46 protein-coding genes are annotated in these 56,513 nt (G+C 72.0%); 21 read left to right on the top strand and 25 right to left on the bottom strand.

The features are described from left to right. The 3 genes from IIE03_RS13325 to IIE03_RS13315 all read right to left on the bottom strand — a co-directional run. Positions 1 to 185, bottom strand: a 185-nt coding sequence (locus IIE03_RS13325; RefSeq protein ID WP_225997711.1) for a hypothetical protein, incomplete at its 3' end; no start/stop codon positions are given. A 2-nt stretch (positions 186 to 187) separates the two neighbouring features. Next, a complete protein-coding gene (gene cpaB / locus IIE03_RS13320) occupies positions 188 to 871 on the bottom strand; it encodes a Flp pilus assembly protein CpaB (protein WP_192863247.1) in 684 nt (227 codons plus the stop codon). A gap of 20 nt (positions 872 to 891) precedes the next feature. Continuing rightward, positions 892 to 1,182 (bottom strand): hypothetical protein, encoded by a 291-nt coding sequence (locus IIE03_RS13315; RefSeq protein WP_192863246.1) that lies wholly within the window; start codon positions 1,180 to 1,182, stop codon positions 892 to 894. A gap of 17 nt (positions 1,183 to 1,199) precedes the next feature. On the opposite strand from IIE03_RS13315, the gene IIE03_RS13310 reads away from it, so the two are divergent. From IIE03_RS13310 to IIE03_RS13290, 5 genes are all read left to right on the top strand, one after another. Beyond that, the gene (locus IIE03_RS13310) at positions 1,200 to 1,481 is read left to right on the top strand and encodes a hypothetical protein (protein ID WP_192863245.1); all 282 of its coding nucleotides are present in this window, start codon (positions 1,200 to 1,202) and stop codon (positions 1,479 to 1,481) included. Between the two features lie 207 nt (positions 1,482 to 1,688). Then, positions 1,689 to 2,231 (top strand): hypothetical protein, encoded by a 543-nt coding sequence (locus IIE03_RS13305; protein ID WP_192863244.1) that lies wholly within the window; start codon positions 1,689 to 1,691, stop codon positions 2,229 to 2,231. Between the two features lie 4 nt (positions 2,232 to 2,235). Further along, positions 2,236 to 3,342 (top strand): amidoligase family protein, encoded by a 1,107-nt coding sequence (locus tag IIE03_RS13300; protein WP_192863243.1) that lies wholly within the window; start codon positions 2,236 to 2,238, stop codon positions 3,340 to 3,342. Further along, positions 3,339 to 3,932, top strand: a complete 594-nt coding sequence (locus tag IIE03_RS13295; protein ID WP_192863242.1) for an RNA polymerase sigma factor — start codon at positions 3,339 to 3,341, stop codon at positions 3,930 to 3,932. The genes IIE03_RS13300 and IIE03_RS13295 overlap by 4 nt, the downstream gene beginning before the upstream one ends. Continuing rightward, positions 3,929 to 4,612: a hypothetical protein gene (locus IIE03_RS13290; protein WP_192863241.1), complete on the top strand. Its 684-nt coding sequence runs from the start codon at positions 3,929 to 3,931 to the stop codon at positions 4,610 to 4,612. The genes IIE03_RS13295 and IIE03_RS13290 overlap by 4 nt, the downstream gene beginning before the upstream one ends. 18 nt (positions 4,613 to 4,630) lie before the next feature. On the opposite strand, the gene IIE03_RS13285 is transcribed toward IIE03_RS13290, so the two are convergent. Then, complete coding sequence (locus IIE03_RS13285; protein WP_192863240.1) at positions 4,631 to 5,572, bottom strand: LysR family transcriptional regulator; 942 nt, start codon at positions 5,570 to 5,572, stop codon at positions 4,631 to 4,633. Positions 5,573 to 5,694: 122 nt separating this feature from the next. Between IIE03_RS13285 and IIE03_RS13280 the strand changes: the two genes are divergently transcribed. The 5 genes from IIE03_RS13280 (at position 5,695) to IIE03_RS13260 (ending at position 10,593) form a co-directional block, all read left to right on the top strand. Next, complete coding sequence (locus IIE03_RS13280; RefSeq protein WP_192863239.1) at positions 5,695 to 6,543, top strand: SDR family NAD(P)-dependent oxidoreductase; 849 nt, start codon at positions 5,695 to 5,697, stop codon at positions 6,541 to 6,543. A gap of 85 nt (positions 6,544 to 6,628) precedes the next feature. Further along, on the top strand, positions 6,629 to 7,882 hold the full coding sequence (locus IIE03_RS13275; protein WP_192863238.1) for a phosphotransferase: 1,254 nt from the start codon (positions 6,629 to 6,631) through the stop codon (positions 7,880 to 7,882). Continuing rightward, positions 7,879 to 9,348 (top strand): sensor histidine kinase, encoded by a 1,470-nt coding sequence (locus IIE03_RS26750; protein WP_192863237.1) that lies wholly within the window; start codon positions 7,879 to 7,881, stop codon positions 9,346 to 9,348. Before IIE03_RS13275 ends, IIE03_RS26750 begins: the two co-directional genes overlap by 4 nt. Then, on the top strand, positions 9,345 to 10,010 hold the full coding sequence (locus tag IIE03_RS13265) for a response regulator transcription factor (RefSeq protein ID WP_192863236.1): 666 nt from the start codon (positions 9,345 to 9,347) through the stop codon (positions 10,008 to 10,010). The genes IIE03_RS26750 and IIE03_RS13265 overlap by 4 nt, the downstream gene beginning before the upstream one ends. A gap of 133 nt (positions 10,011 to 10,143) precedes the next feature. Beyond that, a complete protein-coding gene (locus IIE03_RS13260; protein ID WP_192863235.1) occupies positions 10,144 to 10,593 on the top strand; it encodes a hypothetical protein in 450 nt (149 codons plus the stop codon). A gap of 85 nt (positions 10,594 to 10,678) precedes the next feature. Here the strand turns inward: IIE03_RS13260 and ggt are convergent, their stop codons facing one another. Then, entirely contained in the window at positions 10,679 to 12,496 is a 1,818-nt protein-coding gene (gene ggt, locus IIE03_RS13255) for a gamma-glutamyltransferase (protein ID WP_192863234.1), read from the bottom strand. Between the two features lie 223 nt (positions 12,497 to 12,719). On the opposite strand from ggt, the gene IIE03_RS13250 reads away from it, so the two are divergent. Continuing rightward, complete coding sequence (locus tag IIE03_RS13250; protein WP_192863233.1) at positions 12,720 to 13,712, top strand: helix-turn-helix transcriptional regulator; 993 nt, start codon at positions 12,720 to 12,722, stop codon at positions 13,710 to 13,712. On the opposite strand, the gene IIE03_RS13245 is transcribed toward IIE03_RS13250, so the two are convergent. From IIE03_RS13245 to IIE03_RS13225, 5 genes are all read right to left on the bottom strand, one after another. Beyond that, on the bottom strand, positions 13,705 to 13,992 hold the full coding sequence (locus IIE03_RS13245) for a hypothetical protein (RefSeq protein WP_192863232.1): 288 nt from the start codon (positions 13,990 to 13,992) through the stop codon (positions 13,705 to 13,707). The genes IIE03_RS13250 and IIE03_RS13245 overlap by 8 nt on opposite strands. 6 nt (positions 13,993 to 13,998) lie before the next feature. Continuing rightward, on the bottom strand, positions 13,999 to 14,163 hold the full coding sequence (locus IIE03_RS13240; protein WP_192863231.1) for a hypothetical protein: 165 nt from the start codon (positions 14,161 to 14,163) through the stop codon (positions 13,999 to 14,001). A gap of 212 nt (positions 14,164 to 14,375) precedes the next feature. After that, positions 14,376 to 15,986 carry a peptidase inhibitor family I36 protein gene (locus IIE03_RS13235; protein WP_192863230.1) on the bottom strand — a complete coding sequence of 537 codons (1,611 nt, stop codon included), beginning with the start codon at positions 15,984 to 15,986 and terminating at the stop codon, positions 14,376 to 14,378. A gap of 266 nt (positions 15,987 to 16,252) precedes the next feature. Beyond that, entirely contained in the window at positions 16,253 to 22,456 is a 6,204-nt protein-coding gene (locus tag IIE03_RS13230) for a S8 family serine peptidase (protein WP_192863229.1), read from the bottom strand. 72 nt (positions 22,457 to 22,528) lie between these two features. After that, a complete protein-coding gene (locus tag IIE03_RS13225; protein ID WP_192863228.1) occupies positions 22,529 to 25,489 on the bottom strand; it encodes an ATP-binding protein in 2,961 nt (986 codons plus the stop codon). Between the two features lie 151 nt (positions 25,490 to 25,640). Between IIE03_RS13225 and IIE03_RS13220 the strand changes: the two genes are divergently transcribed. Beyond that, the gene (locus tag IIE03_RS13220; protein ID WP_192863227.1) at positions 25,641 to 26,609 is read left to right on the top strand and encodes an MsnO8 family LLM class oxidoreductase; all 969 of its coding nucleotides are present in this window, start codon (positions 25,641 to 25,643) and stop codon (positions 26,607 to 26,609) included. 33 nt (positions 26,610 to 26,642) lie between these two features. Here the strand turns inward: IIE03_RS13220 and IIE03_RS13215 are convergent, their stop codons facing one another. Both IIE03_RS13215 and IIE03_RS25875 read right to left on the bottom strand, forming a co-directional pair. Then, positions 26,643 to 27,050: a DUF7144 family membrane protein gene (locus IIE03_RS13215; RefSeq protein WP_225997710.1), complete on the bottom strand. Its 408-nt coding sequence runs from the start codon at positions 27,048 to 27,050 to the stop codon at positions 26,643 to 26,645. A 116-nt stretch (positions 27,051 to 27,166) separates the two neighbouring features. Then, positions 27,167 to 29,023: a glycosyltransferase family 2 protein gene (locus tag IIE03_RS25875; protein WP_225997709.1), complete on the bottom strand. Its 1,857-nt coding sequence runs from the start codon at positions 29,021 to 29,023 to the stop codon at positions 27,167 to 27,169. A gap of 294 nt (positions 29,024 to 29,317) precedes the next feature. On the opposite strand from IIE03_RS25875, the gene IIE03_RS13200 reads away from it, so the two are divergent. Beyond that, positions 29,318 to 30,199: a manganese catalase gene (locus IIE03_RS13200; protein ID WP_192863226.1), complete on the top strand. Its 882-nt coding sequence runs from the start codon at positions 29,318 to 29,320 to the stop codon at positions 30,197 to 30,199. A gap of 176 nt (positions 30,200 to 30,375) precedes the next feature. Here the strand turns inward: IIE03_RS13200 and IIE03_RS13195 are convergent, their stop codons facing one another. The 3 genes from IIE03_RS13195 to IIE03_RS13185 all read right to left on the bottom strand — a co-directional run bounded on the left by IIE03_RS13195 (position 30,376) and on the right by IIE03_RS13185 (position 32,506). Further along, a complete protein-coding gene (locus tag IIE03_RS13195; RefSeq protein ID WP_192863225.1) occupies positions 30,376 to 30,825 on the bottom strand; it encodes a DUF421 domain-containing protein in 450 nt (149 codons plus the stop codon). 11 nt (positions 30,826 to 30,836) lie between these two features. Further along, positions 30,837 to 31,322 (bottom strand): hypothetical protein, encoded by a 486-nt coding sequence (locus tag IIE03_RS13190; RefSeq protein ID WP_192863224.1) that lies wholly within the window; start codon positions 31,320 to 31,322, stop codon positions 30,837 to 30,839. Between the two features lie 86 nt (positions 31,323 to 31,408). Next, positions 31,409 to 32,506, bottom strand: a complete 1,098-nt coding sequence (locus IIE03_RS13185; protein WP_192863223.1) for a DUF418 domain-containing protein — start codon at positions 32,504 to 32,506, stop codon at positions 31,409 to 31,411. A 272-nt stretch (positions 32,507 to 32,778) separates the two neighbouring features. Here IIE03_RS13185 and IIE03_RS13180 point away from each other — a divergent pair, with 272 nt between their 5' ends. Both IIE03_RS13180 and IIE03_RS13175 read left to right on the top strand, forming a co-directional pair. Continuing rightward, on the top strand, positions 32,779 to 38,376 hold the full coding sequence (locus IIE03_RS13180; protein ID WP_192863222.1) for a Spy0128 family protein: 5,598 nt from the start codon (positions 32,779 to 32,781) through the stop codon (positions 38,374 to 38,376). Positions 38,377 to 38,459: 83 nt separating this feature from the next. Then, positions 38,460 to 39,836, top strand: coding sequence for an MFS transporter (locus tag IIE03_RS13175; RefSeq protein WP_318842966.1), 1,377 nt, complete (start codon positions 38,460 to 38,462; stop codon positions 39,834 to 39,836). A 245-nt stretch (positions 39,837 to 40,081) separates the two neighbouring features. On the opposite strand, the gene IIE03_RS13170 is transcribed toward IIE03_RS13175, so the two are convergent. The 3 genes from IIE03_RS13170 to IIE03_RS13160 all read right to left on the bottom strand — a co-directional run bounded on the left by IIE03_RS13170 (position 40,082) and on the right by IIE03_RS13160 (position 42,385). Beyond that, positions 40,082 to 40,729, bottom strand: a complete 648-nt coding sequence (locus IIE03_RS13170) for a response regulator (protein WP_192863221.1) — start codon at positions 40,727 to 40,729, stop codon at positions 40,082 to 40,084. Further along, a complete protein-coding gene (locus IIE03_RS13165; protein ID WP_225997708.1) occupies positions 40,726 to 41,709 on the bottom strand; it encodes a HAMP domain-containing sensor histidine kinase in 984 nt (327 codons plus the stop codon). Before IIE03_RS13165 ends, IIE03_RS13170 begins: the two co-directional genes overlap by 4 nt. 226 nt (positions 41,710 to 41,935) lie before the next feature. Next, positions 41,936 to 42,385 carry a MarR family winged helix-turn-helix transcriptional regulator gene (locus tag IIE03_RS13160; protein ID WP_192863220.1) on the bottom strand — a complete coding sequence of 150 codons (450 nt, stop codon included), beginning with the start codon at positions 42,383 to 42,385 and terminating at the stop codon, positions 41,936 to 41,938. A 108-nt stretch (positions 42,386 to 42,493) separates the two neighbouring features. Here IIE03_RS13160 and IIE03_RS13155 point away from each other — a divergent pair, with 108 nt between their 5' ends. Continuing rightward, a complete protein-coding gene (locus IIE03_RS13155; RefSeq protein ID WP_192863219.1) occupies positions 42,494 to 43,981 on the top strand; it encodes an MFS transporter in 1,488 nt (495 codons plus the stop codon). A gap of 181 nt (positions 43,982 to 44,162) precedes the next feature. Here the strand turns inward: IIE03_RS13155 and IIE03_RS13150 are convergent, their stop codons facing one another. The 7 genes from IIE03_RS13150 to IIE03_RS13120 all read right to left on the bottom strand — a co-directional run bounded on the left by IIE03_RS13150 (position 44,163) and on the right by IIE03_RS13120 (position 50,872). Beyond that, positions 44,163 to 44,795 carry an HAD family hydrolase gene (locus tag IIE03_RS13150; protein ID WP_192863218.1) on the bottom strand — a complete coding sequence of 211 codons (633 nt, stop codon included), beginning with the start codon at positions 44,793 to 44,795 and terminating at the stop codon, positions 44,163 to 44,165. Positions 44,796 to 44,839: 44 nt separating this feature from the next. Continuing rightward, positions 44,840 to 45,916 (bottom strand): ABC transporter ATP-binding protein, encoded by a 1,077-nt coding sequence (locus IIE03_RS13145; RefSeq protein WP_192863217.1) that lies wholly within the window; start codon positions 45,914 to 45,916, stop codon positions 44,840 to 44,842. Next, a complete protein-coding gene (locus IIE03_RS13140; protein WP_192863216.1) occupies positions 45,913 to 46,767 on the bottom strand; it encodes a carbohydrate ABC transporter permease in 855 nt (284 codons plus the stop codon). Before IIE03_RS13140 ends, IIE03_RS13145 begins: the two co-directional genes overlap by 4 nt. Beyond that, on the bottom strand, positions 46,760 to 47,707 hold the full coding sequence (locus IIE03_RS13135) for a carbohydrate ABC transporter permease (protein ID WP_225997707.1): 948 nt from the start codon (positions 47,705 to 47,707) through the stop codon (positions 46,760 to 46,762). The genes IIE03_RS13140 and IIE03_RS13135 overlap by 8 nt, the downstream gene beginning before the upstream one ends. Further along, entirely contained in the window at positions 47,704 to 49,011 is a 1,308-nt protein-coding gene (locus IIE03_RS13130; RefSeq protein WP_192863215.1) for an ABC transporter substrate-binding protein, read from the bottom strand. The genes IIE03_RS13135 and IIE03_RS13130 overlap by 4 nt, the downstream gene beginning before the upstream one ends. Continuing rightward, positions 49,008 to 49,841, bottom strand: a complete 834-nt coding sequence (locus tag IIE03_RS13125; RefSeq protein WP_192863214.1) for an MBL fold metallo-hydrolase — start codon at positions 49,839 to 49,841, stop codon at positions 49,008 to 49,010. Before IIE03_RS13125 ends, IIE03_RS13130 begins: the two co-directional genes overlap by 4 nt. Before the next feature lie 128 nt (positions 49,842 to 49,969). Then, on the bottom strand, positions 49,970 to 50,872 hold the full coding sequence (locus IIE03_RS13120; protein WP_192863213.1) for a LysR family transcriptional regulator: 903 nt from the start codon (positions 50,870 to 50,872) through the stop codon (positions 49,970 to 49,972). Between the two features lie 175 nt (positions 50,873 to 51,047). Here IIE03_RS13120 and IIE03_RS13115 point away from each other — a divergent pair, with 175 nt between their 5' ends. From IIE03_RS13115 to IIE03_RS13095, 5 genes are all read left to right on the top strand, one after another. Next, positions 51,048 to 51,251 (top strand): hypothetical protein, encoded by a 204-nt coding sequence (locus tag IIE03_RS13115; protein ID WP_192863212.1) that lies wholly within the window; start codon positions 51,048 to 51,050, stop codon positions 51,249 to 51,251. Positions 51,252 to 51,298: 47 nt separating this feature from the next. Beyond that, the gene (locus IIE03_RS13110; protein WP_192863211.1) at positions 51,299 to 52,360 is read left to right on the top strand and encodes a LacI family DNA-binding transcriptional regulator; all 1,062 of its coding nucleotides are present in this window, start codon (positions 51,299 to 51,301) and stop codon (positions 52,358 to 52,360) included. A gap of 886 nt (positions 52,361 to 53,246) precedes the next feature. Then, the gene (locus IIE03_RS13105; protein ID WP_192863210.1) at positions 53,247 to 53,804 is read left to right on the top strand and encodes a hypothetical protein; all 558 of its coding nucleotides are present in this window, start codon (positions 53,247 to 53,249) and stop codon (positions 53,802 to 53,804) included. 231 nt (positions 53,805 to 54,035) lie between these two features. Further along, positions 54,036 to 55,067 (top strand): LacI family DNA-binding transcriptional regulator, encoded by a 1,032-nt coding sequence (locus IIE03_RS13100; RefSeq protein ID WP_192863209.1) that lies wholly within the window; start codon positions 54,036 to 54,038, stop codon positions 55,065 to 55,067. 225 nt (positions 55,068 to 55,292) lie between these two features. Then, a complete protein-coding gene (locus tag IIE03_RS13095; protein WP_318842965.1) occupies positions 55,293 to 56,492 on the top strand; it encodes an ABC transporter substrate-binding protein in 1,200 nt (399 codons plus the stop codon). Positions 56,493 to 56,513 lie beyond the last annotated feature (21 nt).

The raw sequence follows: 56,513 nt of genomic DNA, 5'->3' as shown, positions 1-56,513 counted from the left end.
CCGTCGTCGGCGGCCTCGTCGACGACGATGAGACCGACATCGGGGTGGCGGTCCAGCGCCGTCATGACACCGGGGGTGTCAGGCACCGCCGCGGCCAGCTCGAAGCCGTCCGACTCGGACAGCACGTGTCCCAGGTGATCCCAGACCTCGTGCGACGCCGTCACGAGCAGGACCTTGGTGACCACGGTCAGCCCACCTTGCCGGGCTGTGCCGGGGTCCCGTCGTAGATCTGCGGACCCTTGGGAGTCTGCTTGTCGCCCACACCGCGCAAGGCGAGACGCATCTTCTCGGAGAACGACTCGACATATGCGAGGGCGAGTGCGTCCTCGGTGCTCAGCGCGAACGTCACCGGGAGGCCCCGGCTGGGGGCGATGTCGTCCGGATCGGCGACCTGCTGCGGTATACCTACCTCGACGACGAGCACGTTCGACACCCACACCCGTGAGTGGTTCCGCGCGCCGTCACCGCCCCTCATCGTCGCGATGACGTCCACCCGGTTACCGGGACGGAGCTTTCCGGCTACTCCGGCCTCGGCGTCGACGACGACAGCAACTTCCCGGAACCCGGGCCGCACGATCGGGCGCTCGACCAGCATGCCTGCCTGGACCACGGAGCCCTTCGCGTAGGCGGCGGCCGCGACCAGCCCTTCCGCGTCCTCCGGGCTCTGCAGAGCCGACGCCGGCGCCCACCGTTCGGGAACCCGGACCTCCTCGAGCATCTCTGGCTCGACCGGTTCCTGGGCATCGACGGCGTGGCTGAGCTGCAGGACCGTGGTCATCGGGCCGACCTGCGAGCCGACCGAACGCACGTAGTACAGGACCACGGCGAAGACAGCAACGGCGAGGACACCGGTCATGGCGACGAGAAACATGCCTCGTCGCTGGCGGGGGTTCAACGGATCATCTCCTGTGGATCATGGGCGGGCACGGTGGAGAGGGTGGGGTCCGCACGGTGCACGAAAGGGAGTGCGCTCTCGGGCAGCCTGATGGCGACGATGTGCAAGATCACTCCCTCCGGTGACTGATGCTGATACCCGGCCGCCATTCCGGCATTCGCTTCAGCGGGTGCCACATCCGTGACGGCCGGACGCACGCCGAGCAGCGGCCCGATCCACGAGAACAGGACGGTCTCGTCGGGCCCGCATCCGAAGGCCGTCAGGCCCATGGCGCGCGCGGCAGTCACTGCCGCACTCTCGCGCCATGCCGACGACGATGCCGTGCACGACGTCGGGCAACCAGGCCCACCGCATCCCACGGACGTTCTGTCCCGGGATGATCTATCCAGGGAGAACGAGTCCCGGTCTCGCGTCACGCGGGGTCGTCGGGCGGCGCGGGCTGCCCCGCAAGGCCGGTGGCGGTCCGCCGCAGGGCCGCCGTGACGGCGCTCGTGCCCGGGCCGGGTCCGGGCCGTGTGGCGGCGACGGCGGCCCGGACCTGCCGGGCGGGATCGGTGACGCGGACCGCGGCGACATCCGGGGGTAGCGAGCCTGCAGGACCTCATCGACGCCCTCTACGCCTGGACCACCGCGACGCTGCCCGCGATCGACCGCGCCCGCGCGCTTCGACGCCGACGCGTCGCCCGAGGGGTCACGCCTACCGCTCCGGACAATGTGACCGCCGTCACTCCACATCCGGCACCCGAGCCGCGTCCTCCAAGTGCAAGCACCTTCCGTCCACCTGGAGGCACTCATGAGCAGAACCCGCCGTTCCCAGCCCATCCGTCTACTCACGATCGGCGCGGCCGCCACCGGCGTCTGCATCGCCAGCGCCGGCCTCGCCTTCGCCGCCCCCGGCTCCGCCTTCGGCCAGGCGGTCGGCGGCGCGATCCACGCCGCCGGCGTCGACTGGTCCCTCATGCCCGAGGGCTACACCGAGGCGCAGTACGAGGCGTACTGGAACTCCGGCTACAGTGCCGAGGACCTGCTCGAACTGCAGGCGATCTGGTCGCTGGACGAGACGGAGGCGAAGTCCCGCGCCGGTCAGATGATCCTCGACGGCGAGCAGCTCCCGTTCGAGCCCGGCGCCCACACCTCGCCGGGGATGTCGCCGGCCGAGCAGGCCGCGATCGACGAGTTCTGGGCGGCCGGCTACACCGTCGAGGACGTCGAGGCCCTGAACGACCTCTGGGACACGGAGCACGTGGAGACCAAGGCACGCGCCGGCCAGATGCTGATCGACGGGGAGACCCTGCCCGTGGAGCCGAGCGGGTCCCGGGCCGCGACGGCCGACTGATCCGATGCGCCCGGCACCGCTGACCGCTCGCCAGGAGGCGACCATCGACACCCTCACGCTACGCACCGGCTTCGAGATCGAACTGCTGGCGCCCGTCGGCTCCGACCGGCAGGAGCTCGCGGACGCCCTTGCAGCCCGCCGCGCGGGGCGGGTGCGCCGGTCGTTCCACACCGACAGCGAGCCGTCCGCGGTGCCGGGCGTCGGGGTGTTCCGGCATCTGTCCCCCGCGTTCGACGTCGTCGACGACGCCGGTTCACCGGTCGCGCGGCTCGTGGACGACATCACGCTCACGTCCGACCTGAACGGCGTCTCGGGCCCGCCGGGCCACCGCGGGTGGTACCGGGTGCTGTGCGACGAGGCGCGCCTGCTGCGCCTGATCGAGAGGCATGCCGACCCCGACGCCCCGCTGCCCGACGTCCTGGGTCCCGTCGCCGAGCTCTTCGGCACCCGGGTCGAGCTCGTGCGCGGCGCGGCGCGGGTGAACGACACCACCGGCGCCACCGTCGCCGTCGCGATGCCGCTGCCCGGGGGCCGCGAACGACCCTGCGAGCTGATCACCCCGCCGATCTCCCGGGATCACGGCCGGGTCCTCGAGGAGTTGCTCGCCCCCGCCCGGGCCCTCGGGTTCACCGTGCCCGTCGAGGCCGCGGTCCATCTGCACCTCGACGGCGCGCCCTTCCGCCGGCCGGCGGCCTTCGCCAACCTGGTCCGGCTCTTCGGGCACTGGCGCGAACCGCTGTGGGAGGCGCTGGGCACGAACGCCGCGTGCCGCCGCCTGGGGGCCCTGCCCGACGAGCTGTGCCGGCTCGTGGAGCGGGAGTACCGGTCGTGGACGGCGCTGAGGGACGCCGCGCGCGGCTTCGGCCTGACGAAGTACGCCGACGTGAACCTCACCCAGCTCGTCTCCGAGCGACCGGCCCGGGACACGGTCGAGGTGCGGATCCTGCCCGGCGCGCTCGACGGCGCGAGCATCGTCCGGCGTGCCGCGCTCGTCGAGCGCCTGCTACGGCGCTGCCTCGACGACGAACCGCTGCCCCGTCCCGACGGCCGCGCCCCGGCCGATCCCGCGGGGGCGCTGCTCGCCCTGGCGACGACGGGCGCCGGCCGATGACGGTCTGGCTCTCGACGGCGGGGCCGCACGGCGCTCCCACGCACCAGGGGGCGAGAACACCCGCGCCCGGCGTCGAGGCCGCCGGCTCGGCTCCCGCGCTGCACGACGTCGTGCGCGAGCACCTGCCCGGACTGATCCGGTACGCGAACGCGCTCGTCGGCGATCAGCACACCGCCGCCGACCTGGTCCAGGAGGTCCTGCTGCGTGCCCATCAGCGGTGGCACCGGATCGCCCGCACGGATCGTCCGGACCTGTACCTGCGGCGGATGGTCACCAACGAGCACCTGTCGTGGCGCCGTCGCTGGCACGTGCGCACGATCCGGCCCGCTCCCGACGACGAACTGGTGAAGCGCGGCGGCACGTCGCGGGACCACGCGGAGCACCACGCGGAGCAGGACGCCATGTGGCACCGGCTGGAGCGCCTCCCGGCGCGCCAGCGTACGGTGCTCGTCCTGCGCTACTACGAAGGGCTGAAGGACGCCGAGATCGCGGCGGTGCTCGGCACCTCGGCCGCCACGGTTCGTTCCCATGCGTCGCGCGCCCTGGGCAGGCTCCGGCGCACCGACCCCACCACCGAGGAGACGCGATGAACGAGCACCGTCCCGCTCGAGCCCCGGTACCCGGATCAGACGGTGGCCCCGGGCACGACGATCTCGCCGAGCGCATCGCCGCGGCCCTGCGGTCGCGCGATCCTGCCGAGGAGGACGTGGCGGCCGCCACCGAGCGGATCACCGCGCACCTGATCGCGGCGGCCGGGGCGAGGGACGGGTCAGGGCCGTCCCTCGTCCGGCGCGCGAGCACCGCAACGATCGCCGGCGTCGTCGCGTCGGCCGCGGGCGTGCTGGGTGCAGGCGCCGCCGCGGCGGCCAACCCGTACACCGGCTTCGCGAAGGCGGTCGAGGAGGCGGCGCACGCGGTCGGCGTCGACTGGTCCGCGATGCCTCCGGGCTACACCCGCGAGCAGTACGAGGCGTTCTGGGACGCCGGGTACACCGGGGACGACGTCGCCGCGCTCGCCGACCTCTGGCGCACCGACGCGACGTCCGCCAAGGCGCGTGCCGGCCAGATGATCGTCGACGGCGAGACCGTTCCGGTGGCGCCGAACTCGTCCGGCGAGCCCGAGGTGAGAGCAGCCGTCGCGTTCTCCGATGCGGGGTACACGTTCGAGGACGCGAAGCGGCTCGCGGAGCTGTGGCAGGTCGACGTCGGCGACGCGAAGGTGCGCGCCGGCCGGATGATCATGGACGGCCAGACCGTCCCGGTGCCCTGACCTGCGCGGCACCGGCGGTCACGGGGCCTCGTCACCCGACACGGGCGCCCGCGTGAGGTCGAGGGCGGTCCGGCGCAGGGCCGCCGTGACGGCCCCCGTACCGGCCCTCTTGCCGGGGCTCGGCACCGCGCGGGTGGCGGCGACGGCGGTCCTCCCCTGCCAGGCCGTGTCGACGACGCCCACCGCCACGACGTCCGGCGGCAGGCCGGGCACGGCGAGCTCGGGGATCGTCGTGATCCCGAGCCTGGCCGCGACGAGGCCGAGCCGCGCGTGCCAGTCCCGGGCACGGTGGGCGATCCGCGGCTCGGGCAGGGTGGGCCAGGCGCCGAACTGGGGATCGCCACGCAGCCCCTCGCCCGCGACCCAGTCCTCGGTCGCCAGCTCCTCGACCCGCACGGACGCACGGCCGGCGAACGGATGGCCCCGCGGCACGGCCAGGACGCCGGAGCCGGTGACCAGGTGGGTGGTGGTCAGGTCGCCCAGGTCGTAGGCGGGTAGGTCCGGCCCGACGGCGAGGACGGCGACGTCGATCCTCCCGGCGCGCAGCTGGCGCAGCAGCGCCGGCGTCGACGCCTCCCGCAGCTCGACCCGCAGGCCCGGATGCTCGCCGCGCAGACCCGCGACCGCTCGCGGGACCAGCGCCCACATCGCCGTCGGGAAGGCGCCGAGCGTGACCCGTCCCGCGAGCCGGTCCGCCAGCCGCGCCAGGTCGCGGTCGACGGCGTCGATCTCCGCGAGCACGGTCCCCGCGCGTCGCGCGACGGCCTCGCCCGCGGGCGTCGGGACGACCCCGCGAGCGCCGCGCACGAACAGTGCCGCCCTGGTCGCCGATTCCGCGGCGGCGACCTGCCGGGAGACGGCCGACTGCGTGTACCCGAGCAGTTCGGCGGCCGCGGTGAAGGACCCGGTGCCGGCGACGGCGTGCACGACGCGGAGTGCGGTGACGGTGAGCTCTGCCATGGTCCCCATCCTGAGCCATGCGATGCGCGCATGTCTTCTGTGCTGAGGAGTCGCTGGTGGAATGCCTCGCGGGCCCGCACGATGGAGGGGCAAGGACACCACGCAACCGTGAGGAATCCACGATGACCACCACCCAGCCCAAGGCCTGGTTCATCACCGGCGCGTCCCGGGGCTTCGGCCGCCTCTGGGCCGAGGCCGCGCTCGACCGCGGCGACCGCGTCGCCGCCACCGCGCGCGACGTGGCCGCGCTGGCCCCGCTCGCCGACCGGTTCGGCGAGGCGGTCCTGCCGCTCCGTCTCGACGTCACCGACCGCGCGGCGGTGTCCGAGGCGGTGAGCCGCGCCGTCGAGCGGTTCGGGCGTCTCGACGTCGTGGTGAACAATGCCGGGTACGGCCAGTTCGGCATGGTGGAGGAGCTCACCGAGGCCGAGGTGCGCGCCGAGCTGGAGACGAACTTCTTCGGGACGCTGTGGGTCACCCAGGCGGTGCTGCCCGTGCTGCGGGCCCAGGGGTCCGGGCACGTCGTGCAGGTCACGAGCGAGGGCGGCGTGCGCGCCTACCCGGGGATCGGCGCCTATCACGCGTCCAAGTGGGCCGTCGAGGGGTTGTCCGAGTCGCTCGCGCAGGAGGTGGCGTCGTTCGGGATCCACGTGACGATGCTGGAGCCCGGCCCCTACGCCACGGAGTTCGCCGGCAGCAGGAGCCTGCGCGTGAGCGACCCGCTGCCCGCCTACGACGACGTCCGCGCCGCCACGGCCCACGAGTGGGTCCTCGGGGAGCCGGAGGCCACCAAGGAGGCGATCCTCGCGGTGGCCGACGCCGAGAACCCGCCCCTGCGGATCGTCGTCGGGCACACCCTCGGGGAGATCGAGGAGATCTACGCCGGCCGGCTGTCCACCTGGCGCGAGTGGGCGGCGGTCGGACTGGCGGCGTTCGGCCGCCGGGAGGTCGCCGCCGACGGGCGACGGTGACCGGGCCACGGCGACCGGCCGACGGTGAGAGGATTCTCATCCGTATCGGCGGGTCCCCGCGGCTTCCTGCTGCAAGTATGACGGGATGGACGCGTCCCTCGATCTCCTGACCGGCGACGCCGCCGCGGAGCTGCTGGGCGCCGCGGTGGCGGCGTCCGGCGGCGAGCTCGTGGACTGGCGGGTGCGTCAGGTGGACCATCGTCCGGGCGCGGCGACGACGGTGGCGTACCGGGCGACCGTCCGCCGGAACGGGGCGACGCGCTCGGAGACGCTCGGCGCGAGCGTGGGCCGCACCCGTGACGGCGGCGGGCCCGGCGTGGTCACGCTGTCCGACGGCGACACGACCGTCGCCGTCTGGCGGTTCCCGGATGATCCCGGGCTGCCGGCGCTGCCGCGCGCGTTCGATCGGGAGGGGGTCGAGGAGCTGCTGGCGGACCTCGGCGTGGATCCGGACGGACGGGCAGCTCCTGAGCTCGCGGTCCGGGCCTACCGGCCGACGCGCCGCGCGGTGATCGAGGCCAGGTCGGCGTCGGCGCGGATGTTCCTCAAGGTGCTGCGTCCACGCAGGGTCGAGGGCCTGCACCGGCGGCACGCGTTGCTGTCGGACGCCGGGCTGCCCGTCCCCCGTCCCCTCGGCTGGTCCGACGACGGCCTGCTGGTGCTGTCCCCGCTGCACGGGACCGAGATGCGCGCCGCGGTCCGGGACGGGAAGGCCGTCCCGTCGCCGCAGGATCTGCTGGACCTGCTCGATCGCCTGCCCGCCGACGTGTGCGACCTGCCTCGTCGTCCGGCGTGGAGCGAGTCGGCCAGGCACTACGCCGCCATGATCGGCGCGGCACTGCCCGCCGAGGCCGGCCGCGCCGCCGATCTCGCCGGGGCGATCCGCGAGCGCCTGGCCGAGCGCGGCACGGGGACGGACCCGACGCACGGCGACCTGTACGAGGCACAGATCATGCTCACGGGCGACCGCGTCACCGGGCTGCTCGACGTCGACTCGGCCGGCCCGGGCCATCGTGCGGACGATCTCGCGTGCCTGGTCGCGCACCTCGACGTGCTCTCCCTCGGGGGTGGTACCGATCCGGGGCGGGCGGCCCGGGGGGCGCGGATGCGCCGGCTGGCGGCGGACTACGCGGCGGGATTCGTGGCCGCGCCCGGAGGCCGGGGCGTGGACGCGCGAGACCTGTCCACGCGCGTCGCAGGTGTCCTGCTGTCGCTGGCCACGGGCCCGCACCGGGTCCAGGAGCGCGAGTGGCAGGCCGCCACGTCGCGTCGTCTGGACGCCGTCGCCGGGTGGCTCGACGGGACCCGGTGCCCGCTGCCCGGCGCAGGCGCGGCGTGAGCTTTCGCCGGCCCTCGGTGCGGGCCAAGGTGGTGTCGGTGGTCGTGGCGGTGACCGCGCTGGGCCTGCTCGGCGCGGGCCTGCTCACCCACGCCATCCAGACCCAGCGGATCGTCGACGACATCTCCGAGGACTTCGACCAGGAGTACGCGGAGCTCCGGCAGTTGGCGGACACGGGCGTGGACCCGGCCACCGGCGCGGAGTTCCGCGGCGCCGGGCGGCTGATGAGCGTGGCGATGGAGCGCAACGTGCCGGGCACGAACGAGGCGTTCGTCAGCTACCTGGACGGCGCGTACCAGCAGTCGAACCCGCCCGCGCTGGGCGGGATGGTGGCCGAGCACCCGGTGGTCCGGGAGGTCGTGGCTGGCCTGACGCCGGCGTCGGACCGGACGTTCCAGCGCGAGATCGACACGGAGGTGGGGCGCGTGTGGTTCGTCGTCGTCCCCGTGACGGTCGCGGACCGCGGTGAGGTGGGCGCCTACGTCATGGCGGCGGCCCTCGACCGGGCGCTCGCGCCCGAGACGGACGTCATGCGCACCTACACCGTCGTCTGTTCCGTGGCACTGGTCCTGCTGGGGCTGTTCGCGTGGTTCGTGGTGAGCCGCCTGCTCGGGCCCCTGCGGCAGCTCGGCGCCACGGCCGCCCGGGTGACCGAGACCGACCTCTCCGAGCGGGCGGCCGTCGCCACCGACGACGACCTCGGCGATCTCGCCGGCGCCTTCAACACCATGCTCGACCGGCTGTCGACCGCCATCGAGACGCAGCGGCAGTTCCTGGACGACGCCGGGCACGAGCTCCGGACGCCGCTGACGGTGCTGCGCGGGCACCTGGAGGTGCTCGACCCGGACGATCCGGCGGACGTGCGGGAGACCCGGGAGCTGCTGCTCGACGAGACGTCCCGGATGGGGCAGATCGTCGAGGAGCTCGTGCTGCTCGCGAAGTCCGAGCGGTCCGACTTCATCACCCCGGCGCCCGTGGACCTGGGCCGGTTCACGGACGACGTGCACGACAAGGCGCTGGCCCTGGGCCCGCGCCGCTGGGTGGTCGACGCCCGCGCCGACGCCGACGTCGTCGCCGACGCGCACCGGCTGACCCAGGCCGCACTGCAGCTCGCGGACAACGCGGTGAAGTTCACGGGGGCCGAGGACGAGGTGGGGATCGGCACGGAGGTGTTCGACGGCCCGTCCGGGCGCCGGGCGCGGCTCTGGGTCCGGGACACCGGGCCGGGCGTGCCGCCGGAGGAGGCGGACCGCATCTTCGACCGGTTCGCGCGGGGCAGCACGACGGGCGGGATCCCGGGGTCCGGCCTGGGGCTCGCGATCGTGCGCGCGATCGCGCAGGGGCACGGCGGGGACGTGACGGTGGAGCGGGCCGACGGCGGAGGGGCGCGTTTCGTGATGACGTGGCCGGCGGACGGCGGCGGTCCGCAGGGGCCCAGGGACACGGTGAGCGAGGAGGCGGGATGAACCAGATCCTGATCGCGGAGGACGAGGAGCGCATCGCGCAGTTCGTGCGCAAGGGACTCACGGCGCACGGGTTCCAGCCCACGGTCGTGCCCGACGGCGCCTCGGCGCTCGCGCACGCCATGTCGGGCGGCTACGACCTCATGGTGCTGGACATCGGCCTGCCCGTGCTCGACGGGTTCACGGTGCTGCAGCGGCTGCGCGACGTCGGCTCGACGTTGCCGGTCGTCATCCTCACCGCGCGGGACTCGCTCTCGGACCGGGTCGCAGGGCTGGAGGGCGGCGCCGACGACTACATGTCCAAGCCGTTCGGGTTCGACGAGCTGCTCGCCCGGATCCGCCTCCGGCTGCGTCGCGCGACGGCGGAGACCGCGCCGCCGGACCGGCTGGAGCACGGCGGGGTCGGGCTCGACCTGCGGGCCCGCACCGTGAGCGTGGACGGGCGCGAGACGGAGTTGTCGGCGCGGGAGTTCGCGCTCGCCGAGGTGTTCCTGAGCCATCCGGGCCAGGTGCTGTCCCGTGAGCAGCTCCTGTCGCGGGTGTGGGGCTACGACTTCGACCCCGGGTCCAACGTGGTGGACGTGTACGTGCGGTACCTGCGCAAGAAGCTGGGCGCGGACCGGATCGAGACGATCCGCGGCGCGGGCTACCGGTTCCGGGGCTGAGGGCTCCCGGGGAGGCACCGGAGAATCATGGGAATCGTCTCATCCTGGTCTCCTCGGCACCTCATCCGGGCAGCACAGACTCGTGGGCACGAGGTACCCGACGGGGGTGCCACGACACCGGGAGGTCACCCTCATGAATCCTTCGACCGGGAAGAAGCGCTGGGCCGTCATCGGGACGGCCGCCGTGATGACAATCGCCGGCACGGGCACCGCCGTCGCGCTGAACGACCCCGTCCCCCGTGCCGAGTCGGCCGCCGCCGTCGCCCTGTCCGGCGGGACGCCGGCCGACGGCGGTGCCGCCGCACCCGCGGACGACTCGCCCGAGTCGGCGGACTCCCCCGACGAGTCCGCGCGGGACACGGCGGGCTCCGCCCGCTCGGCGGACTCGCCGGGTGACGCCAACTACGATCCGTCGCCGGAGTCGGCGGACTCCCCCAACGAGTCGGCCCGCGACACGGCGGGCTCCGCCCGGTCGGCGGACTCGCCCAACGACGCGAACTACGACGACTCCGCCGGCGACCGCGACGACGACGGGGACGACCACTCGGCGAACGACTCGGCCGACGACTCGGCCGACGACTGACGAGGCCCGGCTCCCCGCGCCCCCGCCACCGGACAGCCGGTGGCGGGGGCGCGCGCGACCGGTCGCCGCACGGCCGCGGTGAGCGCTACTCCGTCGGCCACACCACCCGGGCCGATCCGCCGCCGAGGCGGGTCGGCTCCGCCACGGCGGTGAGCCGGCCGCGCGGGCCGATCTCGATGGCGGTGGCCGCGCCGACGTTCGTGGTCGGCCACAGGTTGTGGCCGTACGCGTTCAGGTCGGCGCCGTAGCTGTCGATAAACCCCTGCTCGGACACCGTCCAGGTCCCGTTTCGCGGCGTCGCGCGCGGCGCGGCGATCGCCTCCTGGATCGTCATGCCCCGGTCGATCCGGTTGATCAGCATCTGCAGGACCGTGGTGATGATGGTCGATCCGCCGGGCGACCCGAGCGCGAGCACCGGCTCCCCGTCGGCCAGGACGATCGTCGGCGACATGGACGAGCGCGGGCGCTTGCCCGGCTCGATCCGGTTCGGGTCTTCGGCGTCGTAGGTGATGCTGAAGTCCGTGAGCTCGTTGTTGAGCAGGAACCCGCGCCCGGGCACCACGATCCCCGAGCCGCCGATCTGCTCGATGGTGAGTGTGTACTCGACCACGTTGCCCCAGCGGTCGGCCACCGTCAGGTTGGTGGTCGACGTGCTCTCGGTGTCCTCGGGCTCGGGAGCCGGCGCGGCGGGTTCGCCGCACTCGCCGTCGTACGACCGGGCGTCACCGGCCGCCACCGGCTTCGGCGCCGCGGCCTGCGGGTCGATCAGGCAGGCCCGCTCCCGTGCGAAGGCGTCGTCGAGCAGCCCGGCCACGGGGACGTCGACGAAGTCGCCGTCGCCCGAGTAGGCCGCGCGGTCCGCGTACGCCAGCGCGCTCGCCTCGATGTAGTGGTGCAGCGCGGCCGGGTCGTCCATGGCGGCCAGGTCGAACTGCTCCAGGATGTTCAGCGCCTCGCCCACCGTGGTCCCGCCCGACGACGGCGGCGCCATCCCGTAGACGTCGTACCCGCGGTACGAGCTCACCGTCGGCTCCCGGTCCACGGCCTCGTACGACGCGAGGTCCTCGGCGGTCATCGACCCGGCCGGCGTCGGCAGCTCGGTACCCTCCGCGACGGGCGGCGTCCGCACGGCGTCGGCGATCTCCTGCGCGAGCGGCCCCTCGTAGAACGCGTCCATCCCGCCCCGGGCGAGCATCCGGTACGTCGCGGCGAGGTCCGGGTTGCGGAACACCGACCCGACCGCGGGCGCCTCGCCGCCCGGCAGGAACAGCTCGCTCGAGGAGGTGAACGCCTCGAAGCGCTGGCGGTTGGCCTCCGTCTGGTTGTGGAAGAGCTGGTCGACGACGAAGCCCCGCTCCGCCACGACCGTCGCCGGATGCAGCGCCTGGGCGAGCGTCGTCGTCCCCCACCGCTCCAGCGCCCGCTCCCACGTCGCGGGGGTTCCCGGGACACCGACGCTGACGCCGCCGGTCACCAGGTCCGGGTAGAACGGGTACGGGCTGCCGGTCTCCGGATCGACGAACGCGTCGCGCTCCATCGCCGCCGGGGCCGTCTCGCGCCCGTCGATGGTCTCGACCTCGCCCGTCGCGGCGTCGTAGTGCACGAAGAACCCGCCGCCGCCGATCCCCGCGCTGTACGGGTCGGTCACGCCGATGGCCGCCGCCATCGCGACGGCGGCGTCCGTCGCGTTGCCGCCTCGCCGCAGGACCCTCAGGCCGATCTCGGAGACGACCGGGTCGAGCGAGCTGACCGCCCCGCCGTACCCGACCGACGTCGCCACGCGTGGCGGCTCCTGCGGCGAGCCGGTGCCCGAGGCACCGGCCGGGCTCGCGGCCACGGTGCTCGCGAGCACCACGGCCAGGGCGCCGGCAACCGCCGACGAACGAACGAATCTCCTGCTCATAGGGGCAGGTCCTCCTCAGATGTACGTCGCTACCCGCTACCGGGCTGCCACGACCTTAGACGCAGCATCCCGCCGGGAGGTTGCCTGAACGCGCAGGTCAGAAGCACAGGAAACGACGAGGGTGAAATCAGGGCAAAGTTCTGGTCGAGCCCGAGTCCCTGTGCGATCATCCGACACCGGGGACGGCCGCCCGGGGCTCCGTCCGTTCGATCGGGGAGTCAGAATGTTGCAAGGCCTTGGCATGTCCGGCGCGGCCGAGTCGGTCTACCTGCAGATGTTGAGGGAGCGCGACGCCGGCCCCTGCCGGATCGCCGAGGCGCTCGGGATCACCGAGACGGAGGTCCGCGACGCGCTGGACGAGCTGTCCCGCCTGATGCTCGTCGAGGAGTCGTGGGCAGGTGACGACGGGTACCGTCCGGTCAGCCCCGAGGTCGGGCTGGCCGCCCTGCTGGCGCGGGAGCAGGCGGAGGTCGCACGGCGCAACCAGGAGATCGAGGAGGGTCGGGTGGCCCTCGCACGCCTCGTCTCCGAGCTGCGGAACGTCCGCAAGGGGCCCGACGTCGAGATCCTCGAGACCGCGGAGGAGGCGAGGGACCGCCTCGCGACGCTGACCGAGCAGTGCACGCAGGAGTTGTGCACGTTCGTGCCGACCCGGGCCACGTCGTCGCGCGCGCTGCGGTCGAGCCGCGCGCTGAGCCAGGCGCTGCTGGAGCGTGGCGTGCGGATGCGCACCGTCTACCTGGAGAGCATCCGCAACGACCAGGCGACCTGGCAGCACGCGACGTGGCTGCGCAACAACGGGGCCGAGGTGCGGCTGGCCGCCACGGTCCCCGTCCGGCTGCAGATCATCGACCAGGACCACGCGATGGTCCCCCTGACCGACACCGAGTCCGGCTCCGGCGCCGTCGTGATGACGTCACCCGGCGTCGTCGCCGCACTCGTGGCGCTGTTCACGCAGGCCTGGCGCGCGGCCACCCCGATCGGCGCGGACCGGCGCCGCGACGACGACGGCCTGTCCGTGCAGGAGCTCGAGCTCCTCCGGCTCTGGGCCCAGGGGGCGACGGACGACGCGGCCGGCCGCCGGCTCGGCGTGTCGCTGCGCACGGTGCGCCGGCTGAGCAGTGGCCTCATGGAACGCCTGGACGCGAGCAGCCGCTTCCAGGCCGGGGCGCGGGCGCTGGACCGCGGCTGGCTGGACCCGGCCGACCTCAGCTGAATGGTGCCGGGTCCCAGACCTTGACCTCGCCGAGCGTCCAGTCGGCCAGCTCCAGCGAGTCCGCCGCGGCGAGGATCAGCCGGCTGCCGGTCGCCGCCGCGCGCGCCCGCGGCACCAGGAGATAGACCACCACGCCGAACCCGGCCGGCAGCAGGTCGGCGTAGACGTGTGCCAGTTCGTCCTCCGGAACGGCGGCGGCCCGGACCGCCGCGATGATGCTCGCCGGCGTGGTCCAGGCCGCTGCCTCGGGTGTCTCGACCGTAGCGATGACGATGCGCATCGCTCGTCAGCGCGGGGTGGCGTCCAGGGCGGCCGCCTCCCACTGCGGGTCCGCGGCGACGGCCGCCTCCCACTGCGGATCGGCCGCGGCGGCGGTTCCCTGGCCGGCGGCGGCGAGCAGGACGGCGGTGAGAACGACGGCGGCGGCGCGGTGGACGGTGTTCCTCTGCACGATGACTCTCCGTTCGGGGTGGTTCTCGGCGTGGTTCGGCGTGCGAATTCCTTGCTGTTGTCCCCATCATTTCCTGGCACCGGCGGCACAACAAGAGAATCGGGCTGTCACGAAAGTGCCGTGTCCATTCCTGCCCGGATAAAAGGGAATGGCAGGGTGCTGCCACCGAATTCGGTGGCAGCACCCTGCCGGTCTCGCCCCTCGTTACCGGATCACATGTTCACCCGGATTCCGAAGTCACCGCCGTACACGTTCGTCACGTGCACGCTGTTCGTGCCGCGCGGCGGTGCCGCCTCGACCATCTGGCCGTTGCCCAGATACAGGGCGACGTGGTAGGTGCTCGAGTAGCCGCCCCAGAAGATCAGGTCGCCACGCCGCAGGTTGCTCATCGAGACAACCGTGCCCTTGTTGACCTGGGCGCCGGTGTACGTACCGAGGTAGATGCCCGCACCCTGCCAGAACGCGTAGTTCATGAACTCGGAGCAGTCGAAGCCCCACCGGTTGCGGTCATCGTAGCCACTTGGGCTGCAGCAGACGCCGTAGCCCGGGCCGTACCTGTCGCCGCCGTCCCAGGAATAGCTCAGGCCCTGGCCGGTCTGCGACAGCGCGGCCGCGATGACCCGCTCGACCTTCTCGGAGTACGTCCCGCTGGTGTCGCCACCGCCGGTGCCGCCTCCACCGGTGTCGCCGCCCCCGCCACCGCTCGACACCGGGCACTCAGTGCCCGAGATGAACTTGTGGGAGGCGTTGTTGTTGTACAGGGTGCCGTTCAGCTGGCCCTTGAAGCCCGGCGCCAGCTCCTGCGAAGAACCACCGTAGTAGCTGTTGTAGTAGACGCAGACCGTCTGGTCGGACCGGTTCCACACGGACGCGGCGTTGTTCTTGATGCACTCGCCCTGGCCGTTGCCCGACCCCTTGAAGTCGTAGCAGGACGGCTGCGTGGTGCCGTAGTCGCCGACGGAGTCGGTGAAGTCGGAGATCGACCCGGCGTTGCCGCTGTTGTAGTAGTAGCAGAGCTCGCCGCTCTCACAGGTGCCGCTGCGCGACCCGCTGCCGGCGCTGGGCGCCCCGATGAACTGGTGCGAGGCGTTGTTGTTGTAGACGGTGCTGTTCAGCTGGCCCTTGTAGCCCGGCGCGATGTCCTGGTAGGAGCCTCCGTAGTAGCTGTTGTAGTAGACGCGGACCGTCTTGCTGGACCGGTTCCACACCGAGGCCGCGTTGTTCTTGATGCACTGACCCTGACCGGCGCCGGCGCCCTTGAAGTCGTAGCACGTCGGCTGCGCGTCACCGTAGTTGCCGGCGGACTCGGTGAAGTCCGAGATGGACCCCGCGTTGCCGCTGTTGTAGTAGTAGCAGAACTCGCCGCTCTCACAGGTTCCGCTGCGGGCGCCGGTGTCGGTGCCGGCGGTCCCGACGAACTGGTGCGAGGCGTTGTTGTTGTACAACTCGGCCATGAGCTGGCCCTTGTACCCGGGGCCGATGTTCTGATAGATGCCGCCGTAGCCGGTGTTGAAGTAGACGCGAACCGTCTCACCGGACCGGTTCCACACCGAGGCCGCGTTGTTCTTGATGCAGTCGCCCTGGCCGTTGCCCGACCCCTTGAAGTCGTAGCACGAGGGCTGCGTGGTGCCGTAGTCGCTGACGGACGCGGTGAAGTCCGAGACGGACCCCGCGTTGTTGCTGTTGTAGTAATAGCAGAACTCACCGCCGTCGCAGACCCCGTCACGTGCCGCGGCGGACGCGGGCGCCGCCACACCGACCGCGATCCCCAGGATCGAGGCCACCAACGAGATCACCGCGAGAAGCGCAGACGCTCTTCTCATCAATATTCTCCCTCCACCGGGTCGCCGTGCGCCCGATAGTTTCTCCACCGGTTCGGGTTTCGGACCGGACACAGAGATGCTGGCAATTCCCGGAGCACCCCGGGAAGTGGGAGAAAGGTGCCATCACTCATTGCTCACGACGGCGGACAGCGGTCGAATTCATGGCCGCAAGGTGCATTGTGCGCGCCTGTCACCGATGTGCCACTGCGCACCGCGGCGTGGCGGCTCGGATCGCGAGCAGCCACGCCGCGGGCGTCCCGGCCGCGTCAGAGACGCGGATCCTCCAGGACCGCGAGGGAACTGAGGATCGGGTGGCGCTTGCCGGTCTCGCCGATCAGCTCGACCGTCAGGTCACCTCCCGGGTGCTCGACCGTGGCCGAGTGCTCGTCGGCGGTCAGCACGCCCGCCTCGGCCCGCGCGTCGTACTCGTAGAGCACGACCTCGCCGTTCACCAGCACGTCGAAGGTCCGCGCGCCGGGCCCGATCCTGCTGAGCTCGGCGAAGCCGAGGGCGATGCGGTATCCGCCCTCGGGGGCGTCCTCGAACACGTAGGAGAACGTCCTGCCGGTCCGCTGGGTACGGAACAGCTCGTCGTCCTCGGTGCCGTCGATGCCGGCCCTCGTGGAGCGCTTGACGCCGCCGTCGTATCCCCACCCGCCGGAGCCCGGCCGGAGCGCGCGGTCGGCCGACCACACGAAGCCGTCCGAGTCGACCAGTCCGCGTCCGCCGACGTCGACCCCCAGCCAGTAGGCCGAGGTGGCCATCCTGGCCCGCCGGTACTGCTCGGGCGACCGGCCGGCGGTCGAGGACACGAGGACGTCGCCGACCTGCACGCCGGGATCGATGCCGGCGTTGTCGACGGACACGGTGACCGTGGTGGAGTCCCCCACGCCCAGTTCGACGGTGCCGTCGGCCGCATCACCGGACATCTCGAGCCAAGGCAGGTCGGCGGGTACGCGGCCGCCCTCGTCGTCCCGGCCCTGCTCGGTCAGCTCGACCTCCAGCGGCGCGGACCCCGTGTTCGTGACCGTCAGCTCCGAGGACGCGCTCCCGTCCGGACCGAGGAACCACTCGAGGTCGTCCCCCGAGATCTCGGCGACGCCGGTGGCGAGCGCGGTGTCGATCACCTCGGCGTCGCCCCTCACGGCGACGGTCACCGTGTCGCGCACGGTCTCGTAGTCCGGTGTGCGGACCTCCACCGTGTGGTCGCCCACCAGCGCCTGGGCCTTCCAGAGACCCTGCGCGTTGGTGGTGATGGTCCGGGAAAAGCCGTCGTCGTCCGTCAGCGTGACGATCGCGCCCGCGATCGGCTCGCCGTCGTTGGCGTCCGTGACCTCCCCCTCGATCGTGCCCGACGCCGGCAGGACGTATTCGATCCCCGTCCCGGCCGTCAGGACGGGCTGGTCGAACGAGTACTGCTGTGCCCGCAGGCCGTCGAGACGCTCGACGCCGACCGTGGCGGAGGCCCCGTGCGTCCGGGGGTTCTCCCCGCCGAAGCCCTCGCCGTAGCCCAGCTGGATGCGCCCGTCCGCCACGAGCGTCACGGAGAAGCTCACGCGCTCCGACGGCTCGTCATGGAAGGTGACGTCGCGGTACTCGATGATCTGCGCGTCGAGCCCGTCGACGGTCGTCACGCCGATGTGGATGCCCGCCTCGTCGTCCACGACCAGGTCGTCCCAGAACGGGTAGATCGCGTCGGCGGGCGACCGCGTCGGCAGCTCCGTGTTGGTCGCGTTGGTGCGACTCCGGTCGAAGGTGAGCATGCCGTTCATCGCGACGCAGACCCCGTCCCAGGCCGTGTCGTAGAACGGGAAGTCGAAGCCGAACCACAGCACCCCGCAGCCGAACCGGCCGGACCACCCGGTGTCCGTCGTGCCCTGGCGGTACAGGCCCGTCGTCTCCGTGACCGTGTAGGCACGGTCGGCGGGTGCCACCGGCACCTCCTCCGGCTCCGGCTGCTCGGGCGCGGGTTCCGGGTCCTCGGCGGCCCGCGGGTCGAGGGTCACCCGCAGCGCCGCGAGGCTCGGGGGCCGCAGCCCCAGGGACCCTCGGAGCTCCACGGTCAGCGGTCCTCCGGGATGCTCGACGACGGCGGTGCGCCAGTCCGCGGTGTTCCGGCCCGCCATCCGCGCCGCGTCGTACGCGTAGTGCTCCAGCGAGTCGTTCACGAGCACGTCGAACACCCGCCGGCCCGGTGCCGCGTGCTCGATCTCGGCGAAGCCGAGCTCCACCAGGTAGGTGCCCTCCGGGACGTCGTCGAACTCGTAGTGCAGGTCCTTGCGCCACGTGGTGCGCTGGGACCGGAACAGGGCGTCGTCCGCGGTGCCTGCCACCGCGCGGTGCGTGGTGGCGCGCCGTGTCCAGCCGCGGTAGCCCCAGGAACCCTCGTCGAACGACCGGTCGGCCTCCCAGGCGAAGCCGTCCGCGTCGGTGTACGCCGACCCTCCGGCGTTCACCCCGACCTGGAACTCGGTGGTCGTCAGCGTGACGGGCACGTACTGCTTGGACTGCCGGCCGGCGTCGGACGTCACGACGATGTTCGCGCCGAGGACGCCTGGTTCGACGTCGTCGGCCGACAGGGTGACGTCCACGGTGGCCGACTCTCCCGGCGCGAGCGTGCCGCCGGTCGCGGACAGCGACAGCCAGGGCAGATCCGTGGTCAGGTCGTCCTCGACGTCGACGAGCAGCACCTCGTCGGCGATCTGGTCGGTCGCCCACAAGGCGCCGGTGGCGTCCGTGGCGAGGCCGCCGCCCTGACGCTGCAGCCGTCCCGGGAACCACCAGGCGTTGACGAGCGAACAGTCGACCGGATCCACCTGCAGCAGCCGGCTGGGCCGGTTCACGGCGAGGTCGGAGTACCAGATCGTGTCGGAGGTGGCGTTGTAGGCCAGGCCCATCACCTCGGGCAGCGGCGGGGAGCAGTAGGAGAGGAACTCCCCCGGGGTCTCGTGCGAGGTGCCCGCGACGGTCCCGATCGCGCCGATCCCGCGCCCGCCCACGTAGAACACGTCCCGCTCCGCGTTGTAGGCGAGGCCGGTGAGCTGGGTGTTCGACCACGCTCCGGAGATCTCGCGGGTCTTCTCCCCCGTGTCGGGGTCGAAGCAGTGGATGCGGCTCGCAGGGCTGTCCTCGATCTGGCACATGTCCCCCGTCCGGGAGTCGAAGGCCATGTCGAACGCCCGGTAGTCGGGGTTCCACTCCGCGGCGAACTCCTTGCCGGTCTTCCGGCCCGACACCGTGTACGCGGTGTTGGTCCGTGCGTCGTAGTCGTGGACCCACACGTCCCCGTCGTAGCCGAGCCCGGTGGGCTCCTTCTCGTCGGCGTCGCCGGGGATCGGGATCCGGGTGATGACATCGCCGCCGGCGTGGGTTCCGATCTCGTCGGGCTCCCCCGCCGCCGCGGTGTCCGCGTTCTGCTTCGCCCGGCCCTCGGCGGCCGAGGGCTCGTGCCCGCGGGCCGCCGCCTCGTTCCAGGCGGTCAGGTCGATCGTGCTGTCCGCGCCGGTGCCGGTGCGGGCCGTGGCGTCGTCCGCGTCCAGCTCGGGGTGGCGGGCCATCTCCCCCAGCTCGTACGTGACGGGCGCGGAACCGGTGTTGGTCAGCGTCAGAGAGCCCGCGCCGTGCTGGTCCGTGCCGAGCACGGTGTCCAGGCCCTCGGTGGCGACGTCCGCGACGCCGGTCGCCAGCCGCGCGTCGACCTCCGTCTCCGCGTAGAGCTCGCCGAGGGAGAACTCGTGGGTCTCGGTCACGTAGTCCGGGGCGGTGACCGTCATCGTGTAGTCCCCGACGGGGAGCTGGCGGCGCAGGGCGCCGGTCGACGTCGTCGTGAGGCTCTCGACCAGGCCGTCGTCGTCGGAGATCGCCACGGTGGCGCCCTCCACGGGCAGGCCGTCGTTCCGGTCGACGACGGTCGCGTCGACGTACCCGAAGTCGGGCAGGTCGTAGGTGACGACCAGCCCGTCGTACAGCACCGGGGCGTTCTCCGAGAAGCGGATGCCGTCCACGCCCTCCCAGCCCTGGATGCCCGTGGTCGTGACGAGGCCGGCCGTCAGCGGGTCGCTGCCGCCGACGCCGTCGCCGTAGGCGACGATCACCGTTCCGGACCGGGTGAACGTCGTGGAGAAGCTGACCGTCCCGTCCGACTCCCGGGGCCAGTTGCTGCCGCCCCAGACGACCATGTCCCGGTACTCGACGACGAAGGCGTCGTCGCCGTCCACCGTGGTGGACGCCGTGTACACGCCGCTGCCGTCGCCGCGCGCCCGCAGCGGGCTCTGGGTGTAGAACGGGAAGACCCCCGCGCCGCCCGTGCCGGGACCCGCCCAGCTGTCGTCGACGGAGATGACCCCGCGCAGGCCGATGCCGAGCGTCTCGTGGGTCCCGTTGTAGAGCGCGATCGGGGAGGGCAGCGGGACCCGCGCCCAGACGCCGCTCGGGAACTCGACCTTGTCGGTGCCGCGGCGGTACTCGCCCTCGGACACCGTGCACGTGTAGCCGCCCTCGTCCACGACGCGCGGGACCGTGATCTCGACCGGTTCCGTCGCCGGACCGACCGTCAGCGGGACCGTGACGGGTGCGAGGCAGGCGTTCGGCCGTACCTCGAGCGCGTACTCGCCCTCGGGGACCTCCGCGAGCGTGAACCGCCCGTCGTCGCCGGTGCGGACCGCGTCCAGCGGCGTCCTGCCCAACGACACCTCCGCCTCCGGAACCGGCTGTCCCTCCTCGCCGAGCACCGTCCCGCTCACGTCGCGCGTCGGCGCGACGGCGAGCGCGATGCCGACGTCGGTGTTCCCGCCGACCGTGACCGTGGCGCTCGTCGTCGAGTCCAGGTAGCCGAAGGCGGTCGTGGTGAGCTCGTAGTCGCCCTCGGGCAGGTGTACGGAGAACGTGCCGTCCTGCGTCGTCCCGACGGTCCGGTGGAACGGGCCGTCGATCGTCACCTCGGCGCCGGCCACCGGCCCCCCGTCATCGGTGACGACACCGGTGAGGGTCCCGCCCTCCCGCGGCGCGAGCTGGAGCAGCCGGACGAGGTCGAGGCGCCCCTCGCCGTACTTGTTGTTGAACTCCGCGGTGCCGCCGCACGAGGTGTCGTCGACGTCGACCGCGGACTCAGCGAGCAGCCGGCGTGTCTCCTCGATCTGTCCGACGAGGGTCGGGTCGTAGCTCCACAGCGCCGCGACGGCGCCCGCGACGTGCGGGGCCGCCATCGACGTCCCGCTGATCGTGTTGTAGCCGTTGCCGGGCCAGGCCGACCGGACGCCGACGCCGGGGGCCGAGATCTCCGGCTTGATCACGCCGTCCTCGCCCTCGCCCTTGCGGGAGAACGCGGCCAGCACGCCGTTCGAGGCGAACGCGCCCACCGAGTAGGCGTCCGGATGGGCCCCCGGCGAGGAGACGGTGTCGCAGGCCGCGGCCGGCACGGTGTTCCCGGACGACCAGACGCTGAAGATCCCGGCGGCGGTCCAGGCCTCGTCGATCGCGGTGAAGAAGTCGGAGAAGGCGTGCTCGGCCGACGAGCCCCACGAGTTGTTCACCACGTGCGGGCGCCGGGAGACGTCCGGGTTCTCGCCGTTCCGGTCGGTCGGGGCCAGCAGCCACCATCCCGAGTCGAGCAGCGTCTGGAACCCCGTCTCCTCGCAGCAGCCGTTCGTCGCGATCCACTCCGCGTCCGGGGCCACGCCCACCTGGTTCCCGGCGCCGTCGTCGCCCACCATGGTGCCCATGGTGTGCGTGCCGTGGCCGTTGTCGTCGCAAGGGACGTCGCCGCAGTCACCGCGTGTGGTGAACCAGTTGTAGTCGTGGTCGAACGTCCCGTCGGCGTTCGTGCCGCGGTAGCTTCCCACCAGCGCGGGATGGTCGAACTGGACACCCGAATCGAGGTTGGACACCGTGATGCCCGCGCCCGTGGCGCCCATCTCCCAGGCCTCGGGTGCGTTGATGTGGTCGAGGCCCCATTCCACGTCCACGTCCGCCTCCGCGGCGCGCACGGCGGGTGCGTCCGGCTCGGGCAGCACGGGTTCGACGAGGCCGATCTCCGGCGTGTCGTGGACCTCGGCCACCTGCTGGTTCGCGGCGAGCTCCAGGGCGAGGTCCTCGGTGCCGCCCTCGACCAGGACGGCGTTGGCGATGGGGAACGACTCGTAGGCCACGCCCGCGTCGTCGAGCTCCGCGGAGACCGTCGCCAGTGACGTCTCCGCGGTCTCGACCAGCGCGTCGTAGACGAACTGGCCGCGTTCGGTCCAGTCGGTGATGCTCCTGGCGGGCTCCAGGTCCGCGCGGTCCTCGAACCGGAGCCAGAACTCCGTCGTCCGATCCTCGCGGAACGAGTCGCGCAGGGCCGGCTCGATCTTGTCGCCGGACGCGGACGACTCCGCGGCGGGTTCGGGGGCTGGCGCGGCCAGCGCGGGGAGGGGGCCGCTCACGCCGAGGCCCACGGTGAGGGCCAGCGACGCCACGACGGCGGTACGTTTCATCGGGGCACGGATCATGGGGCCCCATGTTCCGGGCAGGACGGATCCGTCGCTATCCCCCGTATGCGTCAATAATCACGTCGGGCGCGCGCCGGTCCGTTCTGCCGGGAGCACGCCCGTCTCGACGGCGGTGACCGCGAGCGCCGTGCGGGAGGTGACCTTCAGCTTGCGCATCGCGGCACGCAGTTGCTGGTCCACCGTGGCCGGCGACTTCGCGAGGATCCGGCTGATCTCGCGGTTGGTCTTCCCGGTGGCGACCAGGCGCACGACGTCGAGTTCACGCGGGGAGAGCTGGTCGCCGTAGCCCTTCCGGCCGCCGCGCCAGAGTCGCGGCACCTCCGCGCCGAGCTCGCGAAGCCGCTGCGCGACGCGGTCGGCGTCGCCGCGGGCGCCGAGGCGGAACAGGGACTCGTACTGCCCGGCCAGGAGTTCCCGGCCCGCGTCGGCCCGTCCCGCCGCGAGAAGCTCTCCGGCCTGTCGCTCCCTGGCGAGCATGGCGTCGTACGGCCGGGGCAGTGCGCTCCAGGCGCGGGCGGCTCGCGCGTACGCGTCCGCCGCGCGCGTGTGCTCGCCCGCCGCCGCGACCAGGTGCGCGCGACACACGGCGAGTGCCGCGCGCGGCCCCGGTGCGGACCGGTTGCGCAGGCCTCGCTCGAACTGCGCGGTCAGCCGTCTCGCGTCGTCGGGACGCCCGGCGGAGAGGTAGGCCGCGACCCGGACGGGCACGAGGTCGGTGCCCCACACCCACACGCCCTTGGCGCGCAGCGTCTCCATCGGCCGGTCGGTCGTCCGCAGCGCCTGGCCGGCGTCGCCGACCGCGAGCCGTAGCCTGGCCAGGGCTGCCGCGGGTTCCATGGTGTCGTCGACGGCGCCCAGGCGGCTGGCTTCCTCGAGGACCAGGTGGAACTGTTCCTCGGCGGCACGGTCGCGCCCGGCCGCGGCGGCGAGCCGGGCGGCCAGCCTGACGGTGGCCAGGTAGATGGTCGGCCGATCCCGGTCGGTCGCCGCGAGTGCGGTGCCGCGTTCCGCGAGTCCTTTCCACCTGCCGGTGTGCCAGGCCAGATTGGCCTGTTCGATCTCGGCGTTGTACCGCAGCCGGGCGGCCTGCTCGGTGTCGGCGAGTCCGGTCGCCACGATGAGATGCCGTTCCGCGTCGGCGTGCCGCCCCCAGATCAGTGCGCCGGTGCCGATGTTGGTGTGGATGCGGGCGAGATCGAGTCGTTCGGACGAGGTCGCGCCGTCGAGCGGGAGTCCGCCGATGACCTGCCAGGCTTCCTCCTCGCCCAGCATGAGCAGTGCGGCGGCACGGTTGCCCGCGAGGTTCAGTCGGTCGGCGGGCGAGGTGATGGCGGCCGTGATGACGGCCGCGCGCTGCAGCCACCGGGCGTGCGTCCGCGCGGGCCACGGCCCGGCGTAGGCCCAGCCGAGGTAGGTCATGGCGCGGGCGGCCTCGGTCGGGTCGTGGTCGAGGTTGGCCACGGCCTGCTCGAGTTCGGCCAGGGCGGCCTTCGCCTCGCCCGCGATGATGAGGAGCCTTCCGAGCGGGTTGCGGATCTCGGCCTTCTGGCGGGCGGAGAGTTCCGGGGAGTCGAGCACCGCGCGCAAAGTGGCGATCAGCCGGTGGTAGACGTCGTCCAGCGGTTCGCGGCGGCTGAGCGCGAAGACTCCGGCGGTTCGCGCGACACGTGCGAGGTCGGGCGGTGCGAGGTCGGCGGCCGACAACAGGTCCTCCAGCAGCACGACCGCCGTCGTGTGGTCACCCGATGCCATCGCGTGCTCCGCGGCCCGCTCGGAGTATCGGGTCCACAGCTCGGTCTCCCCGGCGGCACGGAAGTGGTGCGCGAGGCGTGCGGCGGGTAGCGGGCGGACGCTCTCCAGCGCTCGACCTGCCCGGAGATGCAGGTCCGCGCGCTCCGTTCGCGCGATCTCCTCGTACACAGCCTCCGCGGCCAGCCGGTGCCGGAATCGCCAGAGGTCACGTCCGTCGTCGTGGAGGACGGCCGCGCCGGCCGCCTCCGCGATCCCGGCCCGGCATTCCGACGGCGCGAGGTCGGCCGTGGCGGCGATCGTGGCGTCCGACGACGGCTCCGCGAGGGTGGCCACGGCTCTGAGGACCTGCCTCGCGGTGGGCGACAACCGGCCGACGCGTTCCCGGGTGCAGTCGCGCACGGTGGGCGGTATGAGCAGTTCGCTGAGCTCCCGCCGGCTCCACTGCCCGTCGCGGACGGTGATGTCCGCGCGATCCCACATGAGGCGCACGGATTCTTCGAGCGCCACGGGCAGGCCGTCGGTCCTCTCCTGCAGGAACTCGGTGAACTCGGTCGACACCGCGCTCCCGCCGAGCATCGACGACACCAGCGTGGCGGTGTCCTCGCGGCTCAACGGCGCCGGCGCGATCCGTGCCTGCGTCACGCCCGCAGGCAGGCGCGACGTCAGTCGGAGCAGCAGCGACCCGGCGTCCACCTCGTCGGGGCGGTAGGAGATCACCACGCTCGGACCGCCGGACGGCAGCCGTGAGGTGAGGAAGAGAAGGAACTCCAGCGTCACGTCGTCGGCCCAGTGCGCGTCCTCCAGGACGAGGAGACTCACGTCGAGCGCGTGGATCAGCTCGTCCAGTGCGCGGAACAGCCGGTGCCGGGACGCCCGCGCGTCGCCCAGGGGCTCCGGCGTCGGCGGAAGGTCGGCCGACCACTCGGGGAACAGTGGTCGCAGCACGCCGGCGAGACCGGTGAGCTCCAGGTCCGCGAACGGCATCGTGACCCCCCGGAAGGCGTCGACGATCGGGCCCAGGGTCAAGGACTCGCGGAGCGGCGGGCACACCGAGAGCAGGGCCGGGCCTCGCCGCGGACCATCCGTCGCGAGCCACTCCTGCAGCAGGCGGCTCTTCCCGATGCCCGCCTCGCCCTCGATCAGGACGATCGCCGGGTGCCGGGAGGCGGCGTCCCTGAGTGCCTCCATGTCCCGGTCCCGCCCCACGAACTCCGGCGTGGACACCGTCGGCGGAACCCCGTGGTCGGCTGGCGGGAAGGGCGGCATGCGTGATCATCTCCATGCCGGGCAGCGGGACGCAAGCAGCCCGGCGCCCCGCGATCGGCCCGGAATACCGTCGGTGCCCGGCGCCTTGCACGCGGAGAGCCCGGGGATGTCTGCCTCCCGGGTCCGGACCTGGCCTGGAGGACCTCCACCGATGCGCGTCTCGATCCTGGATCGCTCCCGGACCCGCCTCGGCGCGTCCGACGCCGAGGCGATCGCCCGGACGATCGAGCGGGCCGAGAGGGCCGAGCGCCTCGGGCTGCACAGGTTCTGGGTGGCCGAGCACCACTCCGTGCCGGGCATCGCGAGCGCGGCGCCCACCGTGCTGCTCGCCGCGATCGGCGCCCGGACGCGCACGATCCGCCTCGGTACCGGCGGGATCATGCTGCCCAACCACAATCCGCTGGTCGTGGCCGAACAGGTGAGGCTGCTCGAGGCGCTCCACCCGCGCAGGATCGACGTCGGGATCGGGGCGTCGCTGGGGTTCACCTCCTCCGTCCGCCGGGCGCTCGGCCGGACGACGTTCCGCGCCGACGAGCATGCGGCCGCCGTCGAACAACTCCGGTCCTACCTGCACGGCGACGACGAGGTCGTCGCCCGGCCGGACACCGCGGCGCCACCCGTGTTCCTGCTCGCCGTCAAGAACGGCCTCACGCTCGCCGCCGAGCTGGGGCTCCCGGCGGTCGTCGGCGGACCGCTCCTCGTGGACACCGACGCGATCGCCGCCTACTTCCGCGACTACCGCCCCAGCCCGGCCGCCCCCGACCCGTACCTGGTGGCGAGCGTCGACGTCGCGGTCGCCGACTCGGCCGAACGCGCGCGACACCTGCTGCTCCCCGAGATCTGGGCGCTGGCGAGCTCCCGCGAGAGCGGCGCCTTCACGGCCCTGCTGCCCGTCGACGAGGCCCGCAGGAAGCTTGACGAGTCCGGGAGCCCCAGGGTGCGCGCCGCGGTCGAGAAGTCCTACGACACGGTGATCGCCGGCACACCGGACCAGGTGGCCGCGAAGGTCGGAGAGCTGATGGCCCGGACCGGCGCCGCCGAGGTCCTCGCGACGACGAACACCTTCGATCACGGTGATCTCGCGGACCTCGACGAGGCCCTCGCCGCGCTCCAGGGGTGAACGGCCTCGCCGTCGTCCGCCGGGCGGCCACCTCTACGAGTCGAAGAGCCCGGCCCGGGTGATCGACCAGATCACGTACACCGCGATCGCGATGATCAGGAGCGACCAGAACGGGTAGTACGGGATGAAGAAGAAGTTCGCCACCGCGGTGGCCCCTGCCAGCACGATCGCGACCGCTCCGGCGACCGCGCTGCCGGCGAACAGGAAGAAGCCCGCGACCACGACCAGGACGCCGAGGATCAGGTGGATCCAGCCCCACGTCGTCACGTCGACCGCGAACGCGTAGTTGGGCAGCACCACGAAGAACTCGTCGCTGATCACGGCTGCCAGGCCCTCGAGGAACTGGAACAGCCCGACCATGATCATGATGGTGGCCGCGAGGACAACGCCGCCGAGAGCCGAGTCGGGCGCGTCCTTGCGCCCCACACCCATGCCGTCCATGACTCCTCCTACCGAGTCACTCCTCGTGCTCCACGGAGCGTGGAACATCCGGACCAGCGTCGCCCGCCGCGGCCGGCGGGGCCTCACCCGCAACGGGTGAGTTCACCGGCACGGGATCAGGAGCTGTAGTCCCGCGTTCCCGTGCCGAGTTGCATGTCGTCCAGGAGGCGGTAGCCGGCCTCCACGTCTCGCGGGACCGCCCGGCGCTCGCTCAGCACCCAGGGCAGCCCTCGCACGGCCTCGCCGATGCCCAGCGCGGTGACGCGGTCCCGGGGCAGCCGCGCCAGGAACCGGCCCGTGCGCCGCAGCGCGCTGAACGGCGGCCGCCGGAGCCAGGTGAACCAGAGCGTGTTCCGGATCCCGTGCCGGCGTCGCAGGTGAAGGTCCCGGAGCTCGGAGGCGCGGTGATGCGCCGCGATCTCGGGCACGTAGGCCAGGTGCCACCCGGCGCGGGCCAGGTCCGATGCCAGGAGTTCCTCCTCCCCTCCGAGCCAGATCCGCTCGTGGAACCCGCCCACCTGCTCGAAGGCGGACCGCCGGACCACGGATACCCCGGCGAGGAAGCTCAGCAGCGGATGGCCGGGCAGTCCGGGCGGCCGGGGCAGCGGGCTCCGGGCCATCTCCTCGCAGATGGCGTCGAGCCGGCCGCCCGGCTCCACGAGGATGCGGGCGGTCACCACCGCCAGCGTGGGATGGGCGTCGAGCAGGTCGGCCGCGGCGGAGAGGGCTCCGGGCTCGTACCAGGTGTCGTCGTCGCAGAAGGCGACGTACGGCGTCCCCGAGACCGCCACCCCGAGATTACGGCCGACCGCGCCGAGGTTCGCCCCCGGCCGGAGCAGCACCGCGTCCGGGTGCCGGGTGCGCACCATCTGACCGGTCCCGTCGGTGGAGCCGTTGTCGACGACGACGATCCTGGGGCGCTCGGGCAGCGCACGCAGGCGCTGCAACGCCACGTCCGCCTCCGCGCATCGCTGGTGGGTGATCATCACGACCGACACCCGTTCGTCCCGCGTCTCACCCGGGTCGTGCGAGAGCGGTCGCGGGGCCGGGGTGTCCCGCACCTCGGCGGCCTCGGCCTTCGTACCCGCGTCGCCGGTGCCCGTTCCCGGGTGGTCGAGCAGCAGGCGGGCACGCTCCACGCGCTCGGGCAGCGTCCGCCGTCGTGCCAGAGCGCGCGGCAGCTCCGGCAGCGCGCCGGCGACCGCTCGCGGGCCGACGCCGCGATCGCGGACGCCGGCGACCAGGGTGCGTGCGACCACCGGCCAGGGGCGACGCATGAACGCGGTCAGGATCCGTTCGCGCCCCTCGCGCACCCGACGCTCCGGCACGTCGCGCACCGCTCGAGGACGACGGTGCGCGACGACGCGGTCGACGTAGGCCAGGCCCCAGCCGGCCGTCGCGAGGTCGAGGGCGAGCTTCTCCTCGGCCGTGCAGGGCAGTCGTTCGTCGAACCCGCCGCTCAGGACGTAGGCCGAGCGGCGCATCACCGCGCCACAGGCCAGGAACCCGAGAACCGAAGGGCCGGGCAGATCCGTCGCGGTCCCCAGCGGCGAGGCCGCCATCGACTCGCAGAGGGGATCGGGATCGCCGTCGGCCCCCGCCAGCACGCGCGCCGCGAGGACCGCCAGCCGCGGGTGCGCGTCGAGAAGCCGGGCCGCCTCGCCGAGCGCTCCCGGTTCCCACCACGAGTCGTCGGCGGCGAAGGCCACGTAGGGAGTCCGCGCTCGGCGCACGCCGACGTCGCGTGCGGTCACCCCGCGGTTCTCCCCCAGCTCCACGACGTCGACCTCGGGCCGGTACCGACGCACCCGGTCGGGGGTCCCGTCCGTGGAACCGTTGTCCACCAGGATCACCGGGCCCTCGTGCTCGGGCAGGGGCCGGCGCAGGTCCGGCAGGCGGTTCCGGGTGACCACCACGACCGTCACCCGTCCGGAGGACTCGTCCGGGGCGCTCCGCGCTCTCGCTTCACGCATCGGGCACCTCGATCATGCGCGCAGCCTCCTCGTCGCTTCATGCGCCGACGAGCCGCGTCCTGACCCCTCTCGACCGTAACGGAGAAGCGGCTCTCCCGACACCTCGGGACGAAGCCTCTCCTCCATCCGGAGCCCGGCCCGGCCCTCGGCAGGATCTCGAGCGGCCGTGGGCCCTGGGATGCGAGTGACGAGACCCGGTGACGACAGTGGTGATGTCTCGCCGAAAGGCGGCCGGTCCCGTCCGGCCCCGGCGAGCGGACCACCACCGACGAGTCATCGCGAAGGAGCCCCGTCATGTTCTTCCACCGCCAGGAGCTGCAGCACGCGGCCAAGCCGGACAAGCCCGACGCCGTCTACGCCCGCAAACTGCAGGAGGTGCTCGGTGGCCAGTACGGCGAGATCACCGTCGCCATGCAGTACGGGTTCCAGTCGTGGAACGCGCACCTGCCCGGCAAGTACCGCGACCTGCTGTACGGCATCGGCGCCGAGGAGATGGGCCACGTCGAGATGCTCGCGACCATGATCGCGCAGCTGCTGGAGAAGGCCCCGCTGGGCGTCACCGAGGGTGCGATGCAGGACGACCCGGCGGTTGCCGCGATCATCGGCGGCACCGACCCCCAGCATGCGATCGTGGCCGGTGCGGGCGCCCGGCCCGTGGACTCCAACGGGAACCCGTGGACGGCCGACTACGTGACCGCGAGCGGGAACCTGCTGGCCGACTTCACGGCGAACGCGAACGCGGAGATGCAGGGCAGACTCCAGGTGGCGCGGCTCTACCACATGACCGACGACGCGGGCGTGCGTGACCTGCTCTCCTTCCTCCTGGCGCGCGACACGATGCACCAGAACCAGTGGATCGCCGCGGCGCGGGAACTGCGCGAGGAAGGGGTCGAGGACCTGCCGGTGCCGAGCACGTTCCCGCTCGGCAAGGAGGACCGCGAGGCGTCCTACCAGTACCTCAACTTCTCCGACGGCCAGGCGGCGAGCGAGGGCAGCTGGGCGAGCGGGCGCACCCCGGACGGCAAGGGCGAGTTCGAATACGTCGCCGAGCCTCCCGCGGGGGTTCCCGCACCGCCGCCCACCAAGCCCGACGTGCGCCTGCACGGCACCACAGGCATGCCGGGACCGGTGGAGAAGGCGATGGGCACCGCCCAGGACGCACTTCACAAGGAGTAGCCGGCAGGAACGGAGCGGTGAACCGACGTGGTACCGACCGACCCGGGACCCGGCACATCTCTCGCCGCCCTGGCGCCGTACGCGCTGGAGCTCTCCGCCGCGGCCCGGGAGTCGGGCTCACCGGGCGTACGGCACGCCGGCGAACTGCTCGATGCCGGTCGGGCAGTTCCCTTGCGTCAGACAGGGCTCTTCGGCACGATGCTGATGCCGCCGGAACTCTCCAGGACGGCCCACTTGATCTGGTCCATCCGCTCCAGGCCCTGCGACCCCCGCGCCGCGCTGAGCACGTCGTCGGTCGTGATCTGCTCCTTGGTCATGACGTCCTGGAGCGGTCGACCGTTCTCGACGACGACCACGGGCAGGCCCTCCGTGATCCGCCGGAACCGGGGCAGGCGCCACGAGGCGTAGTCGAACAGTCGCTCGAGCAGGATGAGGGTGGCGATGACGAGGGCGGCCTGCGTCACGGAGAAGTCCTCGCCGAGGAGCGCCTGCTGGGTCGCCTCGCCGACGATGAGCAGGATGATGAAGTCGAACGTGGTCACCTGAGCCATCGATCTCTTACCGGTCAAACGGAAGATGACCAGCAGGACGACGTACATCGCCACGGCGCGCAGCACTGCATCCATCGAGAGCCTCCTCAGGGCAGGACGAACTGCGAGAACGAGACCGATCGGCCGGCGACGGTGATCTCACCGCGCAGCGGGCCGTACTCCTGAGCGCGGAAGCGCAGGTTCGTCTCGACGCGGTCGGCGCCGTCCGCCGCGAACACCAGCACGAGCCCGCCGGGCACGGCCCTCTGCTCCACGGGCTGGGGCGAGATGCCCTGAAGATCGACGCCACCGGGCCACGTCCCGGCGAGCTCGACGGTGACGGTGCCGTCCGAGACCGCCTCCGGTCCGAACGCCAGGGTCATGCTGTCGTCGGACTCGTGGTGCGTGACCCGGTCGAACGCGACCGTCACGACGCCGTCGGCACTCTCTCGCTCGGTCCAGCTCAGCGGCCCCGCACCGAGCAGACCGGCCAGGGCAGCCACGACGACCAGCACGAGCAGGACCGTGCCGCCGTGCTGCCACCTCCACTCACGGCGCTGGAAGCTCTCGTCCTGCTCGATGTCCAGACCCACCGGCTCACCTCGGCTCACCTGTCGCCCGTCCTGACCCCTCCTCCAATGTGGCCCTCATCGGCCTCGCTCGCACGCGGGCGAGCTGCTCAGGATGCGTCCGCACGGGTCGTGCCCTCGGTTCGTCGGGCGCGGGATCGCGGCGCCTCCCGGAGTACTGCCGCCGGGCGGAGCCAGGTGGCGGTCCGCCAGACCCATTCGACCGGGCCGTAGACGAACCGTGCGAGCCAGAGACGGCTCAGCACGGACTGCGCCGCGATCACGGCGACGGACAACAGCAGGACGGGCGTCACGGTGGTCATGTGCCCGAAGTCCACGACCCGTGCGGCCAGCGCCATCACGATCGCCGCGGCGACGTAGTTCGTCAGGGCCATGCGGCCCAGCGGCTCGAACACAGCCACGATCGCCCGCCGGGCGGGCGTGCGCCACAGCAGCGCCAGGCCGGTGACGTATCCCACGGCCATCACGAGACCGGCGATCCCACCCGGCGTCGTGAACCGGGGATCGCCTGGCGCACTCAGCTGCCACCACAGCGCCGGCAGCGTCGCCACGGCCGCGAGGGCGAACCCGACCGCGACGCCCCGGGTCGAGGTCTCCAGGAGACGCGGCAGGCCGTACGCCGCGGCGCCTGCCCCGAGAAGGATGAGCCCCGGAGTGGCGGCAAGCCCTCCGCCGAAGAGCGCGTACGACACCACCGTGAGAAGGACGCCGGCCCCGAGAGTCGCCCAGCGCGGAACGAGCGCCACGACCGGCAGCACCACCAGGCCCAGGACGCTGTACTCCAGGAGGACATTGCCCGGGTAGACCAGTGCGAGGATCCCGCCGAGGACTGCCAGCCCGACCAGCCGACGCACCATCACCAGCCACGGGTACCGGGCACGCCCGCGGGCGCCGTCGAGCACGATCCACAGGCTGACGCCGAACAGGAACACGAAGATCGGCACGAACCGGGTCTGCACCGTCAGGTAGAGCGCATCCTGCACGGGATCGGGCACCACGGCGGCGCCCTCCATCGCTCTCGTCATGCCGAGTTCCGTGATGTCGATCGAATTGACCAGCAGGATGCCCAGGACCGCGAAGCCGCGCAGCACGTCGAGGAACTGCCAGCGCGGTCGCGAGCCGGCCGGCGTGGAGACCGTGCCGGCCACCGAAGGAACCGCGCCGGTCGTTGAAGAAGCTGTACTCATGGCGGCAATTCGACCAGCCGAAGCCACGACCCCACGTCACCCCACGGGACCATGTCCGCCGACGCCGCATCCGGGTAAACCCTGGTGCCCGGCGTGGGGCGACACCGGATCCTGCCATCGAGGCGGCCCGCCTCCACCGTGCACCCACATCCGCGCTCGCACTCGCGGCGGTGGGACTCAGGCTTTCAGACGGGTGTCAAGTCGCGGTCGGCGAGGACTGCCCGCAGACTGGCTTGGGGAAAGGACCACATCGTGGATGAAAGGCGATCATCATGCGATCTCGGAAACCTGCCGCCGCGCTGCTGACGCTCGTTCTGGCGGCAGTCGGCCTCGCCCCTGTCGCGGCCCCTGCGGCGAGCGCGGTCGAGCCGACGTCCCGGGTCACCGATCCGGTGACCCGGGAGGAGTACCCCGGCAGCGCACGCCCGGACTACTTCCAGTCCTCGGCGAACACCGGTCGTATCGCGACGGACAAGTCGGTGTTCGGCGACGACACGTCGTCGATCCCGGGCCCTCCGCTGGATCTTGCCGACGACGAGTTCGCGGTGGCGTTGTCAGCCCTCGGCTCGACCCGGCGTGTCACCGGCGAGGAGCAGGTTCCGATCGATGTCTCGCTGATCCTGGACAACTCCCGCTCGATGGTGCAGTGCACGGATCAGGCCGGTGCCCCCGCCGACGGGTACTGCAACGACCAAGGGAACTGGCAGGGATCGCGCGCGTTCGCGATGGCCCGTGCCGTGGACGAGGCGATCCGGATCATCGCCGAGGACTTCGAGGAGAACAGGATCGCCCTGGTGGAGTTCGGCACCCAGTCCAGCGTGCTGCAGCCCCTGGGACCCGCCCGGACGATCCCGGGCAGCGACCGGTACGTCGACATCGGGTTCACCGGGACGAACAACGGCCAGATGAGGCTGTACGTCGGCAACCAGACCCTGCTGGTCGGCGGCACCGAGGGCAACCTCGGCACGTACCAGAGCACGAACATCCACCGCGGCCTCGCCGCCGGGATGAACCAGCTGGCGACCCAGGACCCGGACGACGTGACCGGCGAGAACCAGCGCATCCCGAACGTCCTCCTGTTCTCGGACGGCGAGCCCACCCTCTCCGCGGCCCAGGCGCAGTGGTGGAACCCTGGTCTCAGCGGCACCAACCAGGGGCCAACGGTTCCGGGGCAGAACCAGTTCTACGGCAACGGCTTCCTCGCCGCGCTGACCGGATCGCTGCTGAAGAACCAGATCGACGACGTGTACGACACCCACCCGGAGATCGACGCGGGAAGCCACGTCTACACGGTCGGCCTGGGCATGGGTGCCCTGACGACGAACGGCCGCGATCTGGCGGTCGCGACCCTCGATCCCCGGCACGAGCTGGACACCGCGAACCCCATGGCGCAGCGGTTCGCCGGTGCGTTCACGACCTACTCGGAGTCCGGCAGCGTCTCGGTCGCGGTCAACGGCACCAACAACGGAGCCACCCCCACCCAGTACTTCCAGGTGTCCCGCCCGACCGGTGACGCCGCCGCCTACGACCCGACCGACCTGCGCTACAACGACGAGTACTACGCACCTGTCACGGAGCAGGATCTCATCGACGTCTTCACCGGGATCGCGCAGCAGATGGTGGACGCCGCGCCGAGCTACCCGATCGACCTCGAGGGTGCGTCGCCGGCGGCGTCCGGCTACGTGACCTTCACCGACTCGACCGGCGCCTTCATGGAGGTCACGGACGTCGACCGCATCACCTTCTGCACCGTGCGCGAGGGCGCGGAGACCCCCAGGGACTGCACCCCGCGGGTGTTCACCCAGCACGAGGCGTCGACGGACGGGAACACCACCACCTACACGTTCGCCGGCGAGTACCAGCCGAACAGCATCCACCCGCCGACCCCGCTGGCGAACATCCGCATCACGGTGAAACGGTCCGACGAGCTCGCCGTCGGCGATCTCGTGACCGTCCGCATCCCCGCCGCGCTGCTGCCGCTGCGCTACGCGCAGGTCCACGAGGACGCGGACGGCAACCCCGAGACCATGTCGGTGACGATGTCGCACCCGGTGAGCGTCTACTACACGAGCACCCCGAAGCCGGGGGTCACCGACGCCCTCGCCGACCCGCTGTCGTTGAACACGGACGGCTCGCAGGACGGCACCGCGCTCGCCCAGTACGTCCGCGACCACACCGTCGACGGCCAGGTGCGCTTCTACGCCGACGACTGGGACTCCGCCGCGGCCGCCGCCGGCGGCACGGACCTGGCCCGGACCCACGCCTCGTTCGTCCCGGCCGAGGACAACCGCTTCTACCGGTTCGCCGAGCCGACGACGATCTACACCGGCGACAGCGCCACGCAACCCCTCCTCGCCTCCGAGTGGGACGCCCTGGCCGACGACGCCACGCTCTCGTTCCAGAACGTCGTCTACCGCCAGCAGGGCTCGCCGGACGACGTCGTCAAGGAGCTCCTTCCGCTCACGACGACGAAGGCCGCCCTGGAGCTGGCAGGTTTGGACCCCGGAACCGACGTGGTCGACGGCATGATCACGGCGCCCACCGGGATGCCCGACTTCTCCGGCCGGGCCGCGAACCTGGACCACGTCAAATGCGACGACCTGCAGTGGGACGACGACAACCTGCCCTTCTGCGGCGACCCGGACGGCGGGGCCGCCACGCTCGCCGTCGCCGGCAACCACACGGCGACCGACGACTGGGTGCGGCGCACCACCTGGGGTGCCGACTCCGGCGCGGTCACCACCGCGGTGCGCGCCGCGCTGGGCAACAACGGCTTCCTCGAGTACCCGGTCCCCGGGAGCCTGAGCATCACCAAGCGCGTCGAAGCCGCGGCGGGGCTCGCCCCGGACCCCGCCACCGCGTTCACGTTCCGGGTGGACCTGGCAGGCCCTGCCGCCGAGGGGACGTACCCGTACGCCGTGTACGACACGGACGACCCGACGGTCCCCGTACGTGAGGGCGAGATCTCCGACGGCGGCACCCTGACCCTGCTCGCCGAGCAGACGGCGGTCGTGCTCGGCCTGCCCGACGGCACCGCCTGGACCGTCACCGAGATCGACCCGCCGCCGGGATACTCCACGGCTTCCGACAACCCTCAGTCAGGCGCCGTCACCATCCCGCAGGAGACTCCGGCCGAGGCCGAGTTCGTCAACGTTTACGGTCCCGAACCCGCGAGGATCGAGGACGGGCCCACCGTGGAGAAGGTGTTCGAGGGCCGCCCCTGGCTGGCAGAGGACACCTTCGACGTCCAGCTCTGCCCCGCCGACGACGCCGATGACTGCGAGACCGTGACGCTCGGCCCGGCGACGCCCAGCGCATCCTTCGGATCGCGCACGTTCGACGCCCCGGGCACGTATACCTTCGCGATCCGTGAGGTGCCGGGCAGCGCTCCCGGCGTCAGGTACTCCGCGGCGGAGTACGAGTGGGAGGTCGAGGTGACCGACACGGGAACCGGGCAGCTCACCGCGGCCCCCACCCTGACCAGGGTGCGCGACGACGCGGGCGACGAGGCCGAGGGCGAGGCCGCGCTCGCCGTCTTCACGAACGCCTTCTCCGCCGAGGCCACCACCGTGTCTCTCGGGGCCAGGAAGCTCGTGGACGACCTCACCCGGCCCGACGCCGGACTCGTCGCCCCGGAGCACGAGCACACGTTCCTCTTCCGCTTTCTCGGGGCCCAGGGCGACGCGCCGCCAGCTCCGACCTTCGACGGACGGCCCGAGACGACCGTCACGACCACGGCCGGCAACTCGCAGGTGACGGCCCCTGGCCTGACCTTCACCCCCGACCACGTCGGCTCCACGTACTACTACGTGGTCACCGAGGTCGACGGCGACCTACCGGGTGTCACCTACTCCGACGCCGCGTTCGTCCACCGCCTGACCGTGACCGCCACGGGCGACCCGGCTGCGGTCGACGTCGGCACCGCGGTGTGCCGGACGACAGCGACCGACCTCGGCGACGCCCCCGACGGCGGCTGTACGGACTTCGGCCTGAGCGCCTCGGACGTCGAGTTCGTCAACGAGTACGATGCCGCCCCCGCGACCGCGGACATCGAAGGAACCAAGGTCCTCACCGGACGCCCCTGGACCGACGGCGACGAGTTCACCTTCGGGCTCAGCCCGAGCGGGGACGACACCGAGGCCGCCGTCGGAGCGGGGACAGTGGTACTGCCCGACCCGGCCACCGTCACCGTGGACGCCACCGACGCCACCGGCGACGCGGCGCCGTTCGCCTTCGACGAGATCACGTTCACCCAGCAGGGAAGGTTCCAGTTCCGCGTGGAGGAGGTCCTGCCGGCACCGCCGGGCATCGCACCGGACCGGCACTGGTTCGTCGTCGACGTGACGGTCACCGACGAGGATCTCGACGGCCGGCTCGAAGCCACGGCCACACCGGTCGACGGCGAGGACTCGGCCACCTTCACCAACCGGTGGACCGGCTCGATCACGTTCGCCTCCCTCGACCTGCTCAAGGTGCTCGACGGGCGCGAGCTCGCGCTCGGCGAGTTCGAGTTCTCCGTGATCCCTGCCGATGAGGCGTCGGCAGTGCTCGCAGGGATCCCGTCCGGCGGCATGACGGTGACCAACGGCCAGGACACCGACGGCCCCGGGCTGACGCACGTGCTCCGCGGCCTCGTGGTCACCCAGGACGACCTGGACCAGGCATACACCTACACGGTGTCCGAGGTCGGCGGGGACCTCGGCGGCGTCACCCACGACCCGACCGTATGGACCGTGACGCTCGTACCGACCTTCGTCCCCGAGACCGGCGAGCTGGACATCGTGACGACGGTGAGCGACGGGCAGGAGGAGACCACCTTCTCCGCCCTGGCCGGCGAGACACCGCAGATCACCTTCCGGAACGAGTACACGGCCGGACCCGGCACCGCGACGCCGGAGTTCTCGAAGACCGTGACCGGTCGTGACTGGCTGCCCGGGGAGACGTTCACCTTCGAGATCGAGGCGGTCACCGAGGGCGCGCCCCTGCCCGGGAGCACGACCGTCACCGTCGCCGAGGACCAGGCCGGCTCCTTCGGCTTCGGGCCCATCGAGTTCACCGAACCCGGCGAGTTCGTCTACCTCGTACGCGAGGTCGTCCCCGACCCGCCCGCGGAGGACATGCAGTACGACGCCGCCGAGGCGGAGGTCACCATCACCGTGACCGACGACGGCACCGGCACGCTCGCGACACAGGTCGAGTACGACGGCGACGAGAACTTCGTCAACGTCTACCAGCCGCCGACGGTCCCGGGGGCCGCGGTGATCGAGGGCACCAAGGTGCTCACCGGGCGTCCCTGGGCCGAGGGCGACGAGTTCACGTTCGCGCTCACCCCGGGCGACGACGAGACGGCCACCGCGGTCGAGGTCGGCGCGGTGATCCTGCCCGACCCGACCACGGTCACCGTGACGGCGTCCGACGCGGCCGACGACGGGTCGGCCCCGTTCGCGTTCGCCCCGGTCACGTTCACCGTCCAGGGCACATATCGGTTCCAGGTCGCCGAGACGCGACCTGAGACACCCCTACCGGGAATCGAGTACGACGACCACACGCTCGTCGTCGAGGCCACCGTCACCGACGAGGACCTCGACGGCCGGCTCGACGCCGAGACCGCCGTCGTCGGCGACTCGGACTCCGCCACGTTCACCAACGCCTACGAGAGCGGGCCGACACCGACTCCCACACCGACACCGAGTCCCACGGAGCCCGGCCCCGCTCCCACCGAGCCCGGCCCCGCTCCCACCGGGCCACCGCCGACGGACCCGAACCTGCCCGTCACCGGAGCGATGATCACCGGCACCGCCGCGATGGCCTTCCTTCTGCTCGCCCTCGGTACGCTTTTCCTGAGGTTCCGGAAGGCGATGGAACGCTGACCACGACACGCGCCGGCGGTGCAGGCCGGCGGCGAGGCATCGACCATCTCGGTCGGCGGCGACGGGCACAGAGGAGCGGCATCGTGCACACCATCTCCGCCGGCAGGCAGCGGCGAGTTCTTGTCGTGGCCATCCTGGCGTCGTTCGTGTCGTTCCTCGACGGCACGGTCGTCAACGTCGCGCTGCCCGCGATCGCGGATGAGCTCGGCGGCCCCGGCGCGGCCGGGCTGGCGCTGCAGCAGTGGGTGGTGGACGCCTACCTCATCACCCTCGGCTCGTTCATCCTGGTCGCGGGGTCGTTGTCGGACGTGTACGGCCGCCGCCGGGTGCTGGCCATCGGGCTCGGGGGCTTCGCCCTCGCGTCGGTCCTGTGCGCGCTGGCGCCGACCGGGCCCGTGCTGGTGCTCGCCCGGGCACTGCAGGGCGTGGCCGGCGCCCTGCTCGTGCCGAGTTCGCTCGCGCTGATCATCTCGACCTTCGAGGGCGAGGCGCAGGGCCGAGCGATCGGGCGATGGACGGCGTGGACCGGGACCGCGATGATCGTCGGCCCGTTCATCGGCGGCGGGCTCGTCGACCTGATCTCCTGGCGTTGGGTGTTCTGGATCAATCTGCCCGTCGTCGTCCTGACCCTCGCGATGCTGCGGGGCGTCGCGGCGTCGGACACCCGGACGGGGCGGCACATCGACGTGCCGGGAGCCACGCTGGCCGCTGTCGGGCTCGCCGCCACCGTGTTCGGGCTGATCGAGGCGATGTGGTGGATGGTCGCGGCGGGGGCGGCGCTGCTGGCGGCGTTCCTGTGGTGGGAGCGGCGGTCGCGGGATCCGATGCTGCCCCTGCACCTGTTCGCCGCACGGAACTTCGCCTGGGGAAACCTGGCGACGGTGGGGGTCTACGGCGCGCTGGCGTTCGGCGGGTTCATCCTGACGCTGTTCCTGCAGCAGGTCGCCGGGTACAGCGCCACCGCCGCGGGCGTGGCGCAGCTGCCGGCGACCCTCGCGATGCTGTCCCTGTCGACGTGGTTCGGCACCCTGGCGGCCCGGTACGGCGCACGATGGTTCATGACGGCCGGGCCGCTCGTGGCCGGCGCGGGCTACCTGCTGATGCTCTCGATCGACTCGGACGCCGACTACGTGACCCAGGTCCTTCCCGGTCTGCTGGTGTTCGGGCTCGGGCTGGCCATCACCGTCGCGCCACTGACCGCCGCCATCCTCGGCGCCGTGCCGTCCGACGACGCCGGCATCGCGTCGGCGGTGAACAACGCGGTCTCCCGGGTCGCCGGCCTGGTGGTCATCGCGCTCGCAGGCGTCGTCACCGGCGGCGTGCTGGACGTGCTCACCTTCCACCGCGCGCTGCTCGTGACCGCGGCGCTGCTCGTCGCGGGCGGAGTCGTCAGCATGCTGGGGATCCGCGACCCGAGCCGAGGCGACCGGTCGACCAGCACGGTCACCGAGGCGGCGTGAACCCGCCTCGGTCCCGGCCCTCCTCAGGCGCGCCCCGGCTCCCCGGAGTCATCGGCCTGGTCGGCGAGGTGGCCGAACAGGACGTCGGTTCCCGAGGCGCACGGCTCGACCACGACGTCGGGATCCCCACGTCGATGAAGGCCACGATCGGCGGTTGACGCAGGTGGTTCGCGAGCAGGCCGATGAGGGCGGCGACCGCGAGGATCGCGGCGAGGAGCGGGAAGCCGTCGGCGCTCATCGGGCCGTCACGGTTCCACGAGCCCGGCCCGGATCGCGTACCGGGTCATCTCGGTCCGGTCCCGCATCCCGAGCTTGGTCAGGATGTTGGCGCGGTGACGTTCCACCGTCTTGTGGCTGATCACGAGTTCGGCGGCGATCTGACGGGAGGTGTGGCCCTCCGCGATGAGCTTGATGACCTCCTCCTCACGCGGCGTCAGCACGGCACGGGGCGCGCTGTCCCCCCGGCGCATCCGCTCGAGGAAGTCGCCCACGAGCGTGCTGGTCACCCCGGCGTACAGGAACGGTTCGCCGCGCATGGCGGCGTGGCAGGCCTCCACCAGATCCTCGTCCGCGGCCGACTTGAGCACGTACCCGCTGGCGCCCGCTTTGAGTGCGGCGAAGAAGTACTGCTCGTTGTCGTGCATCGACAGGATCAGCGTGCGCACGCCCGGGACGCGACGGGAGATCTCCCGCGCCGCCTGGAGCCCGGTCAGCCGCGGCATCGAGACATCGAGCACGGCCAGGTCCGGGCGCACCGAGCGGGTGAGCTCGACCGCCTCGGCTCCGTCGGACGCCTCCGCCACGACCTCCAGGCCGGGCTCGGCCTCCAGGATCCGGCGCACACCACTGCGCACGAGCGTGTGATCGTCGGCCAGGAGAACGCGCACCGTCACGGTTCGGCCCTCCGCGGCAGAGGAAGGCTGAGCCGCACCTCCGTACCCGAGCCGCCGCGACGGTCCTCGCGGGCACGCACGTCCAGCACACCGCCGACCATCCGGGCGCGCTCCAGCATTCCCTGGATCCCGGCGCCCATCGCACCCCGGGGAATGCCGACGCCGTCGTCCACGACCCGCAGCACCAGGCGTCCGTCGGAGAGGGTGAGACCGAGGTCGACGCTCTCGGCCCGCGCGTGGCGCACCACGTTGGTCAGCGCCTCCTGCGCGACACGGTAGATCACCAGCTCGGTCGCGGAGGGCAGGTCCGGTACCGAGGTGGGCAACCGGCGTCGGACACGGGGCCCGTTGCGCGCCGACGTCGCGCGGGCGAGGCCGGCGAGCGCGCTGATCAGACCCAGATCCGTCAGGTCGCCGGGCCGCAGGCGCTGAGCGATGCGGCGCACCTCCTCCAGGCTCGCGCGGGTCGTGCCCCGCAGTTCGTCGAGCTCGGCGCGTACCGGCTCCGGGGCGCTGTCCATGGCGTGCCGAAGACCGAGCAGGACCGCCGTCAGGCTCTGCCCCACCTCGTCGTGCAGTTCCTGGGCGATGCGCTGCCGCTCCGCCTCCTGCGCCCGGAGTGCGCGGGCGGTGCTCGTCGAGCGTTCCAGCTCCAGCCGTTCCAGCATCGCGTTGAACCCGCGGACCAGAGGACGCGCCGGGCCCGAACCGTCCTCGTCCAGGCGCAGCCCGGGGTGCCGCAGATCGATCTGGCCGGTCACGGCGGTGAGCCGGTCGAGCGGGCGGAGCACCGTGCGCAGCAGGGCGCCGTTGAGGAGCACGATCACGGTCAGCCCGAGCAGGAGCACGACCAGTTCGGACAACAGCGGCTGCGCCGAGACCGTGGCCGGCGACAGGGCGAGGGCGAGCGTCCCCAGCAGGAACACCGCGCCGTTGATCAGGCAGACACGCCAGAACAGCGGCATCGAGATCCTCCGCATGCCATCCAGCCTCTCAGATCATCACGCGCAAGAGATGAGGGACAGACCCCATTGTCCGCCACCATCTCAGCCGGGAAATCATGGTGCATGGATCTCGCGACTCTCCCGGCCGCCGGGGCGCTCGTCCGTCGCGCCAGGCCCGACGGCGTCCTCGACGTCCCCGTGGGGTGCGTACGACGTACCGGGCCGCGCGCTCACCGTGGTGCGCGCGGCGCTCGACGACGGATCACGGCGCGACGTCGATGACGTCGTCGCAGGCGTCCAGGAAACGCCGCAACAGGTGGAGGAACTGCTCACGGTCCGGGCCGAGCGCGTCCAGCGTGCGCCGGTAGGTGCCGAGGGTCGCATCGAGGTTGCGCTCGAACTCGCCGGTGCCGCGGGGGGTCGCGGTGAACCGGTACGGCGTCGCGGGGCTGTCGCGCTCCCGGGTGAGCAACCCCGCGGCGAGGGCGGCGTTGACCTGACGGTTCGCGGTCGACTGCTCCAGGCCGAGCCGCTCGGCGATCTGCCGCAGCGTGCGGGGCTCGCCGTCACCGAGCAGCCACAACAGCCTCATGTCCGCGGTACCCAGGCTGGCTCGCTGACCGAGCGTACGCCGGTGCCGGTCGAGCTCGGCGAACATGCCCGCGAGCTTCCGGGCGTCGTCTCCCGTCCGTTCCGCTCGCGATGCGGCCATCGTCCTGTCGCCTCCTGGTTGTCGCGATCCCACCCGCTGTGTATTCTACATATACTCTAGCTTGTGTAACTTACATACCCGGCTCGTCCGGGTGAGAGGACGTCGATGATGGCTGGAACCCCGCCCCGTCGCACCACCGATGCCCCGGTGTCCCACCCGCTGCTGGTCGTGATCGTGCTGGGCTTCTCCAGCCTGTGCGCGGCGCTGATGCAGTCACTGGTGATCCCGATCCAGGCCGAACTGCCGACGCTGCTGAGCACGAGCGCGAGCAACGCGTCGTGGGTGGTGACGGCCACGCTGCTCGGAGGCTCGGTGGCGATGCCGGTGGCCGGCCGGCTGGCCGACATCCACGGCAAGAAGCCGGTCATGGTCGTCTCCGGCGTCGTGCTGCTGGCGGGATCCGTGCTGTGCGCGGTCTCGGATCACTTCCTGCTCGTCGTGGCCGGGCGGGTGCTGCAGGGAATGGCCATGGGGTACATCCCGGTCGCGATCAGCATGGTCCGGGAAGTGACCCCGCCCACGATGACGAATACCGCGCTGTCCGCGGTCAGCGCGACGCTCGGCGTCGGCGGCGCGCTCGGCCTGCCGCTGGCGGCCTGGATCGTGGAGAGCTTCCACTGGAGCGTGCTGTTCTGGCTGTCGGCCGTCCTCGCCGTGATCGTCGTCGCGCTGTCGGCGACGGTGCTACCGCACCGGAAGAGCGAGCACCCGGCGCGTCTCGACCGGCTCGGGGCGATCGGTCTCGCCGTCGGCCTGGTGGGCGTCCTGGTCGGTGTCACGAAGGGCAACGACTGGGGATGGAGCCACCCCGGCACGCTGGGCGCGATCCTCGGCGGTGCCCTCGTGCTGCTGATCTGGGGGCACTACGAGATCCGCCACGACGACCCCCTGGTCGACCTGCGGACGACCGCGCGGCTTCCGGTGCTGTTCACCAACCTCGCCGCCCTCGCGATGGGGTTCGGGATGATGGCGCAGTCCATCGTCGTGCCGCAACTGCTGCAGTTGCCGGAACGGACCGGCTTCGGGCTCGGGCAGTCGATCATGCAGACGGGCCTGTGGATGGCCCCCGCCGGCGTCATGATGCTGCTGTTCTCCCCCGTCTCCTCGGCTCTGCTCACCCGCCTGGGCGGGCGGATCACCCTCGCGATCGGCGGCACGGTGCTCGCCGCCGGCTACATCGTGGCCGTGTTCATGATGGATGCGCCGTGGAAGCTCACGCTCGCGATCTGCATCGCGTCGGCCGGCGTCGGCATCGGCTACGCCGCGATGCCGAGCCTCATCATGCAGAACGTTCCCCGCGACGAGGCCTCCTCCGGCGTCGGCGTCAACACCCTCATGCGCTCGATGGGCAGCACCACCGCCGGAGCCGTCATGGCGATCGTTCTGACCAGCCGGACGATCACCCCCGTCGGCGGCGGGACCGCCGTCCCGTCGCCCGACGCGTTCCAGACCTGTTTCGTCGTCGGAGCCGCCGCGGCACTCGTCGCCGTCGCCCTCACCCTCCTCATCCCCCGCAGGCCCCGCCCCCTGGAGATCCCGGCCGAGCCGGACGAGACGGCCGAGCACACGAGGACGATGGCGACCGCCGACGCCTGACCGGTCCCGTCAGCAGCCTGGAGGCAGGGTCGGGTGACGACGGCGGAAGTTACGCCGAGAGGCGGCACCATCTCCACGATCGAACTCACCGCGGTCAAGGACGCCGAGCGGTTCGTCCGACCGTCGGTCGAGGTGAAGGCTCGCTTCGATCACGGCCTTCCGGCGCCGGTTCCCTGCCGCGTCATGGAACGAGGTCCCGCAGCCTCGTGACGGTCGTGACCGCCGTGCGATGCCGGAGTGCGAGCCAGCCGTGTCCGACCGCGGCGGTGCAGTTGTCCCGGTCGTCGTCGACGAGCATCGTGCGGGTGTGCGCGGGCGCCGGGAGGATCGTGTCGGCGTGGCGGTAGATCGCGGGGTCGGGCTTGGCCAGCCCGATCTCGTGGGAGCGGACGACGGCGTCGAAGACGTCGATACCGGTGAGCATGCGGGTGCGGTGCGGTTCCCACTCGGCGACGCTGTTGGTCAGGAGCCCGATGCGGATGCCGCGGCTGCTGAGGCGGCACAGTTCGGCGACGACGGCCCGGTCCAGCGGCCGGTCGGCGTACCAGAGTTCGTCCCAGCGGCCCAGGTCGGCGCGCGGAACGGTCGTCAGGTGGGTGGTCAGGCGGCCGGCCCACTCGCGCTGGGAGAGGATTCCGAGTTCGAGCGGGGCCAGGCGGCCCCGCAGGCCGAGTTCGCCCGCCACGCGGTCGGCGGCCCGGGCGAGTTCGGGCCACGGGACGCCGCTCGCCGCGGCGACCCGGGCGGCGGCGTCGGTCACGGGTGGTGTGAGGACACCACCGAAGTCGCACCACAGGACGCTGACGGGTCCCATGGCGGGGACCGTGCCGGTTTCGGGGCCCGTCGTGTCGTGGCCGCTCATGGCAGGCGCCGCCCGTCGGGCCCGAACCGGTGCAGGCGCGCGGCGGGGACCGTGACGCGCGCGGTGTCTCCTGGTTCGAGCCAGGACTCGCCTTCGCGCTGCACGAGGACGAAAGTGCCGTCGGGCCCGGCGCAGCGCGCGTGCTGCCCGTCGCCGGTGAACTCGCACGACTCGACGACGCCGTCGACGAGGAACGCGCCCGGCGGGACGCCGTCGCGGTGCGTGGCCGATCGCCCGTCGGCGGGGCGCCAGCCGATCCGGACGCCGTCGCGGTCGTGCAGGTTCATGCGTGGCGTGCCGAGAAACGTGGCGACGAGTTCGTTGCACGGGTGCCGGTAGAGCTCGCCGGGGTTGCCGCTCTGGGCCACGGTGCCCTGGTCCATGACGATCAGGTGTGTCGCCATCGACAACGCCTCGTGCTGGTCGTGCGTGACGAGGACGAGGGTGGTGCCGAGCTCGCGATGCAGGCGCCTGATTTCGGCACGGGCGGAGGCGCGCAGCTGAGGGTCGAGCGCGGACAAGGGCTCGTCGAGCAGCAGCAGGGCGGGCCGTCGCACGATCGCGCGCGCGAGCGCGACGCGCTGGCGTTGCCCGCCGCTGAGCTGGGCCGGGCGTCTGTGCAGCAGGTTGTCGAGACCGAGGAGGGCACAGACCTCGCCGACCCGGGCGCGGATCTCGTCCCTGCCCGGTCCCGAGCGGCGGTGATGCCGTGCCTGCAGGCGCAGGCCGAAGGAGATGTTGCCCTCGACGGTCATGTGCGGGAACAGCGCGTAGTCCTGGAACACCATGGCCACGTCGCGTTCGCCGGCGGCGCGGGCGGTCACGTCGTCGCCGGCGATACGCAGCGTCCCGCTGTCGGGGGCGTCGAGGCCCGCGATCATGCGCAGGATGGTCGACTTGCCGCAGCCCGAGGGGCCGACGATCACGGTGAGTGAACCGGCCGGTACCGCGAGGTCGACGCCTGCGAGCGCAAGTGTGGTCCCGAAGGTTCGGGTGACGCCGGCGAGCTCGACGTGCGGCGGCGCCGGCGTCCGGTCGGAGGGCCTGGACGCCGAGGGCAGGAGGGCGGTCATCGTAGTCCCGAGGTGAGGAAGGCGTCGGTGATCCGGCGCGAGGCGGCGAGATAGACCAGGACGATGGGCAGGCTCGTCAGGGTGGCGGCGGCCAGCAGGCCGCCGTAGTTGATGCCCTCGGCGGTCTCGAACTGGGCCAGTCCGACCTGCACGGTGGTGTGCAGTGCGTCGGGGGTGACGAGCAGCGGCCAGAGGTACTCGTTCCAGGTGGTGATGAACACGAGCACGCCGAGCGCGGCGACGGCGGGGCGCAGCCCGGGCAGCACGACGTGCCACAGGAGTTCCGCCGGGCGGGCGCCCTCGAGGCGGGCGGCCGCGATGAGTGAGGGTGGTAGCGCCTCCACGTGCTGCAGCAGGACGAGCACCGCCAGCGCCGAGGAGCCGAGCTGCGGCACGATGAGTCCCGCCTCGGTGTCGAGCCAGCCGAGCCGGGCGGTGAGCAGGAACTGCGGCACGATGAGCGCCTGCGGCGGGATGGCGAGCGAGACCGTCGTGAGCCCGAGCACGAGCGGGCGGGCGCCGGGGCGGAAGTAGGCGAGGGCGAAGGCCGCGAGCACAGCGATCACGAGCTGTCCGACGGCGACTCCGGTGGCCATCACCGCGGTGCGGCCGATCAGTTCACCGGCCGGCCACCGGGTGAGGACGTCGGCGTAGTTGTCCAGGGTGGGATGCGCGCTCAGGGGGGTGGTGGTGAACACCTCGTTCGCCGGCTTGAGGGAGGTGAGTACCGCCCAGAGGAGGGGGAACGCCGTCAGGGCGCACAGCGTGCCCAGGGTGAGGTGCCAGCCTGCGACGGCGAGACGGACCCGGTGGCGGCGGCCCAGGGTGGAGTTCTCGGCCGGCTCACTCATACCGGCGTCCCCTCCGGGCGAGCACAGCGGCCGTGCCCACCACGGCGAGGGCGGCGAGCACGAGCATCGCGGCGGCCGAGGCCGGTCCGATCTGGAAGAACCCGAAGCCGAGGGTGTAGATGCGGTAGTACACGGAGTCGGTGGCGTTGTCGGGTCCGCCCTGGGTGAGTACCGCCACGTTGGTGAACGTCCACTGGCCGGCGAGGACGAGGCTGAGCAGCGCGAGGACGACGGTCGGCCGCACGAGTTGCGGCAGTACCACGAACCGGAGGGTCTCCCAGGCGGTCGCCCGCTCCAGGCGCGCGGCCTCCAGCAGGCGCCGGTCCAGGCCGGACAGGGCGGCGCCGTAGAGCAGCATGTTGAACGCCGTGACGCGCGCGGCCGTGACGAGCACGATGGTGACGAGGGCGGTGGAGGGGTCTCCGAGCAGGTCGACCGGTGGCAGGCCCACCGCCCGCAGTCCGATCGCGAGCAGGCCGTTGAGCGGGTCGAGCAGGAAGCGCCACGCCACGGCCACCGAGACCGGGGCGACCATGACCGGCAGGAAGAGCAGCGAACGGTAGGCGACCGCCGCGCGCCCCGGCCGCATCCAGAGCATGGTGGCCACGACGAGCGGCACGAAGGTGGCGAACGGCAGCAGGGCGAGCGCGTAGAGGACCGTCTGGCCGGCCGAGCGCAGGAAGTCGCCGTCGGCGAGCAGCGTCCGGAAGTTGTCCGGTCCCGCCCATGTCGGCGTGTCCGTGAGGCTCCACTCGGTGAAGCTGAGCACGAGGGTGATCAGCGCCGGGCCGTAGATCCACACGCCCAGGGCGGCGAGCAGCGGTGTGAGGTAGGCCCAGCCACCCGGCTTCCCACCACGGCCGCGGCGTGTGCTGCCGCCGCGCCGCGGTGGGGCACCCCGCATGGAGGTGCCCCACCGGGTGGTCGTGGCGGCGGTCATTCGGCGCCGACCAGTTCCCGGAGCCGGTCCGCCGTGTCGGCGAGCGTGGTGCGCACGTCGGCGTCGCGGAGCACGATCGGCTCGATCGCGTCGTCCTGCAGCAGCACGACGGCCTGATTGGCGCGCGGTCCGTCGAACGACTGGTACGGGCTCACCGTGTCGAGCTGCTCCAGCGGCGGGACCAGGAGGTCGTGCTCCGCGAAGTAGTCGCCGAGGTACTCCGGGTCGTCCACGATGTCGGCGCGCAGCGGCAGGTACCCGATGTCCTCGGTGATGATCGTGTATCCCTCCTTGCTGGTGAGGAACTTGACGAACTCCCACGCCGCGGCCTGCTTCGCGGGGTCCTCGCTCAGCACGACCAGGCCCGCGCCGGAGAAGGTCGGGCGGGCGTCACCCGTGCCGAACGCCGGGAATCCCCCGCTGCGCAGCTCGAACGCGCCCTCGGCGGCGGCCGCCAGCTGCCCGGAGGCCGCCGTGCTGACCACGAACATGCCCATGTTGCCGTTCGCGAAGTCGGCCAGGGCGTCCTCGATGCCAACGGCGGGCTGCAGTCCGTCCGCCGTCAGCCCCTGCACGGCCGCCAGGCCCGCGACGGCCTCCGGCGAGTCGAGGCCGACCCCGCCGTCGGCGGTCACGAGCGAGCCTCCGGCCGAGTTGATCACCGACTGGGTGACGTAGTCGGACTTGGCCGAGTCGACGATGCCGAAGTAGACGCCATGGTGGCCGGCCTCGACGATCGCCTCCGCCGCGGAGCGCACCTCGTCGATCGTGGCCGGCGGGTCATCGGGGTCCAGGCCCGCGTCGCGGAAGAGATCGGCGTTGTAGAACAGCGTCGGCACGGAGACGGTGTAGGGCAGTGCGCGCACCTCGCCGTCGGACGTGCCGGTGGTGAGGAACGCCTCGTCGATGCCCTCGACCGAGGACTCCCATTCGTCGCCGGCGATGGATTCCAGGGGCTGCACCGGCAGGGTGTCGAACGACTCGGCGAGCTTGCTGTAGCCCATCTGCACCACGTCGGGCGGCGACCCCGCGGCGACGGACGCCTTCGTCTTGGTCAGCACGTCGGCCGTGGCGACGGCCTGCGGTCGCACGGTGATCTCGGGATGCAGCTGCGCGAACCGGTCCAGCAGCTTCTGGGTGCCCTCACCCGCCGCGCCCTGGGTGCCGTAGTTGTACGAGCTGAACGTGATGGTCGTCGTGCCGGTCTCGGCGTCGGACGCGTCGGACGACGTCGAACAGGCGGTCAGGCCGAGCAGTGCGCCGGCCGCGAGCGTGGCGACGCCCGCGCGGAGGAGGCGGTTCATGCGGAGACCTTTCGGGTCGGGGTGACCGGGATGCGATGGCCTGGATCGGCGATCCGGACCGGTCCGCCGAACTCGCTCGCCGCGCGTTCGCGGTGCCACTCGAGCTCGAGCGGGTCGGCGGAGGTGAAATGGGTCAGGACGAGTTCCCCGACGCCGGCGTCCGACGCCGCGCGCCCGGCCTCCCGAGAACTCAGGTGCCCGTGTCCGCTGCGGTCGCTCTCGCGCAGCGTGCACTCGCTCAGCAGCACTCCCGCGCCTTCGGCCAGGGCGGGCAGCGCGTCGGTGACGCCGGTGTCGCCCGTGTAGACGAGATCCGCCTGCGGCGACCCCACACGGATCCCGCAGTTCGGCGCCGCATGGCGCAGCAGCTCGAACCGGAGCGTGAGGTGTCCGACGTCGACCGTCTCGCCGGGCTCGTACTCGTGGACCGCGAACGCGAGCTCGAACGCGCGATCGAGCAGCGGATGCGTCGTCACCGGGAACAGCGCGGCCAGCGCACCCAGCACGTCCGCCCCGCCCCGCGGCACGAACAGCGGGGTCCGTGGCACCGACTCGTCGATCTCCAGCTCCGCGCTCTCGTCGGCGCGGCGCAGGCGGCCACGCAGCACCAGCTTGCCCAGCGGCAGCAAGTCGTACACGTGGTCGGAGTGCAGGTGGGTGATCGCCACCGCGTCCGGCAGCCGGCCTGGGCTCACGGCGCCGATGCGCAGCGCCGTGCCCGGGCCCGCGTCGAGTTGCAGGGTGACGCCACCGTCGCGCACGAGGTAGCCGCTGCTCGCGCGGCCGCCGTCGGGCATGCCGGCCATGATGCCGAGGGGGTGCAGATCCATGGGGCGCTCTCGTCCGGAGGCGCCCTTCTCGGCGCCGCTCGGCACCCATGCTCGGCGGCGCCTCCGCGCCGCATCAACGGCCGGTTCGCTATCGACCGATCGGCTGGAACGATCGATGCGCGCGGGCACTACGCCACCTCGCGCACCGTCTCCGCCAGACGCACGAGCTGCGCCACCACTCTGTTCACCAGAGGTTCGTCGGCGGACTCGTTCCAGGCGACATGGATCGGTAGGACCGGCTCCGCGGGGACCAGCCGGAGCACGCGCATGCCGTTGGCGCGGTTCTGCTCGGCGCGCGGCAACGAACAGAACCCGATCGCGTCACTGGTCTCGAGCTCCAGGAGATAGCCTGACAGGTCGGTGGTGCTCGGCGACCGCGGCAGCCGCGTGCCGTGCACCGCCGCGGTGGCCACGACGGCGTCCTCGATGACCCGGCTGCCGCCCTCGTAGCCGGTCATGGCGTGGTACCCGAGCAGTTCGTCGAACCGCAGACGGTCGCGCTCGGCCAGCGGATGCCCCGGACGCACGACCGCGACCACGGGGACGTCCAGGAGATGACTGCTGGCGACGCCCGGCACCGCGACCGGCCCGTAGACGAGCGCGAGGTCGAGATCGCCCCGGCGCAGCGCGCGCAGCTGATCCGGCGAACTCATCTCGCGGAGCATCGTGGTCAGGCCCGGCTCCTGCGCCCGCAGGTCCTCCAGCAGAGGGAGCAGCAGGAGACGACTCGCCGGGTAGTTGGTGGCGATGCGCAGTGCCCCGGAGCGCCCGGCAGCGACCTGGCGAGCCCGGTCCACCGCACGGTCGGCGGCCGACAGGACACGTTCGGCCTCGACGAGGAACACCTTGCCCGCCGGCGTCAGACGCACCGAGCGCGAACTGCGGTCCACGAGCCGCACCCCCACGTGCGCCTCCAACCGCTGGAGCTGCTGGCTCACGGACGCCTGTGCCAGGAACAGACGCTGCGCGGCCCGCCCGAAGTGCAGTTCTTCGGCGATGGCACGAAAGATCTCCAGCTGGCGCAACTCCATGGCGCTGCCATGCAAGCGCACCGCCCTGAACGCCAGGAGACGTCCGGGTGACGAGAAGTCTTGCAGGGCCCGAGACAATCTCTCTTGACCGGTACAGTCAATCGCCGTACTGTAGCGGTACAGAAGAACGTCGGGACAGCCACCGACACCACGGCACCGAGGGGAAGCCACCGCCATGAGCCACGAGCCCGTCATGTCGCACCTGGCCGTCGACGCCGTGCGCCGGCACGTCGGCAGCGCCCGCCCGGGCGCCCCTGTCGTCCCCGAGCGCAGGCCTCGACGCCGCTCCGACGCCGCCCGCTCGAAGGCCGCCGGAGCCCTGCGCCGGGCGGCCGAGTGGATCGAGCCGAACCGGGAGCCACGTCCGCAGTGCGCCTGAGCGCCGCTCGCTCGTCGCGTCATACCTCGCGTCATACTTGGTCTCTGATGGCCAAGGTGACCCTGCAGTCGATCGCGGACAAGGTCGGCGTGAGCCGCATGACCGTGTCCAATGCCTTCTCGCGCCCGGACCAGCTCTCGTCCGAGCTGCGCCGGAAGATCCTGGACACGGCGGCCGACCTCGGCTACGTCGGCCCGGACCCGGCCGCGCGGGCGCTGGCCCGGGGGCGCACCGGATCGGTGGGCATGCTGATCAACGGCCGGGTCGGCGAGGCGTTCGCGACGGACGGGTCGTCGGACCTCGAGCTGCTGTCGGCCGTCGCCGACGAGTTGTCCGCCCACGGCATGGCGGTCACCCTGCTGACGCCCCAGCTCGACGAGAAGTTCTTTCCCGCGCGGGACGTCGCCATCGACGCCGCCATCGTGTACTCGTGCAACGCCGAGACCTCCGGCCTCGCGGAGCTGCAGCAACGCGGGATCCCGATGGTCACCATCGACGAGAACCCGCGCCCCGGGATCCCGCCGGTCAACATCGACGATCGCGGCGGTGCCCGTGCTGCCGCACAGCACCTGGTCGACCTCGGCCACCGGCGCGTCGGGATCCTCGCCCTGCAGGACGCCGAGAAACCCGGCGCCGCCGACGACCTCTCCACGATGTCGGTCGAGTACCCGGAGTCCGAACGGATGGCCGGCTGGCGCGAGGTCCTGGATGCCGCGGACGCCGAGGTCGTGACCCGGCTGGCACCGCTGGCGCCCCGGTCCGTCGCGGCCGAGGTCGCCGCCGACCTGCTGGACCAGGGCGTGACCGCCGTCCTGTGCTTCTCCGACGTCTTCGCGCACGGCGTGCTGACCACCGCGGCCGCCCGAGGCCTGAGGGTGCCCGACGACGTCTCCGTGGTCGGGTTCGACGACACCGAACTCGCCGCCGCGCTGAACCCGCCGCTCACGACCGTCCGGCAGGACGTCGCGGCGAAGGGCCGCGCCGCGGTCACCACGCTCGTCGCGCGGCTGGCAGGGCAGGCGCCCGAGGCCGTCGTCCTGCCCACGGAACTCGTGATCCGCCGTTCGACGACGACGGCCCGCCCCGGCCGCCAGGCCGACCTCCCATAGGCGGGTGTCACCACTCCAGCCTCACGTCACGGTCCGGGACGCAGCCGCAGCTGTGTATGTTGCGCGGCTTCGCCCGTGACCCCACCCCCTCCGGCACGGGCGGGCCGCCGCGCCCGCCGTGGCGCGGATCCGGCGTCGAGCCTTCTTCTCCGCCTGGCGCCGCGTCCCCGCTCCGGGACGCGGACGCCGGAGCCTCGCCCGCCCCCGTCGGGCGAGGCTTCCCGATGTCAGGACTCCTCGCCGTCGCGCGCGCCGCGCGCTGCGGACACCTCTCTCCCCTGTCCCATGCGTCCAGTTGCCCGGGCGCCTCGTCCTGCCCGCGTTCGACGAGCAGATCTGCCAGCCATCGCAGGTGTGCCCCCACAACTCGATAGTGAACCCCATTCACCCGAGTCGCCACGGGAGCGAGGGTGAACCCAGGGGTGAATCGTTGACGTCGAACGCCCGTACGCCTCTTGGGGGTTCGACCAGGGCGGCGCCGGCCTCCTCGCGCATGCTCACGCCGGCGCCAGGACTCGACCTCCTTCTCGCCGGGCTCACCTGACGGCGCGGCGCCCCGCGTCCCGACGCCTGGCGTTCACCTTCGCCCACGATGATGGGCGCGTGCCCACCTCGGAGTCACCACACAGGTCCGGTCCCGTCACAGCGGCGGCCTGCCTCGGCCCTACTTCGGCCTGCCCGTTCGGACCTGCGCCGTCGATCTCACCTCCAGGCGTCGGAGGCCCTCTGAAGCGCGATCTCCGCGACTCGGTCGGGTGATCCCGTGCAGCACGAGTCGTGGGACGTCGAGCAGCGAATAGACCCGCAACGTTCCCGACGCAGCGGGCAAGCAGGCGCGTACGCTCCCTGGATCTTCGGCACAGGACTCTTCGGCGCGATGGCCTGGGTGACCGCAGCACTCGACGGTGGCGCCTTCATCCTGATCCCCCTGATCCCCGCCGCCCTGTGCGCGTTCATCGTGATCGGCGGCCTCGTCGTCGGGACCCGCGACGCCGCCCTGTGGAGCGTACGCAACCTGCGGGCGGCGCTTGCCAGGCCAACGCTCACCCTGCACGGACGAGCCGTCGAGAAGCGCCGCGTCCACGACGGCGCCGTCGTACGCACCGTGGTCGCGAAACACGCGAGCAACGACCACTACATACACGTGCGATTCCCCGCGCACACCCGCCACCCGCGGCTCGGCCCCGGACCGGTCGAACTGGACCTCTTCGCAGGCACGAAGGTAGCGGGGCCCGGCCGGCTTCGTCAGCGGTCACGACTGACGATCCTCGTTCCCGAGGTCGTCCTCGGCTCCCGCGTAGCACCCGAAGCCCCGGCCATCACGGACGACACCGAAGGAGCCGACGACGCGGTCTGGTCGGGCGACGACGGCTGGGAAGCCGACATCTCCCCTCCACGCCACGACCGGCCCGACGACACGGACCTCGACATGGACGCGGACTGACGCCACCCGATCCGGCGCCGCACGCCCTCCCGCGTCGCTCACAGCACGGACCGGGCGCGTCATGTCGCGCGACGGCGTCCACAGCGGCCGGACGGCCTGGCTCGGGGCAGCATGTGACCCAGCTCACACGACAACCTTTGCGTCAACCCGTTTGACGCTTCTAGCGTCCACATCAATCGGTTGACGTCAATCGTTGGACGTCGACGACGTGAGGACGACGAGGGAGACGTCATGCTGACCATGCGGGACATCGCCGACGAACTCGGCGTGTCGGTGTCGACCGTCTCGCTCGTGCTCAACGACCGGGACCGGGGCCGGGTTCGTCGCGAGATCGCCGATCAGGTCCGCGCGCGGGCGGAGGAACTGGGCTACGTGCCCAATGTCCTGGCACGAGGTCTGAAGACGAAGAAGTCCCACACCCTGGGACTCCTGGCGGACCGGGTCGCCACGGTGCCTTTCGGCGGTCACATGCTCGCCGGTGCTCAGCGGGCGGCGTGGGAGCTGGACTTCCTGCTCATGGTCATCGACACCGACGGGAACCGGGCCATGGACGGTCCGGCGACGCAGTCGTTCCTGCAGCGCGACGTCGAAGCGCTCATCATCGCGGCCGACTTCCATCGCGAGGTCTCGGTACCGGCAACGCCCCGCCACCTTCCGACGGTCGTCCTGGACGGCTGGCCGGACGACCCCGCGAGGGCGGACGGAGTCGTGCCCGACGAGCGCGGGGGCGGTCGCACCGCCACGGAGCGTCTTCTGGCCGCCGGGCATCGTCGCGTCGGGATGCTGACCGTGGAGGGCGACACGTACGTGGCCGCGGCCATGCGGCGCGAGGGTTACGAGGACGCCCTGCGTGACGCCGGCGTGGGCACCGACCCCGCACTCGTGCACAGCGTGCCCGAGCCGTCGACCCGTGCCGCGATCCCGGCGGTGCGGGAGGTGCTCACCAGCGCCGATCGGCCGACCGCCCTGTTCTGCTTCTCCGACCAGATCGCCCTGGCGGTGTTCCAGGTCGCCGCGACACTGGGCATCCGCATTCCCGCCGATCTGTCGGTGGTGGGCTTCGACAACCAGCAGTTCGTCGCCGATGCGACGCTGCCCGGGCTGACGACCGTGCAGCTGCCCCACTACGAGATGGGTGCCTGGGCGGCACGCCGCGCGATCTCACGTATCCGTGGTGGGGCGGACGAGCCCACCACGGTCGAACGCATTCCCTGCGGACTCGTCGAGAGAGAGTCCGTCGCCCCACCGCGCGACCGCGCCTGATTCCCCGCCGGCCCACCGGCCGGCGTCTTCCACCCGCCAGATGTCAGAGAACACCAGCAAGGAGGCTGACCCATGCATTCCCCCCGACTCCTACGACCACGACGATCACGACGCCGAACCGCCTCGGCACTCACCGGGGCCATCGGCCTCACACTCGGCCTCACCGTCGCACTTACCGCCTGTGGGCAGACCGGGAGCTCCGCGGGCAGTGGTGACACGCTCACAGTGCTCCAGTACGAGAACCCCCGGTCCGCGCAGGGTCAGGGGTGGGCCCGGGCGGTGGAGATCTTCGAGGAGGAGCACCCCGGCGTCACCGTCGATCTCCAGACGACGAGCTTCGACGCCATGCGGCAGAACGCGAAGATCACACTGTCCGGCGCCGACGTCCCCGACGTCGTCGAGTTCAACAAGGGCAACGCCGACGGCGGTCAGCTAGCCGCTCAAGGGCTGCTGGACCCGCTGACCGAGCAGGTCGAACAGTTCGGCTGGGACGAGAAGGTCACCGGCTCCATGGCGTCGTTCGCTCGCTACGACGAGAACGGCAACGCCGGCTCGGGCGAGTGGTACGGAGTCCCGAACATCGGGGAGTACGTGATGCTCTACTACAACAAGGAGATCTTCCGCGGGGTCGGGATCGACGAACTCCCCACGAGCGTGACCGAGCTCGAAGCTGACATGGACGCGATCCTCGAGGCGGGCTACACGCCGATCTCGAGCTCGGCGTCCACGAGCCAGGGCTTCAACCAGATGTGGGTCTGGTACTCCCTGGTGTCCGCCGAGGCGAGTCGGCAGCAGATCGACGACTTCATGTTCCTCTCCGGCGACGTCGACTTCGACGCCGAGCCGTGGCGCTCGGGTACCGAGAGGTTCCAGGAGTGGATCGAGAAGGGCTATGTCGGAGAGGACCTCGCCGGCCTGAACTTCGAGCAGGCGACCGTCAACTTCCTCCAGGGCGACGCCGCGATGCTCATCTGGAACAACGGCGAGTTCGACCGCATCGCCAACGACTCGGGCTTCGAGTGGGGCTACTTCACGATGCCCGGCGCGAACCTGACCATGGGCTCCTCAGGGCACCTCTGGGGGGTGCCGGCCAACGCCCGGAACAAGGAACTGGCCTACGACTGGATCGAGACGACCCTGAGCCCGGAGGTCCAGAACCTCATCGGCTCGAAGGGCGGGCTCCCGCTGGCGGGCGACACCGACACCATCGACGACCCGCTGATCCGTGACTTCACGGCCCGGTTCGACGAACTAGTCGCCGGCGACGAGTTCTCCTTCTATCCCGACTATCCCGTGCCCGGATTCCTGGACTTCATCCAGGAGAACATGCAGGCGATGTCGAACGGCAACCAGGACGCCGACGGCTATCTCACCGACCTGCAGGCCTTCTACGACGAGGGCAAGGCCTTCCAGACCGGTCAGTGACGGTCGTGGTGGGGGCCGCTC

The organism is Myceligenerans pegani (assembly GCF_014892515.1).
GTDB classification, from domain to species: domain Bacteria; phylum Actinomycetota; class Actinomycetes; order Actinomycetales; family Cellulomonadaceae; genus Myceligenerans; species Myceligenerans pegani.
The sequence above is the reverse complement of the archived record's forward strand: the minus strand, read 5'-3'. Positions and strand labels throughout refer to the sequence as shown.

Excerpts from the sequence above, each read along its gene's own strand:
- IIE03_RS13295 (WP_192863242.1), top strand. The coding sequence starts at position 3,339 with ATGACGGTCTGGCTCTCGACGGCGGGGCCGCACGGCGCTCCCACGCAC.
- IIE03_RS13115 (WP_192863212.1), top strand. The coding sequence starts at position 51,048 with ATGAGCCACGAGCCCGTCATGTCGCACCTGGCCGTCGACGCCGTGCGC.
- IIE03_RS13150 (WP_192863218.1), bottom strand. The coding sequence starts at position 44,795 with ATGGGACCCGTCAGCGTCCTGTGGTGCGACTTCGGTGGTGTCCTCACA.
- IIE03_RS13310 (WP_192863245.1), top strand. The coding sequence starts at position 1,200 with ATGCCGACGACGATGCCGTGCACGACGTCGGGCAACCAGGCCCACCGC.
- IIE03_RS13215 (WP_225997710.1), bottom strand. The coding sequence starts at position 27,050 with ATGGACGGCATGGGTGTGGGGCGCAAGGACGCGCCCGACTCGGCTCTC.
- ggt (WP_192863234.1), bottom strand. The coding sequence starts at position 12,496 with ATGAGCAGGAGATTCGTTCGTTCGTCGGCGGTTGCCGGCGCCCTGGCC.
- IIE03_RS13110 (WP_192863211.1), top strand. The coding sequence starts at position 51,299 with ATGGCCAAGGTGACCCTGCAGTCGATCGCGGACAAGGTCGGCGTGAGC.
- IIE03_RS13305 (WP_192863244.1), top strand. The coding sequence starts at position 1,689 with ATGAGCAGAACCCGCCGTTCCCAGCCCATCCGTCTACTCACGATCGGC.
- IIE03_RS13300 (WP_192863243.1), top strand. The coding sequence starts at position 2,236 with ATGCGCCCGGCACCGCTGACCGCTCGCCAGGAGGCGACCATCGACACC.
- IIE03_RS13160 (WP_192863220.1), bottom strand. The coding sequence starts at position 42,385 with ATGGCCGCATCGCGAGCGGAACGGACGGGAGACGACGCCCGGAAGCTC.
- cpaB (WP_192863247.1), bottom strand. The coding sequence starts at position 871 with ATGTTTCTCGTCGCCATGACCGGTGTCCTCGCCGTTGCTGTCTTCGCC.
- IIE03_RS13275 (WP_192863238.1), top strand. The coding sequence starts at position 6,629 with ATGGACGCGTCCCTCGATCTCCTGACCGGCGACGCCGCCGCGGAGCTG.
- IIE03_RS13220 (WP_192863227.1), top strand. The coding sequence starts at position 25,641 with ATGCGCGTCTCGATCCTGGATCGCTCCCGGACCCGCCTCGGCGCGTCC.
- IIE03_RS13245 (WP_192863232.1), bottom strand. The coding sequence starts at position 13,992 with ATGCGCATCGTCATCGCTACGGTCGAGACACCCGAGGCAGCGGCCTGG.
- IIE03_RS13180 (WP_192863222.1), top strand. The coding sequence starts at position 32,779 with ATGCGATCTCGGAAACCTGCCGCCGCGCTGCTGACGCTCGTTCTGGCG.
- IIE03_RS13225 (WP_192863228.1), bottom strand. The coding sequence starts at position 25,489 with ATGCCGCCCTTCCCGCCAGCCGACCACGGGGTTCCGCCGACGGTGTCC.
- IIE03_RS13125 (WP_192863214.1), bottom strand. The coding sequence starts at position 49,841 with ATGGATCTGCACCCCCTCGGCATCATGGCCGGCATGCCCGACGGCGGC.
- IIE03_RS13230 (WP_192863229.1), bottom strand. The coding sequence starts at position 22,456 with ATGAAACGTACCGCCGTCGTGGCGTCGCTGGCCCTCACCGTGGGCCTC.
- IIE03_RS13135 (WP_225997707.1), bottom strand. The coding sequence starts at position 47,707 with ATGACCGCCGCCACGACCACCCGGTGGGGCACCTCCATGCGGGGTGCC.
- IIE03_RS13155 (WP_192863219.1), top strand. The coding sequence starts at position 42,494 with ATGGCTGGAACCCCGCCCCGTCGCACCACCGATGCCCCGGTGTCCCAC.
- IIE03_RS13195 (WP_192863225.1), bottom strand. The coding sequence starts at position 30,825 with ATGGATGCAGTGCTGCGCGCCGTGGCGATGTACGTCGTCCTGCTGGTC.
- IIE03_RS13165 (WP_225997708.1), bottom strand. The coding sequence starts at position 41,709 with ATGCGGAGGATCTCGATGCCGCTGTTCTGGCGTGTCTGCCTGATCAAC.
- IIE03_RS13185 (WP_192863223.1), bottom strand. The coding sequence starts at position 32,506 with ATGAGTACAGCTTCTTCAACGACCGGCGCGGTTCCTTCGGTGGCCGGC.
- IIE03_RS13290 (WP_192863241.1), top strand. The coding sequence starts at position 3,929 with ATGAACGAGCACCGTCCCGCTCGAGCCCCGGTACCCGGATCAGACGGT.
- IIE03_RS13200 (WP_192863226.1), top strand. The coding sequence starts at position 29,318 with ATGTTCTTCCACCGCCAGGAGCTGCAGCACGCGGCCAAGCCGGACAAG.
- IIE03_RS13145 (WP_192863217.1), bottom strand. The coding sequence starts at position 45,916 with ATGACCGCCCTCCTGCCCTCGGCGTCCAGGCCCTCCGACCGGACGCCG.
- IIE03_RS25875 (WP_225997709.1), bottom strand. The coding sequence starts at position 29,023 with ATGCGTGAAGCGAGAGCGCGGAGCGCCCCGGACGAGTCCTCCGGACGG.
- IIE03_RS13120 (WP_192863213.1), bottom strand. The coding sequence starts at position 50,872 with ATGGAGTTGCGCCAGCTGGAGATCTTTCGTGCCATCGCCGAAGAACTG.
- IIE03_RS13280 (WP_192863239.1), top strand. The coding sequence starts at position 5,695 with ATGACCACCACCCAGCCCAAGGCCTGGTTCATCACCGGCGCGTCCCGG.
- IIE03_RS13235 (WP_192863230.1), bottom strand. The coding sequence starts at position 15,986 with ATGAGAAGAGCGTCTGCGCTTCTCGCGGTGATCTCGTTGGTGGCCTCG.
- IIE03_RS13285 (WP_192863240.1), bottom strand. The coding sequence starts at position 5,572 with ATGGCAGAGCTCACCGTCACCGCACTCCGCGTCGTGCACGCCGTCGCC.
- IIE03_RS13250 (WP_192863233.1), top strand. The coding sequence starts at position 12,720 with ATGTTGCAAGGCCTTGGCATGTCCGGCGCGGCCGAGTCGGTCTACCTG.
- IIE03_RS13140 (WP_192863216.1), bottom strand. The coding sequence starts at position 46,767 with ATGAGTGAGCCGGCCGAGAACTCCACCCTGGGCCGCCGCCACCGGGTC.
- IIE03_RS13260 (WP_192863235.1), top strand. The coding sequence starts at position 10,144 with ATGAATCCTTCGACCGGGAAGAAGCGCTGGGCCGTCATCGGGACGGCC.
- IIE03_RS13130 (WP_192863215.1), bottom strand. The coding sequence starts at position 49,011 with ATGAACCGCCTCCTCCGCGCGGGCGTCGCCACGCTCGCGGCCGGCGCA.
- IIE03_RS13100 (WP_192863209.1), top strand. The coding sequence starts at position 54,036 with ATGCTGACCATGCGGGACATCGCCGACGAACTCGGCGTGTCGGTGTCG.
- IIE03_RS13265 (WP_192863236.1), top strand. The coding sequence starts at position 9,345 with ATGAACCAGATCCTGATCGCGGAGGACGAGGAGCGCATCGCGCAGTTC.